This window comes from Mangrovimonas xylaniphaga (assembly GCF_001280435.1).
Classification (GTDB): Bacteria; Bacteroidota; Bacteroidia; order Flavobacteriales; family Flavobacteriaceae; genus Mangrovimonas_A; species Mangrovimonas_A xylaniphaga.
In genome coordinates, this window is sequence record NZ_LBIP01000022.1 from 115,343 (window position 1) to 158,568 (window position 43,226).

Sequence of the window (43,226 nt, forward strand, 5' to 3'; positions counted from 1 at the left end):
AATTCCATCGCTCACCCCAATGGTATTGAATATCAAACCAACCACATCTTCGCTCTGGGTTCCCTCCTTCACCAATTTTGCCAAATCATTTAAATGCATATTACAAGGGTTACCTTCATAGCCGGTACTTGCAATACCAATAATTGGCTTAAAAAAATCTTCATTCGTCAATCCTATGGCGTGCAACATTGCTTGAGCCGCCGGCTGAGTAGGATCCTGAGTTACTGTTTTACTGTATTTATTAAGTTTATTCATTCTTATTATTATACTTCTCTCAATAATTAGTTCTAAATTAAAAGTTTGTGTTTTATGTTATTTTTTTGATTGTAACCTAAGGTTAAACTCAAGCGAATCAAATATAATTCAACGAATTGATTATCAATTATTTAAATGCTAAACAATATGATGTTCAAGGCCTTAATTTTACCAATAAAAAAAGCCTTCCCAAACAGGGAAGGCTTTGACTTTAAATATTGACAACACAGCATTCCCTACCTTCTCGAAATAATCGCGATGATAATAATGGAAATAATGTGTAATACGTTTCTGTTCATGATGTTCATCAAATATCAAAAATATCCATCAGGAATCCAAGTTTTTAAGCTCATTTCTTAAACTCGCGGCAAATCGCTATCATCCTTTAGTGGCAGGTCGGTAGATCCCATCAAATATTTGTCAATATGATGGGCCGCTTGCCTCCCTTCTGAAATAGCCCAGACAATTAGAGATTGCCCCCTACGGGAATCACCCGCCGCAAAAATTCCCGGAACATTGGTTTTATAATCGGAAACCGTAGCCTGAATATTACTTCTGAAATCGGTGTCCAAACCAAATTGTTCCACCAAAGTTCTTTCTGGCCCCGTAAATCCTAAGGCCAAGAGCACCAAATCGCAGTCCCATTTTTTTTCTGTATCTGGAATTTCTTTTAACTGAGGTCGCTCACCATCTTTAAAAATCCATTCTACCTCAACCGTTTTAAGACCTTTTAGGTTCCCGTTTTTATCTCCTAAAAATTCTTTGGTTGAAATACTAAAAAAACGCTCTACTCCTTCTTGATGAGAAGAACTTGTTTTCAACTTCATTGGCCAATAAGGCCAAGGCTGATTGGCTGGTCTACCAACTGAAGGCTTACTCAATATCTCAAAATTAACAACGGATTTTGCACCATGCCTATTGGAAGTCCCAATACAATCCGAACCTGTATCTCCACCTCCAATCACAATCACATTTTTATCCTTGGCACTCAATATATCGTCGAACTCCAACTCCCCGCCAACATATTGATTATTCATTTTCAAAAACTCCATCGCCTGATGCACTCCTTTTAAATGCGCTCCTTTTATAGGAATACCGCGTCTCTCAGTAGCACCGTTACATAATAGAATGGCATCAAATTCATCTTTAAGCGTTTCCACACTCACATTATCACCTACATGTGCATTAACCTGAAAAATGATTCCTTCTTCTTCCAAAATGGCAATCCTCCTGTCGATGATTGATTTTTCCAATTTGAAATCAGGAATTCCATAACGAAGTAAACCTCCCACTTTAGCATCGCGCTCATAAACCGTCACGTTGTGCCCCGCTCTGTTCAACTGCTGCGCAGCAGCCAATCCTGATGGCCCTGAACCAATTACTGCCACGCTTTTTCCCGTCCTCACCTCAGGTGGATTGGCCACAATCCAACCTTCTCTAAAAGCGGTTTCCACAATATTCTTTTCAATATTTTCTATCGTTACAGGATCCTCATTGATTCCCAGCACACAGGCTTCCTCACATGGCGCAGGACATAAGCGCCCTGTAAATTCAGGAAAATTGTTGGTGGCATGCAAGATTCTTGCTGCTTCTTTCCATTTCCCTTTATACACATTATCATTGAAATCAGGGATCAAATTGCCCAACGGGCAACCACTGTGGCAAAATGGAATACCACAATCCATACATCGCGCTCCTTGATTTCTCAATTTATCCTCCGCTAGAGGAATTGTAAATTCTTTATAGTTTTTAACCCGATCCTCAACATCGGTATATTTTTCAACCTCTCTCTCAAATTCCATAAATCCGGTGATCTTTCCCATAATTCTATTTCGTTACAAGGTTATTTTCATTTTCCAATCGTATCAAAGCCTGCTTGTATTCCTCAGGAAGCACCTTGATAAACTTAGGCAATTCACGCTCCCAATTTTCAAGAATACGCTGCGCCAAGGCACTTTGCGTGGCATTATAATGATTTTCAATCAGGCGTTTCAATTCTTGAATATCCTCAGGAATCACCACAGGATCCAAATTCAAGCCTTCGGTATTACATTTTTTTACAAAGGTTTCGTTTTTGTCATACACATAAGCGATACCGCCACTCATACCGGCCCCAAAATTGCGCCCCACCTCACCGAGTATCACTGCAATTCCACCTGTCATATATTCACAACCATGGTCACCAATACCTTCAACAACTGTTTTAACGCCTGAATTTCTTACACAGAAACGCTCTCCCGCCTTTCCATTGATATAAGCCTCCCCTGAAGTAGCTCCATAAAAAGCCACATTTCCAACAATCACATTTTCCTCAGGAACAATCGTCGCTTCATCCGGCACTTTCACCACCAATTTGGCTCCAGAAAGCCCCTTACCGATATAGTCATTGGTATTTCCTGTCACAATCAAACTCAAACCATGGGTAGCAAAGGCTCCAAAACTCTGCCCTGCAGACCCTTTAAAATTGATTTTCAAAGTATTTTCAGGCAGTCCCTGAGCTCCGTATATCTTCGAAATTTCATTACTCAATATGGCGCCAATCGCACGGTCTTCATTAGTTATTTTGAAATCCAAAATGGTTTTTTCCTTTCTAAACAAAGCAGGGTGCGCCTGACTGATAATTTCAAAATCCAAGGACTTTTCCAAATGATGATCTTGCTTACAAGTATTGTACAGCTTAGTCCCTTCTTCCACTTCTACCTTATGCAGAATAGGTGACAAATCGATGCCATGAGCTTTATAATAATCAATAGCTTTATTTCTATCCAACTTTTCAACTCTTCCTACCATTTCATCTACCGTTCTAAAACCAAGCTTCGCCATAATTTCCCGAAGCTCTTGAGCAACGAAATACATAAAATTGACTACATGCTCAGGTTTTCCTTTAAACTTCTTGCGCAATTCTGGATTTTGGGTTGCGATCCCAACTGGGCAAGTATTCAAATGGCACACGCGCATCATGATACACCCTGAAGCCACCAAAGGCGCCGTTGCAAATCCAAACTCCTCAGCCCCAAGTAGACAAGCAATCGCCACATCTCTACCAGTTTTCAACTGACCATCACATTCTACCACAATTCTATTACGAAGATTGTTCATCACTAAAGTCTGCTGGGTTTCTGCCAGTCCTAATTCCCAAGGTAGCCCCGCATGCTTCAAGGACGTTAACGGTGAAGCCCCTGTTCCTCCATCGTAACCAGAAATCAGGACCACATCAGCTTTTGCTTTCGCAACACCGGCAGCAACGGTACCCACACCAACTTCTGACACCAATTTGACATTGATGCGGGCTTCACGATTCGCCGATTTCAAATCGTAAATCAATTGCGACAAATCTTCAATAGAATATATATCGTGATGTGGTGGTGGTGAAATCAAACCAACATAAGGCGTTGAGTTTCTTGTTTTAGCTATTTCAGGATTCACTTTAGGACCAGGCAATTGCCCCCCTTCTCCAGGTTTGGCCCCTTGCGCCATTTTTATCTGTATCTCTAGGGCATTGGTTAAATAATTGGAAGTTACCCCAAATCGGCCTGAGGCCACCTGTTTAATGGCACTGTTCTTCCAGTCGCCATTTACATCTTTATAGAAACGATCTTCATTTTCTCCACCTTCACCCGAATTACTTTTTCCGCCAATTCGGTTCATAGCTATCGCCAAATTTTCATGCGCTTCCTTACTAATGGATCCATATGACATGGCTCCCGTTTTGAAGCGCTTTACAATATTGGTCCAAGGCTCTACTTCCTCCAATGGAATTGGATCATAATTAGCAAACTCAAACAAGCCCCGGATGGTCATTAAGTGCTTAGACTGATCATTGATAATCCTAGAATATTCCTCATAAGTCTTAGGCTTGTTACTTCTCACGGCCTCTTGCAGTTTTGCTACAGACAATGGATTGAACAAATGATGCTCTCCATTTCTTCTCCAACGATACTGCCCACCAATTTCTAAGTCGAGGTTAGCGGCTATATGTTTACTTTGATATGCTTTTTGATAACGTTTATTGATTTCTTTTTCCAATTGATGCAAATCCACTCCCTGAATTCTAGTTGCAGTTTTCGGAAAATACTTCTCTACCACATCCGTATTAATACCGATACACTCAAACAACTGCGCACCTCTGTAAGAGTTAAGCGTAGAAATCCCTATTTTATTCATCACTTTCAGAATCCCTTTTCCAACAGCTTTATTATAGTTGTTTATGGCCTGTAGCGGATCTATAGAAGAATCATTCAAATCTGCCATTTGATCCTCGATAATCTCATTAACCATATATGGATTAATAGCACTAGCTCCATAACTGAACAGCATCGCAAAATGATGCACCTCTCTAGGTTCGGCCGACTCTATAATGATACTTAACTGGGAACGTTTTCCCAACTTGTACAAACCACTGTTCACATAGGAACAAGCCAACAAGGCAGGAATCGGCGCCTTCTGTTCACTTATATTTCTATCGGAAAGAATTATGATGTTTGTTCCTTCCTCTATACAATTTGCTGCCTGCCTCAATATATCTTCCAAGGCATCCTCCACACCGTTATGACCTTTGTTAACATCATAAAGTATTGGAATTTGCTCCACCTTAAAATGAGGATTTCTATAACTTTTTATTTTATCCAAATCCTGTTTGGAAATCACTGGATTTTGGATTTTCAGCTTTTGACAATGTTTTTCGTCAATCTCAAAAATATTGGAATCACTACCCAAAGTAAGACTGATATCAGTAATCAATTCTTCACGAATGCCATCCAAAGGAGGATTGGTAACCTGCGCAAATAGCTGCTTGAAATAATTATAAATTAATTGGGGACGCTCAGACAACACGGCCAAAGGCGTATCGCTACCCATAGATCCAATAGGCTCCTTACTATTCTTTGCCATTGGCAAAATGATAGTATTGATATCTTCCTGAGTATACCCAAATACCACTTTACGCTTGTCCAAAGGCTCTTCATTGAAAAACACAGGACAATCATTATACGGAATATCACGAAGCTGAATTAAATTATTATCCAACCATTTGCGATACGGATGCATTGCTGCAATACGCTCCTTGATCTCTTCATCGTTAACAATCCGCCCTTCTTTCATATTTACCAAGAACATTTTCCCTGGCTCCAAACGTCCGTGATGCTCTACATTTTTAGGCTCAATTTCAATAACTCCAATTTCAGACGACATGATTACGTAACCATCTTTAGTCACCGAATATCGTGATGGACGCAGGCCGTTTCTATCCAAAACCGCCCCGATATAATCCCCGTCGGTAAAAGGAATGGATGCTGGGCCATCCCAAGGCTCCATCAAACAAGAATTATATTCGTAGAAGGCCTTTTTACTATCAGACATTTCTGGGTTTTTCTCCCAAGCTTCCGGCACCAACATCATCATGACTTCCGGCAAGGAGCGCCCAGTCATCAACAACAACTCTACCACCATATCCATAGAGGCAGAATCTGATTTTCTTGGAAGTACAATAGGCAAGATATTTTTGATTTCCTCTCCAAACAATTCACTTTCCATCAATTCTTCCCTAGAATACATCCGGGAAATATTTCCCCTTAAGGTATTGATTTCCCCATTATGACACATATAGCGGAAAGGCTGTGCCAAATCCCAAGTTGGGAATGTGTTCGTAGAAAAACGTTGGTGCACCAATGCCAAACGCGTCACCAATAAAGGATCGTTCAAATCCTTATAAAACAATTTGATATCTTCTGGTATCAAAAGACCTTTATATATAATGACTTTGGTTGACAAACTAGGCAGGTAGAAAAATGCACTTTCGGAAATCTTAGAACCAATAATTTCGTGCTCTGTTTTCTTTCTTGCGATAAACAGTTTTACATTAAAGTGAAAATCATCTTGATTCTTATCTCCCTTACCTACAAACACCTGCTTAATGTAAGGTTGAGTTACTGCAGCAATTTCTCCAAGCACAGATTCATCAACTGGCACATCACGCCACCCCAATACTTTAAGCCCCTGCTCCTCCATATGTTTTTCCAACACCGAAATACAGAATTTCCGTTGGTTTTCCTTTTTAGGCAGAAACACATTACTAACAGCGTACTCACGCTCCTTAGGCAACTTAAACTTACAATTAGCAACAAAAAACTCATGCGGAATATCCACCAATATACCGGCACCATCCCCCGTTTTCCCATCGGCACTTACCGCACCACGATGCTCTAGTTTTTCAAGTATTTGAAGAGCTTTATGAATAATGTCATTCGACTTAATTCCTTTTAAACTACATATAAATCCCGCACCACAATTATCATGCTCAAATTCCGGCAAATACAACCCTTGTTTCTTCAACATAACCTTAAATTTTAACGTAAATCTTTAGAATTGGATTTACTAATATAGGAGAGAAAATGCATTAATTATAAAACACTTAGCATTATTGCGATTTCACCAAATTCAAGCCTGTATAATTAGAATTATCCAATCAGACCCGTAAAAAACTAAAATTTACTTAATGAATTTTTATTATCAAAAACATCGTTCAAATAAAAAGACTTCAAATAAACACAAACTAACATGTGTTAACCTTATTTTTTTACTTAATTTTTTAAGATTTCAACATTTATCAAATTAAAATATTCTCAAAGAAATTAAAAAAATAAGAACAACCCCTAATTAATAAAGGGTAAAAAGTACATAAATCATAAAAATACTCACTTCTACCCTATTTTTTACAGGGTGTAATATATTTTTTACATAGTTTTAGGTAGTAATTAACCAAAACAACTTTGTATGAAAAAACTTTTTTTCCTTTCCTTGCTATTAACAGCAATTTGCAATGTAAATGCACAAGAAGAAGCCCCAAAAAGTGATTCAGAAGACAAGAAGAAATTTTCCCTAAGTGGCAGTATAGATGCTTACTACAGGGTAAATTTTGGCGCTCCAAACAAAGAACTTGAGGATGGCAGCATTGTCGCCCCAGGATCTTCATTTGCCAACCTACCGGGATTTGCACTTGGCATGGCCAATGTTGTTGCCGCCTATGAAGGCGAAAAAGTAGGCTTTGTAGCCGACTTGGTTTTTGGACCAAGAGGTACAGATGCTATTTTTGCTTCCCCCATGTACTCTGCTACCGGAAACATTGTCAACCAACTTTATGCCTACTGGAATGTTTCAGACAATGTGACACTTACCTTTGGAAACTTCAACACTTTCCTTGGCTACGAAGTCATTTCTCCAGTAGCCAACTTTAACTATAGTACATCCTATTTATTTTCTTACGGACCTTTTAGTCACACCGGACTGAAAGCAGACTTCTCTCTTACAGACGATTTTAGTTTGATGCTAGCCGTAATGAACCCTACCGACCTTACGGAGTTCAATCCAACGGACAAATACGCCTTTGGAGCCCAACTAGGATTTAAAGGACAGTTCCTTAACTTCCTTACCGATGATGGCGCCTTTGAAATTGACTATACAGGAGGCTTCGATATAACTAGCAGTGTTTTCCTAGGAATCAATGCCGCCTATTACAATAATGACGATTTTGGATTTGCTGGAGTAGCACTGTACCCACAATTTGCGACAAGCGATAACTTCACTATTGGGTTTAGAGGAGAATATTTCCTTGAAGACGGTGACTTTGGAGCTATCGGTACCGGCGTTGAAGATTCTAGTGTGTTTGCCGCTACCCTCACAGGCAGTTACACCATCAATAGTCTAATCATCAAACCAGAATTCCGTTTGGACAGCGCATCGGATGACGCCTTTATTAATAAGGATTTGGACGCTAAAAAGAGCCTAAGCTCATTCCTATTGGCTGCCATCTACTCGTTCTAGAAATCCGCTCAACATTTAATAAATAATAAACTATCTAATAATGAAGAAAATTGAAGCAATCATTAGAAAATCCAAATTTTCAGAAGTAAAAGAAGCTCTTCACAATGTGGGAGTAGTTTTTTTCTCCTATTGGGATGTTACTGGTCTTGGTAACGAAAAAGAAGGCCATGTATATCGCAGCATTACCTACAGTACCAGCGACATTCAAAGACGCTACCTCTCGATCGTTGTTAATGACGATTTTGAAGACATTACTGTAAAAACCATCATTGAGTCTGCAAAAACTGGTGAGGTTGGAGATGGAAAGATTTTCGTTTCAGACATCGCGGAATGCTACAGAATTCGCACCGGTGAAAAAGGCGGAGAAACTTTAAAATAAACTAATTAAGAAAAGAAATAATTAACATGGAAGAATTAACAAACCAAATAACAGAAATAAATGGTGTTCTAGATATTTTTTGGATTCTCGTTGCCGGTATCTTCGTATTTTTTATGCAGGCAGGCTTCACATTGGTTGAGGCTGGTTTCACCCGTTCCAAAAACACCATCAATATTGTAATGAAAAACCTGATGGACCTTTGCATAGGCTCCTTAGGGTTTTGGGCCATAGGATACACCATCATGTATGGTGAATCCATTGGAAAATTTATTGGAAGCCCTTCATTGTTCTATAACGAACCAGGAGACATGCACAATTTGTTTTTCCAAACCGTATTTTGTGCCACCGCTGCAACTATCGTTTCTGGTGCTGTTGCTGAACGTACAAAATTTTCAACCTACATTATTTTCTCTTTGATCATGACCACCATTATTTACCCAATCTCAGGCCACTGGGTATGGCAAGGAGATGGTTGGTTAACAGAATTAGGATTTATTGATTTTGCGGGATCCACAGTGGTACACTCTGTAGGAGGTTGGGCTGGATTGGTAGCTGCAGCATTAATAGGTCCTAGAATTGGAAAATATACAGGAGGCAAATCAAACGCAATCCTTGGTCACAACATGATGTACGGAGCATTGGGTGTGTTTATTCTTTGGTTAGGATGGTTTGGTTTCAACCCAGGATCTGAGCTTGCCATTTCAGGAGGAAGCGCCAACAATGTTGCCAATATTGTTATCACCACCAACTTGGCCGCTGCGGCTGGAGCAGTTACGGCTTTAATCCTAACTTGGGTTAAGTACGGTAAACCTGATTTATCAATGACCTTGAATGGCGCCTTAGCTGGATTGGTAGGAATCACTGCAGGATGTGCTGCTGTGTCTCCAGTTGGAGCCGCCCTTATTGGAGCCATCTCAGGATTTACAGTAGTGGTATCAATTGCGGTAATCGATAAAAATTTAAAAATAGACGACCCAGTGGGAGCTATTTCAGTACACGGTGTTGTTGGAGCCTTAGGAACCTTATTGGTTGGTGTATTTGCTACCGATGGAGGCTTGTTCTACGGAGGAGGCTTTAAACAATTGGGAGTTCAAGCCATTGGAGTTTTCAGTATCGGGGCTTGGGCAATTGTAGCCACTTTCATTGTACTATTCATTCTTAAGAAAACCATAGGACTGAGAGTTCCAGAACAAGATGAAATAAAAGGATTGGACATTACCGAACACGGAATGAACGCCTACAACGATTAACTAATTTAACTTTGCAAATACAAAAAACCCTCGACAGCAAATGCTTCGAGGGTTTTCTTTTTAAAATATATTTTTTTTTAATCTAAGCCGAATTTCTACTGGCATTGATATTTCCGAACAACGAACGCGTTACAATCTTCTCAAAGATCTCTATCTGTTCTTCATCTCTTACCTCTGCCTTCTCCAGCTCTTGGATTTTCTTCAATGCATATTGCTGAATAGTCAACAACGGTAATACAATAGATTCCCTTACTTCAATTGACGCCTTCCCTGCAGGTTCATCTTCCATTAAGGTTTTAAACCCTGTCAATTTCAACAGCAAGCGTTTAGTGGTTTCGTATTCTGTATAAATGATTTTCCAAAACTCACCAAACTCAGGATCGTCTGCCATATATTTAGTTAAGTCAAAAAAGGATTTTGACAAGGACATCATACTATTGGCGATTAAGGTTCTAAAGAAATTGGAGCTTTTATACAAATGTTTCACTTTGTCAAATTCTCCAGCATCTTCATAGGTTTTCAACGCTGTACCCACACCGAAAAACCCAGGAACATTCTGTTTCAACTGACTCCACGACCCCACAAAAGGAATGGCTCTCAAGTCAGAAAAAATAAGTTTATCGGATTTTCCACGTTTCGATGGACGGCTTCCAATATTGGTCTTCGCATAATATTTTAAGGTACTCATACGCTCCAAATACGGAATGAACATAGGGTGCCCTTTGAAATCCATATAAGTTTTCAAACTGATTTTAGCCAAATCGTCCATTACGGCAACATTGTCTGGAGACATACGGTTAACATCCTCGTGCATCTGATTATTGAGCCCAGAACTTATCAGCTGCTCCAGGTTGTATTGAGAAGAATCCAAAGTCCCAAAATTAGAACTGATGGTCTGCCCCTGTATGGTCAACTGCACTTCCTTATCTTCAATTGTTGGCCCCAATGAAGCATAAAACTGATGCGTTTTTCCACCACCTCTTGCCGGTGGTCCACCACGGCCATCAAAAAAGATCACGGTTACATCATATTTACGAGACACCTCAGTAAGGCGTTCCTTAGCCTTAAAAATAGCCCAGTTCGCCATAAGGTACCCACCGTCTTTTGTCCCATCGGAAAACCCTAACATGATAGTTTGTCTATTTCCTCTAGCCTTTAAGTGGGCCTTGTAGGCTGGATTGGTATAAAGCTCTTCCATAACTAGGTGAGCATTTTCCAAATCGGTAATCGTTTCAAACAACGGCCCAATATCCACAGTCAATTCATCTTGGAAGGCCACCAACTTCAACATAGCAAACAACTGCATAACATTAAGCGTTGTTTGGTTGTTACTAATGATATAACGGTTTGCAGCACGCTCACCATTATTGGTTTGTATCTCTTTAATCACCTTGATAGTATTCAAGGCTTTTAACACTTCTTCGTCTTTTATCAAGGACAAATCAACTTTACCTTCCACTTCAGAAAGTATTTTCACCTGCTCTTGTTCGGAAAGTTCATTGTAGTTTTCAGGGAAAATATCACTTCCACTTTCTATCAATGTATCCACCATAGCAGTAAACACCTTGTCATGCGCCCTACTATCTTGCCTAATATCTAAAGTGGCAAAATGGAACCCAAACAGGTGCACTTTGTTCAATAAACTGTTGACTTCTTTATAATAAAGTGATTGATGCTTTTCCTCGATGGTATCAAGGATGAATTTCAGTTCAGACTGAAAATGCTCCAACGTAATATTATCCTCGGCATTCACATCAACAAACGCGTTATATAGTTGTGCTTCCAAAGCCGAAATGCGCTCTTCCACATCACGGAAGGTCAAACGCCTTCTTAAGGTCCTAACACTTTTATAATAATTTTTAAGAATGGTCATCTTAAGCCTATTGGCCACTTTTAGTGTTATTTCTGGAGTCACAAATGGGTTTCCATCCCTATCTCCTCCAGGCCAAAATCCAAGATTGATGATATCGTTATTTATATGTTTTCCATCAAAAATATTCTGCTGGATATAGTCGTAAATGGTTCCGAAGGAATAATAAAACACATTTTCCAAATACCATATCAAACTAATCGCTTCATCATATGGTGTTGGTTTGGTGTGCTTAAAAAATGGTGTTTTTCCCAATTGGGCCAACAGGTCATTGATCAACAACAAATCGTTGTTTTGGATAGCTTCGGTAAGATCTGTAATGATCCCCAAAACGGCCCCTGGATAAAACTGTGTAGGGTGCGCCGTAAGTACAATGCGTACTTTAAATTCTTCCAAATACTGACGCAACATCTCCAAATGCCCTTCAGAAGTAACAGATTCCTTCAAACTTCTCAAGGTCCCTATCCCATCCATGTTGTTTACTGTAGGGAAAGCGGCATCTTCAATAGCATCGAACAATACGACCTGGCGCTCGATATACTGAATGAAGCGAAACAACAAATTAATTTGACTTTCCTTACTGCGCCTGCCTTGGTACTTTGAAAAAAAGGTATCCACAATAGTTGTGGGGTCATCCCCTCTTTCAAACCCCTTTTTGCAGGTTTCATGAAACAGCGGCAATAAAACGCCGGTCTTGGAAATGGTATCAAAAGGCAAGGTCATAAATATACTGTTGTATATCTGATATTTGGACAATACTTCTTGATTAAATCGTGTTAATTTTGGTTGTGTTCCCATAAAATTTTTCTCGTAAGAGTGAGGATATAAAATTACTTAAGCTTCGTGAAAAGTCATAAGTTTTAAAAAGAAATACAGAATTTTCAGTTTTTCACCCTTAAATTAATGATTCTTTGCTGAAATGTATAGTATAGCATTTTTTTTTAAACATTAACCATTTATTCGAAAAAATCACCCAATTCATATATTAACAATTCATTAAGTTGCTTTTTAAGGCAAAGTGTTTTGTTCTTTTAATTTAATCAGTACATTTGTAGCCGAATTTTAGAGGAAAGATTTGACTGATTGCAACCTCATTAAAAAATGCTAAAGGACAGTGATAACTTCCTTTGACGCTACCGTCAAATCTCTCCATTTTAAGCATATTTTATTTATATTTTATGGCATATTTATTTACGTCGGAGAGTGTATCTGAAGGACACCCAGACAAAGTAGCGGACCAAATAAGTGATGCTCTTATTGATAATTTTTTAGCGTTTGACCCAGACTCCAAAGTAGCATGTGAAACCTTGGTAACCACAGGGCAAGTAGTACTTGCCGGTGAGGTTAAGTCAAACACCTACCTAGATGTTCAAAAAATAGCAAGGGACACTATTAATAAAATTGGTTACACCAAAGGAGCCTACATGTTTGACGGGAATTCTTGCGGGGTGTTTTCTGCCATCCACGAACAGTCTGAAGACATCAACCGAGGAGTGGACAGAGCTTCCAAAGAAGAGCAAGGAGCTGGAGACCAAGGAATGATGTTTGGTTATGCCACCAACGAAACCGAAAACTACATGCCGTTGGCATTGGATTTATCTCACAACATTCTTAAAGAACTTGCCGAATTAAGAAGAGAAAATCAAGATATTACATATTTGCGCCCTGATTCTAAAAGCCAAGTTACTATAGAATATAGCGATGACAATGCACCCCAACGTATTGACTCTATTGTTATTTCTACACAACACGACGACTTTGGAAGCGACGATGAAATGTTAGCTAAAATCCGTAAGGATTTAGTGGAAATTTTAATTCCTCGTGTTATAGCAAAACAACCTGAGCACATTCAACAATTGTTCAATGACAACATCACGTACCATATCAATCCTACCGGAAAGTTTGTAATTGGTGGTCCTCACGGAGACACAGGATTAACTGGACGAAAAATTATTGTGGACACTTACGGAGGCAAAGGAGCTCACGGAGGTGGTGCTTTTTCAGGGAAAGATCCAAGTAAAGTAGACAGAAGTGCCGCTTATGCCACTAGACATATTGCCAAAAACTTGGTTGCCGCAGGTGTTTGTGACGAAGTATTGATTCAGGTGAGTTATGCTATTGGTGTTGTAGAGCCTATGGGAATCTTTGTAGATACTTACGGTACTTCACATGTGGCTTTGACGGATGGAGAAATTGCCAAGAAAGTAGGCCAAATTTTCGATATGCGCCCAGCAGCCATTGAAGAGCGTTTAAAATTACGCCAGCCAATGTACAGCGAAACTGCTGCTTACGGACACATGGGCCGCACCAATGAAGTGGTTTCTAAAGTATTTTCGCAACCAAATGGAGAAGACATCACAATGGATGTCGAGCTATTTACTTGGGAAAAACTAGATTATGTAGATATGGTAAAGACCTCTTTTGGACTTTAATTGATTATAAAAACATCCTTTTTTATAAGATGCCTCGAGACCCTCTCGAGGCATTTTTATTTCCATCCATTATGTAATTCAGAAAAAAATAAACGAAATTAGAACAAACCAAAACTTTAAAAACTGACACTTTTCTGAATGACTATTTCCGAAAAACCAGCCAAACACATCCTTCCCATTATTGTGATCTCACAATTTTGTTGTACCTCACTTTGGTTTGCAGGAAACGGCATCATGGACAATTTGGTGAAAAATTTCAACTTAACCGAAACCGCCTTGGGCAACCTTACTTCTGCCGTACAATTTGGTTTTATAATCGGAACCTTAACATTTGCCTTACTCACCATTGCCGACAGATTTTCTCCTTCCAAAGTCTTTTTGACTTGCGCCATTCTTGGAGCGGTTTGCAATTCCTGTATGATTTTTAATGGTAACAACTATAGTACCTTATTGACATTTCGTTTTTTAACAGGATTCTTCCTTGCAGGCATATATCCTGTAGGCATGAAAATTGCCGCAGACTACTATCAAAAAGGACTTGGCAAATCATTAGGATTTCTTGTTGGCGCTCTGGTTATTGGTACAGCTCTCCCTCATCTTTTGAAAAGCGCGATGCAAACCATTTCTTGGACCTATGTATTAACAGCTACATCTTGTTTGGCCCTCATTGGAGGGGTAGTCATTGCCATTTTTGTGCCAAACGGCCCTTACCGAAAAGCTAGTAAAGGTTTAGATTTTAAAGCCATCTCAAGAGTTTTTAAAAACAGAGAATTCCGATCTGCGGCCTTTGGATATTTTGGGCATATGTGGGAACTCTATGCGTTTTGGGCATTTGTGCCTTTTATGCTAAAACATTACAACCAACAAACCCATAGTAACATCAACATCTCTTTAACCGCATTCTCTATAATCGCTATTGGTGGACTGTCCTGTGTTTTGGCTGGATATATTTCCCAACGAAAAGAAGCTAAACAAACCGCCTCAACAGCACTTTTACTTTCGGGCTTATGCTGCCTTCTATTTCCTTTGGTTTATCAACTTGGAAATCTTCTTTTTGTGTCATTTTTGATTTTTTGGGGAATGGTGGTCATCATGGACTCCCCGATGTTTTCTACCATGGTCGCCCAAAATGCCCCAACAGAAATAAAAGGAACCGCGTTAACCATTGTCAATTGTATTGGCTTTGCAATCACCATATTCAGCATTCAACTTTTAACCCAATTAAGTAGCCGTTTCGATTCGCCTTTCATATTTTCGATCTTAGCTATCGGTCCTATATTTGGACTTATCGCACTACTGAAGCCTAAAAACTAATCAACACCACCCAACCTTTTCGGTGATTTCTGTTCAGGCCATAATTGCTGTTCCCCTGTTTTAGGATCCATAGGCATGACTATTTTTTCACGGGAAGCAGTTTCAGGATCCTCAGACGCCATATAAGCCAAAATAGCCGTTAAAATAACGTTGCTCCTTAAATCATCAAACACGATTTTATCAAAAGTATCCCTATTGGTATGCCAAGTATAATCTCTGTAATCCCAATTTAGGGCACCCAAATAAAATGCCGGTACTCCTGCCGCTACAAAGGACGCATTATCCGAACCACCGCTACTAGGCGAGCCAGGAAACGTAGTTTTCACCTGCTGTGAAATTTCTTCAGGTACGGCTGCCAACCACCTTGAAAGATATTCGTAAGAATTTAAAAAACCTGCCCCCGAGATATCCGTGATTCTCCCAGTTCCGTTATCCTGATTCAATACCACCTGCACGTATTCTACAATTTCAGGATGATCTTCAACAAAAGCCCTGGAACCATTCAAGCCTTGTTCTTCACTTCCCCAATGCCCCACCAAAATGGTACGTTTTGGATTGGGATAGACTTTTTTCAGAATGCGCATCACTTCCATCATCAACACAGTTCCCGTTCCATTATCGGTTGCTCCGGTGGCACCATCCCAAGAATCTAAATGCGCCGATAAAATGACATATTCTTCAGGTTTCTCAGACCCCTTAATCATTCCTATGGTATTAAACGCAGGCACCAAGCCCAAATCTTTGGAACGAGCCACCACCCTAACTTCGGGCTTCTCTCCACTTTCTGCCAAACGGTACAGCATGGTATAATCTTCCAGTTCTACATCTAGAGTTGGAATACCCTTTGTTTTAGATCCAAAAATACGGTTCACTCCAAATCCTTTGGACCAATAACTTGAGATAATGCCAACAGCACCGGCATTCTCCAATAACCTCACAATATCTGAACTTTTGTAACCTGTTCTTGCTATGTTTCTATACCATGCCCTTGTTATGGAATCGCGAGAATTCTTCAATTTTTCAAAAGACTCAGGCTTAGCAAACTTCTCCCAGCTACTATCGGGACGACCTGTTAACTGATACATTGAAGTCAAAACAAACTTTCCTTTTACTGTCTTTAACCATTTCTGAAAATGTATAGAATCTTTCACAACGGGCAAGGTCACCACCTCTCCAACCACACCTTCTGGAGGAGTCGTTGGACTCCAAGCCAATTGAATCCCCTCTAAAGATTGCACACGAGGTGACACCATATCGATGTGGGTGATGCCCCGCTCCCATCCTTTCCACTCGCCCCATTGCTCCCTTTTGGCTTCAATGCCCCATTTTTCATAGGTTTTCATAACCCAATCACTGGCCTGTTCCATTTGTGGCGTTCCTGTTAACCTGGGACCAATGACATCCAAAAGGTGATGTGCCAAATTTTCCAATTGGGAATTATTATTAGCCTCCTGCTCTATTTGAGAAATAATGTCTTGGGATTCCTGCGCATAACTCATGGAAGTCACTAATATTCCCACCGTCAGCACACATCTTGTAAACAGTTTACATGTCATATTTTAAATTTTCAATAATCTTTAAACCTCTAAAATAAAATTATTTTAACACATAGAGGCAACAGCCTTTAAGAAGCTTCCAAACAAGGTGAAAATCAATTTTTCAGTCAAAAACTTTAACATAAAACACAGGTCTCCAACTGATATATATCATTTCAATTTTATTTTTTTAAACTTATATTTAAGGCTCAATAGCTCCTCATTTTATCTCTCCAAGATTAAGCTTCTCTTAAAGAAATCCTATTAAAATTATTAACGTTCTACAATGTCATTTTCTGTGGCAGGAATCTTGGCAAACAACAATAATCCGCAAGTTAAACGAGAACAATACTTAAAAATTAGGACTCATGGAAACGCTAATAATCCAAAATTCAGATTTGCATTTTGAGCACAAACAATGGGAAAGAGAACTCTTTTTTTGGGAAGATGAATTGAAATCCTTCAACAAGCGTTTGGAAGAACTAGTAAAACGCTATACCAATCACAGCGTTTTAGCACAATTGGAACATTTCCAAAACCAATTTATCCGTCAAGTCGAAGTTATGGACACACTTCAACACGACATCAATGTTCATGAAACAGACATGACCGAGCATGAAAAAAAAGGCGAGGACGTGATGAATTTCAATCTAGCGAAAAAACATTTTCTGTTAAGGGAACGCATGGAAACCCAAAGAATGATCTATCATGATTTAAAAACAGATTTCTTCAAGTTCCTCTCAAAACACATGTAAAACACTTTCACAACAGGGTCGTAATGTCAAAAATTACGGCCCCAAAAACGAACAATAAATAAAAAACAATAGCCATGAATACTGCAACAGACACTTATAAAAAAGGGACTCTTCGGGTAATGATTACCGAAGTATTCCCAGAACTCATCCACCTGAAAAAAGTAGATGACAGGGAGACTTTCAACAATCTTATCCTAAAAATTTTACCGAGTATTAAAAAATATATCCACGGAAGATTGGCCGCACTATCCTCCCACCCACATTTTTCAAGAAATAAATACAGCGAGGACGATATTATTGACCAACTCTTCATAGAAGTTTACTACCATATTGAAGAGGTAAAAAAAGCCGATGATTTTTATCTATGGTTATTTAAAAAAACTGACGAATTACTCGAAGACATCACCGTTGAAGAGGAATTTGACGACTTCTTCTACAAAAATATCGATGAATACACCAAAGACGAATGGAATGAAATGGAAGAACAGTTTAGCACAGATGGCGACGGCGATTTATTGATGATTGAAGAATTGGACGATATCTCATACAACAAAAACGACTACCTGTTAAACCATGTCTTTATCAAAGATGACGAGCAAGACTACATCGAGAAATTGGACAAAGAACTCGATGAAATCAAAATTCAAAAGCACATTGCCATGGTACTCAAAAAACTCCCAATCCCAATGCAATCCGCCTTCGATCTGTTTGCAAACTACAATTTCACCCCAACCGAAATAGCAGATCTTAAACAGATGAAAACCATAAAAGCAATACAATTGATTCAAACTGCCAGAAACAGCATTCGAGACAGCTTAATAAGTAGATATTTATAATTCTTAGAAACCTTGAATTCACACATTATGGAAACTACACATACAAACCCAAAAACCGAGCTTCTATTGGGAGCCGGACTGAACGTGCTTCACTTTGAAAGCAAAGAATGGCTCGAAAACCTGGCCTTTTGGAAAGATGAAACTCGATTTTTTGAAGACCTTTTATCTAAAAAAACTCCTATTACCGAGCAACAAAAAGAACATGCAGACATGCTACGGGAACTAGACCTAATTCACAAAGATCTTTTTGAGGACTTTCAACAAGTAATCATGAAACACGAGCGAAAACTTTCCAAAATTGAAAATGGAGACCAACAAATCTCCGATAGCAATTTTAGGGAAGAACATAGAAAAATAAAAGAGCGCATTACCACCTTTGAAAATAACTTCCGGTCATTTAAAAAAATCGTATTTAGTTTTGTAAAAAGTCTGTAATCGAAACATTGATTCGACAAAACCACGTACACCAATTAAAGATTGGTGCAGCATTGCTTTACCCTGAACTCAACATAATTCAATTCACCTTTGGAAAACTTGTTGAATACAAATGAACAATTACAGCTCGATTTCCAACTGTACCGGACAATGATCTGAACCAAAAACATCACTCAAAATTGTTACAGATTTTACTCTATCCACCAATACCTCGCTCACCAAAAAATAATCAATTCTCCAACCCACGTTACGCTCTCTGGCCTTAAAACGGTAGCTCCAATAGGTATAGGCAACTTCATCTGGATGCAACATTCTAAACGCATCCACAAAACCAGAAGCAATAAAGGCATCCATACCATCTATTTCTATTTGAGTATAGCCTGCTGTTTTGTTAAAGTTTGCCTTGTCATTCTTTAGGTCTATGGGTTGATGTGCCACGTTAAAATCGCCACAAACTATAACAGGCTTCTTAGCCTCTAGAGCTTTTAAATACTTCAGAAAATCTTCGTCCCACTGCTTCCGATAATCCAACCTATCCAATTTTTGCCCCGAATTGGGCACATATACATTCACCAAATAAAAATCCTCATATTCCGCACACTGCACACGCCCTTCGTCATCATGTTCTTCTACCCCAATATCATTGGCTACACCCAAAGGAACTGACTTTAATAGTAAAGCACTTCCTGAATAACCCTTTTTACTGGCCGAATTGAATTTTAGCGTGTACTCTTCAAAATCTCCCAAAGCCTTTAGCACCTCATTATCCTGAGCCTTGGTTTCCTGTAAACACAATATATCCGGCGCCATATGTTCTACCGCCTCTTTAAAACCTTTACCCAATATGGCTCTTATACCATTAACATTCCAGGAAACAATTTTCATACGTTTAAGAATTTGATTTACTAAATATATGAAGGAAAATTAACAATAATACCCAAATTACGCCTTAAGCAATTTTGAAGGAATCAATAAAAATGGGATTTTCAAATTAAACCCAATTTGATTGATATTGGATTTGAAAAACAAATTCTCGAAAAAGGAGTGCTTATTATTGATCATGACCAATAAATTGATTTTTGCCTTGATCTGAAATTTTTCGATGGCATTTACAACGGTAGCATTACTCACACTATGAAATATATGAGCTATGTCTTTAAAGTAAGTTTCCAAGGTATCTTTATTCTTTTCTTGCCATTCAGAAAGTCCGTTTTCCGGAACCACATTTAAAATATTGACCCGAGAACTATGAGCAGACAAAATATCGCGGATAGGCTTTAATTGACTCTCCTTATAATCGATGGAATAATCGGTTGGAAACAGCACCTCATGAGGTGTTTCAAAAGGAAAATTTTCTGGAATTGCCAATACAGGACATTTTACATTTTTAAACACCTGTACTGTATTGGATCCAAACAAAACCCCTTTGGTCCCCGAAGCTCCCTTGGTTCCCATCACAACATAATCTATAGCCTTTTCCTTTACAAAAAGGATAATTTCCTGAATTAAGGTATTAAAAATAGCCATGGTCTCAATTGTGTGCTTAGGATTGCGAAACTCTTTATGCATCCGATCCTTAAAATCATTCAATTGCTCTACTGAATTTGACCTAGCCGTATCCACCATTCCCAGTTTGTCGGGAATCATCAATGCATATTCTATCTGATAAATTGGAGGTGTATAAGTGTTCAGCAAATAAAACTTGCAGGTTTCATGTTCAAAAAGCTGCAAGGCATATTTGATGGCATTCCAAGAATTCTCAGAAAAATCGGTGGGAAGAAGAATATTTTTCATGACATTTAAATTTGATTTTCATGTGCTTTGGGCCCTTCTTCTGCTATACTTAGGAATAAACCTCAACTAATTCTCAATAAAATCTAGGGGTTATGGACAATGAAACCGTTGAAGGAGTTGAAAATTTCAATCCAAGATTCCACTACTAAAGTTACACAACTTAAACACTTAAAACAATGACATATATCAGCAGGAATTTGAACTCAAAGAGTTCCTAATTTTAAAAGAGAAGCCGTTAAAACAGAGAGTATTTAAAAAGCAAAAAGCCTGCAATTTCTTGCAGGCTTCTGTTGTTTTAGTGGGGAGAGCAGGATTCGAACCTGCGAAGACATAGTCAGCAGATTTACAGTCTGCCCTCGTTGGCCGCTTGAGTATCTCCCCCAAAACCGAGCGCAAAGATACACCAGTTTTTCATTTGAGCAAATAAAAAAGAGAAAAGAACTCAATTATTTTTCCTTCTGAAAGAATTAACCTTCTACAACGTATAAATCAACCTAAACGTAACATACATTGGCTGAATATAATACTCACTGGCCCTAATACTGGTATCACTGGTACTACTTTCGTTTTGAGCCCTCGTGTCCAACAAGTTAGTTGCTTTTAGCTCATACTCCAATTTGGCATCTTGATTTTTTCTATAGGACAAGGATGCATTCCAAAACTTATAATCGTTGATTGTACCATCTTCATTGCTGAAATTGGTATAGGAGAAATCTGTTCTAAAAGTTATGGACTTCCAAATGTAGGCATCAAACTCAACGGATGGCGTACTGGTATAAAACTTAGCTCTAGTATCGCCTTGGTCACTATCTTGAATGGTATAGGCATAGCTTAGTTCCACATTTGGTGCCTCTCTAAAATTGGTACGAAGTTCGGCTTTATAATTTTGGGTGTAGTTTTCATTCACCGAGGTTTGCGACTGAATGAATTGTGCAAATTTGGAATAGGTCAACCCTCCATTAACGGAAGCCTGCAATTTCCCAAAACGCCTTTGAAAACGTCCATTGGCCGAAGCTGTTTCATCCGCAAATGACGAGTTAAAAGGGGAACTGGTACGAATCACACTTTCAAAATTGGACAGATTCCTAATTTGATCAATGCGCTTCCTATAACTTACCATAGCAAACACATTGGTATAATTAAACATGTTGAAACTGAAATACGTCAGGTTGAGGTTATGCGACACCGCATTATCCAAAGTCTCGTCCCCGGCAAAAATGGCATTATAGTTATTCAACACCAGCCCCTTTGCCAAATTGGTCACATCGGTAAATTGGGTTTGCATCCTATAATTCAAATTGATATTTTCACTTTTCTTCAACTGAATACGCATATTGAAATCTGGCAGTACTCGGAAGAAGTTGTCCTTATACGTATCGCCATACTGCACATTTTTTGTACTGTAGGCATGGGTGGAAAATCCAGGAGACACGGTAAACTTCCCTCGTTTGAAACGGTAATGAACCCCCAAATAAATATCACTGAAATTATAATCGGTATTATTGGTATCCAATCCGTCATTAAAAGTTGGTGTAGGGTCAAAAACCGAACCATCATCCAAAAACTGAAAGATCTCAGAATCGAACTTCTGATTGCTCAAAATGGTTCCGAAGGTAAAATTGATATCGCTTCGTTGGCTCAATACATTCCAATAATCCAACTTGGCATCCATTTGATTGGACTTGATTCGCTTGTCCTGCCCTATGTCATACACCAACTGGTCCGCGTTCATCCCCAAAGCGTTCCCTGTATTCTCATAATTCTCCTTATCCTCTAAAACTGCATTGTAAAATGGATCTTCATCCTGAAGCAAATGCTGCACTTCCAAAGCGAAAATATTCTTCTCATTCAAGGTATAGTAATAGTTCAGATTTTGATTAATGCTATACGGACTGGTTTCTTCATACTGGTTGGTGTTTCCTATCACAGAAGAATTGAACAACTGGTCTTGCGACTCCTTGGACATCCTCCCCACAATATCATAATCCAACTGGTTATTCACATTAGGCTTATACTTAGCACTCAGTTTTAGCATTCCCAAATCACTTCGTTGCATGGTATTGCTTTGGGTAAGCTCATCAGGAATTCCCAACTCCGGGTTGGTGTATTGCACAAAATTGTTTTCTTGAAGTTCGGTTTTAGTGTTTGAGAAAATGGCAAACCCACTTAAGTCCAATGATTTTTTTGGCGAATAACTAAAGTTGGCCGCCCCAAACTTGGTACTGATAGCTTTGGCGCGATTATTTTGCAATGCTAGAAAGCCTAAGTTGTTATTTCCTAAATCAATGTTGGTACCACTTTGTCTACTCGGCATTCTAAAGCCTCCCGTAAAGTTGAAATAGTCGCGTCTAGTAAAGGCTACTTCCCCTATATTGTTCAAATCTCCAATAAGGTTGATGCTGTATTTAGGACTGTAATAAAACAGTTTGGGCTGCACCACATACAAACCATCCTCGTTGGCCACGCCAGAACCTCCCGTAACATGGCCAAACCAAAAGTTCTCCTTACCTTCTTTCAACTTAATGTTTATGGCAATATTATCTTGGTTATCTGTCACTCCTTTCAATTGCCCCACTTCGGCATAATTTTTAAGCACCTGTACTTTATCCACCGCATTGGAAGGAATATTTTTAGTGGCCAATTTTGAGTCGCCATCAAAAAAGTCCTTTCCATCCACCATCACCTTCGACACTTTCTTACCTTCAACTTCTATTTCTCCGTCATCGGTCACTTCTACCCCAGGCAATTTTTTCAGAACATCCTCAAGTTTCCGTTCCGTTCCATTTTTAAAAGAATCGGCATTGTAAATCAAGGTATCCCCTTTTACCGTTACAGGCATTTCATACACCAATTCCACCTCATCCAGAGTGTTGTCCATTTGCAAGGAAAAGTCCTTAGTAATATCTGCTTCTTGGGTTGAAATAATTTCTTCATGGGTTTTCATCCCAATGTAACTCACCTGAATCTTGTACTTAGAATTAGCCTTTAAATTCAACTTAAAACGGCCCTTATCGTTAGTTGTCCCGAAGGATTCCAAAGTATTGCTCTCTTGATTGATGGCAATAACATTGGCCAGTTCCAAAGGGGTCCCGATACTGTCCTTTACAACGCCCTCTACTTTAATTTGGGCAAAAGAATAACTTGTCGCTAATAGCAACATGGCTAACAAAAATCTTTTCATTTTAGTGGTTTGGAATGTTTGATACTATAGAAATTGCGATTAGAAACGTCTGCCTTCACCGTGACGTCTACCCCCATACATTTCGCGCATTTCCTCAATTTTCTTTTTCATGATGTCGTTATACTCTTCACGAGTAACTTCTTTCCCTTTCGAAGGTATTTTAATGGTTTCCTTCTCGTCTGGGTTCAATACAATTTTAGAACACAGTATGGTCGTTCTATCTGCGTTGACTTCCAAAATCAACCCTGGCAATCCCCAATATTCTCCAGGCCCCTGGTTGACTGGAATTTGTGGTGTGTACCATGCGGTAATAATAATTTCCTTTGGAACTTCCACCTCATCCATGATATTTTTAGATGTAGAATCTTTGGCTTTTTCCTTGTCTTGCGACTCGCTACGGTCTTTTGGTGGACGTGGTCTCATACTCCTAAAATCCATGTCATCCACTTTTTTTACTGCCGTAGCTTTGAAACAGGTATACTGACCAATTTGCTTGGTTTCGCTTTCCATTTTCCACTCCAACTTTGGCAATTCGTCCTTGATTAAAAATTGCTTTCCAAAAAACTCCTGCTCCTGTAGCAATTGAGCATCCTTTACATTTTTATACTGTGGTCCCGCTGTGAAATTCCCCATCATTCTCATAGGTCCTCCTGCACCGGGAGTTTCCAATTTTTCTTCTTCTTTATATATGGACTCCGTTTTATTGAACACAAGAATGAATGTCTTCTCAAACATTTGTTTCATGCGCTCGGCCATCATCTTTTTTTGTTCTTCTGTAAATTGCCGGCCACCTCCAAAATTGGACATGTCGATGGTAGTTTTGGATTCGTAAATGGCTTTGCCCTGAAATTCTTGTGCATTTGCCATACTCGTCATGACAAACATGAACAATAGGCATAATTTGGTAGAAATCGATTTCATATGATAAGGTGGTTGATTGTTAAATGATAAAATTATCTCTTAAACACCATATTAGACTTATGAAATCTTTAATAGTTAATCCTACAAGTGTTAAAATTTTCTTAAATACTACCCGCCAATCTTAATTTCAATATTGTGACCGACACCCCGCTCGGAATTATAGCGTTCTTCCATTTCCTGGAGTTTCTTCTCCATGATCTTGTCGAACTCCTCTTGATTTACCTCCTTGCCCTTTTTGGGCTCCGAAATCTCAACCTTATCTGCAGGGTTCAAAACAATCTTGCTACAAATAATGGTTTCTGAGCCATCATTAACTTCAAGGATCAACCCTGGCAAACCAAAATAGTTGGCTGGCCCATTATTTATAGGAATTTGGGGCGTGTACCAAGCCGTCACGGTTACCGTTTCCATTTCAGGCTCCCTTTCCTTGCTTAAATCCTTATCGCCATTTACACTAATTCCACTAACAAGCTTGGGTTGCACCCTTGTAATGGTTGCTTTGTAACAGGTATATTCTCCTATATTTTTGCTTTCCGATTGGAATTGCCAATCTTCCTTTTTCAACTGATCCTTTATTAAAAAAACCTTCCCGAACACATCATTTTGATTGGTATAGCGTTCTTCTTTTGTATTCTTATACAATATATCCGAACCTCCGGTATTTACTACCACCATTTGCATGCCCCCCATTTGAGGCGCTCCCAGTTTTTCTTCTTCTTTATAGATAGACTCTTCCTTGTTAAAAGACAAAATGAAAGTCTTTTCAAACTGTTTTTTAAGCATGTCCATCATTTTTTGGTGCATCTCAGAATTCACCTGACTACTATCCAATTGGATATCGATTTTACGTTTGGTTTTATAAGTGGCAACGCCTGTAAAATCTTGAGCATTGGCAATGGTTGTAAATACCATCAATATTGCAAATACTTTAATAACTGTTTTCATAAGTAGTTCTTTTTGATTTTTTATTGGTAATAGCCCAAGGCCATTTTTTGTATCATTTTAATTTGATTGCAAAAAGCTTCCAAATCATTGGAATTGCCATCGGCCTTCATGGACAAAGACGCCTTTTTTCCGTTTTTCATTGGTTCGCCATAGCACACAATTTGAAATGACAATTCTTTATTGGCTTCGGAGTTTTTAAAGATATCCTGTATTTCCTCAAGATTCAAGTCCTCCAAGTCTTGCATTGATTCAGCATTAATACTTATGGAAATACTTTCAAATTTAACCTCATCACTTCCGCCAAAGTCTGCTACGCTTGGTGATTGAGCCAAGCATAAAACAGACATCAGACTTGTGACTAACACAATAATTAATGTTTTCATAACTGTTCGATTTTTGATTAATTGACACTACAAATATGGTTGTTAATTTCTGCAATTACAGTTAACTAGTGTTAACGAGTGTTAACCGGTTAGTTTTCCAATGGCATAACATTTACATTTGAGTTATGAACGATAAACGCTACAATTGGATTTTATACATTATTGTTTTGGTAATCCTTTGCACCATTGGCATACAGGTGTATTGGAATTACAAAAACTATCTTTCCAACAGGCAGCAATTGATCAATGAAGTCCAAATAAGTTTGGACAACGCTGTAGACGACTATTATACCGAGTTGGCCGAAAACACGACTATTGGGTTTGCTTTCAATGGTGATGGGCAGGATGAATTTATGAAAAATGGCGGTGCTTTTGACAGTATCATCAGGCAAATTGATTTTTCTACCAAACATTACCAAGGATTAGATTCTCTTGAGCTGAAAGCTATAGACGGCGTTTCAATTTTTAAGGGCAAAGCAGCCGATTCCATGTTAAGCTCCCTTAACCTTCACAAACCAAAAACAGGAGACCATGTATTGGAAGCAGCCTTCAACAATGAAGTAGATTCCACAAAGCGAAAAAACTTCGAAATACTCACCTCGAAAGTGGTCATTTCATTGTCCAGCGATAGTATTTCACTTCCAAAAATAGACACACTTTTCCAAAAGGAACTACTAAGAAAGCGTATTGACATTGACTACAAACTCACTGAAAATGTCAATGACAATGATACCATTACCCTAAACCAACTCTCGTTCACACCAAAGAGTCAAAAGCTAAAAAAACAACATGTCTTAAGCACAACTTCGGAATCCTCATACTTGCCAAGAGGCAACAATCTAACGGTATTTTTCGCCAATGAAAAAGCAGAAATCCTACAGCGAAGTCTTTCTGGAATTCTTATATCTACCATCCTAATTTTAGCCGTTATCAGCTGCCTGTTTTATTTACTAAAAATCATCAAACACCAAAAACAGTTATCTGAAGTAAAAAATGACCTAATCAGCAATATCACCCATGAATTTAAAACACCTATAGCAACCATTAGTGCCGCCATTGAAGGCATTAAAAATTTCAACTTACAAAACGACCCAAAAAAAACAGAGACCTATCTAAACATTTCCAACCAGCAACTTTCCAAACTCAACACTATGGTTGAAAAGTTATTGGAAACCGCCACTTTGGATAGCGACAACTTACCACTGAATAAAGAGACCGCCAACATCACAGAGCTCTTGGAAACAGTCATTAACAAACATCAACTTCAGCTTGAAAACAAAACTTTAGTATTCCAACCTAACCAAAAAGATGTGTTAGCGCATATAGATGTTTTCCATTTTGAAAATGTACTCAACAACCTTTTGGATAATGCCATTAAATATGGTGGCTCCCAAATAAAGGTATTACTAGTCCAAAATGGAAATGGTTTTAACATAGAAATTTCCGACAACGGAAATACCATTACCACTGCACATAAAGAGCAGATTTTCGAAAAATTCTATCGTATTCCCAAAGGAAATACACACGATGTAAAGGGCTTCGGTATTGGACTGTATTATACCAAAAAGATTATTGAAAAGCATGGCGGGTCCATTCAATTGGACCTAACCAAAGATTGGACAACTTTTAAAATTAACATGCCTAATGACTCCTAAAACCACCATACTCCTAGCCGAAGATGAGGCTGCTTTGGGGCAAATTATCAAGGAGAGCCTTGAAACCAGAGACTTTAATGTACTTCTCTGCCCAGACGGCGAAGTTGCTTTGAGCACCTATAAATCGCAACATCCAGACATTTTGGCTTTAGATGTAATGATGCCAAAAAAGGATGGTTTTACGCTAGCCAAAGACATTCGAGCCATAGACGACAACATTCCTATTATTTTTTTAACGGCCAAATCCCAAACCCAAGATGTGGTAGAAGGTTTTTCGATAGGCGGCAACGACTATTTAAAAAAACCCTTCAGTATGGAGGAACTGATTGTACGGATTCACAACTTACTGAATAGATCTAAACTCCAAAAAGCTTCTAAAACCTTTCAGCTGGGCAAGTTTACCTTTGACTTTCCTAAACAGACTTTACAATTCCTAGATGAAGATCCCATTCAATTAACCCACAGGGAAGCCCATTTGCTATTTCACTTGATCCAAAACAAAAACAAGGTTTTGGATCGTTCTGTGATTTTGAACAAACTTTGGGGAAATGACGATTTTTTCAGCGCTAGAAGTATGGATGTATTCATTACCAAACTTCGAAAAAAATTAAAGGAGGACCCTGAAATCCAAATTTTAAATGTACGAGGGTTTGGGTATAAACTCATTTACTAAACTTTTTCTCCCTCATATAAAGCCATCTATTTTTTCATGATTCTAGTCATTTGAATAACATTAATAAGTTGCCTATTTTTGCAGAAAATTTCGAAAGCATCCCGACAAAAAACTAAGGCTCTATGGAAAGACACATTTTATTAGCTGAAGATGATATAGACCTTGGCACTTCTCTTATACAATATTTAGAATTCAACAAGTTCAAGGTAAGTTGGGCCCAAAATGGAGAAGAAGCTTTTGAGATGTTCAAACAACAAACTTTCGATATTTGCATCCTTGATATCATGATGCCCAAAATGGATGGATTCTCCTTGGCAAAAAAAATGGTGGGCAGCAACCCTCATATTCCTTTTTTGTTTCTAACAGCAAGAAAAACTAAAAATGACCGTTTCAAAGGATTACGTTTAGGTGCCGATGATTATATCGTGAAACCTTTTGAATTGGAAGAGCTCATTTTAAGGGTAAACAATATCATTAGAAGAACCCTCCAACAACAAAAGCTAACGGTAGAGACCCAAACTTCAGACCTTATACAAATAGGCAAATACACCTTCGATTTCAATAACCTTGAACTTCACTTTGGAGATTCTATCCAAACCCTAACTGAAAGAGAAGCGCAACTGATATACTTTTTTTCAAACTACAGAAACCAATTGATTCCAAGGGAAGATATTTTAACCAAAGTCTGGAATAAAAAAGACTTCTTCTCTGGCCGCAGTATGGACGTATTCATTAGCCGCGTCCGTAAGTTTTTTAAGGATGATGAAAATATCAGCGTAAGAAGAGTTAGAGGCGTAGGACTTGAATTTCAAGTAAATGAAGAATCAGAATAAAAAAAGCAGCTAATTAATTAGCTGCTTTTTTTTCCTATCCACGCTTCCAAACTTTCAAATGCATTTTGTAATTTCAATTCCATGAAGTACTCCCTTTTTTTATTGCTTTTTTACAGCCTCCTTGCAAGTGCGCAAACGTCTATTAAAGCCACTTTTGTTGACTCAAGACCTTTTAAGGCAGATACCATCATTGCTATTGACAATTTTGAATCCCTCTACTACATCTCCAATAATACCTTCCACAAGAAATATCAAGGAAAGGATATCAACTACGCCAATGTGCAACTGGGAAACCTTACTTCGGCAAATACTTTCAATCCGTTAAAAATCAATTTGTTTTACAAAGACTTTAATACGGTTGTTATTTTAGACAATCGTTTGGCAGAAATTTTCAGAATTGATTTCAACACCAAACAGCCCTATAAAAATGTCTCGCTTATAAGCACTGGTTTCGACAACAACATATGGATTTTCAACCAGGATTTACTTCAATTGGAACTTTACGATTACAAAACCAATATCACAAAAGCAGCCGCCATGCCCATCCAATCCAAAGTTTTGGACCTTAAAAGCAATTACAACTACTGCTGGCTACTTACCGAAGATTATCTGTACACCTACACCTATACTGGGAGTTTACTTTCCAAAATAAAAAATGAAGGCTTTACAGCTATGGGTACTGTTAATGAAATCCTTATCCTAAAAAAAGACAACCAACTTTACTTTTTGGGAAATGGACTGAGTCAATTCCAAAGTATCATCCTTCCCGAATTGTTAATAAAACAGTTTTTAGTAACCAACCAAACCTTGTATATTTACGATAGGGAAACCCTCAAACAATTCCATTTAAAAATTGATTAACATATGCATTTTGCAGTAGCAGGAAATATTGGCGCTGGAAAAACAACGCTTACAAAATTACTCGCCAAACATTTTCATTGGGAACCACAATTGGAAGATGTGGTAGACAACCCATATCTAGATGATTTTTACAATCAAATGGAACGTTGGAGTTTCAACCTGCAAGTTTACTTTTTGAACAGTCGTTTTAGACAGGTATTGCAAATTAGGCAAAGTGGCAAGGACATTATTCAGGATAGAACCATCTATGAAGACGCCCATATTTTCGCTCCAAACCTCCACGCCATGGGCCTTATGACCAATAGGGATTACGAAAACTATCGCTCGCTTTTTGACCTTATGGAATCTTTGGTACAAGGACCTGATCTGCTTATTTACTTGCGTAGTTCTATCCCTAATTTAGTGTCGCAAATCCACAACAGAGGAAGGGATTACGAAAGCTCTATTAGCATTGATTATTTAAGCAGGTTAAACGAACGCTACGAAGCATGGATTCATGGTTACGATAAAGGCAACCTTTTGATTATTGACGTAGACCAATTGGATTTTGTGTCGAAACCAGAAGATTTAGGTGAAGTTATCAATAGAATTGATGCCCAAATAAACGGTCTCTTTTAATACCTTATTTAATAAATTTATTGGCTCTTGCATGGGCTATGGCCTGTTCGCTACTTTCCACCAAAAGTACTGGTGTGGTTTTGTAGTTTTCAAACAAACCGCGAACCCTTAACATTTTTTTGGTGTGTTTGACACTGCGAAGATAGATGGCCAAGACTCTATCTGGGTAATTTTGCGCTATTTCAATATAGATATCCGCATCATATTCGCCGCTATCCCCAATCAAGATAAACTTCATCTTAGGGTAAGTTTTAAAAATATTTAAAATCTCCTTTTGCTTTTGTGGTTTATCCCCTCTTTTTTTCTGCAGAATATTTTTAAAACTTCTTAGCAGAATAGGCCCTTTCGGAAATTGATGCTGCCTTAAAAACAACTCCAAATATCGGTACATATTCCACGGACTATGACTGACATAAAAAATAGGATTCGCATTTTCACCTGATCTTCCCCGATGCAATAAATGATAAAATCCAGGAGCTCCCTCTAAAGGCAACCGATGCTTGGCATTCTTAAAGATGGTATTGTAAATTACACGCCATTTTAACAACGATACCACACCAGTATGTAAAAGCGTGTCATCAATATCGGTAATAACACCATAATCCACTTTTTCGGAAGGCACCAACAGCTCCCCCTTAAACCTATTATTGTTTTGAATTTTCCGCTTTGGATGGTCATCGCTATAGGACACCTCAAAATGCACCCAACCTTCCTCATTGGTCAATGCGTGTAAATCTTCAAAAGTGGTATCTACCAAAAAATAGCCGTGGTCATCAGTTTGGGTTTCAATTATTCTTGTATCTGGCAGGGTAATTTTAAGATTGGCGTATTTAATTTCATCGCTTTCAAAACGCTTCCAAGAATTTACAAATAATTGAAAAATATGATGCTGATCGAGATCAATCGATTCGTCTTCCAAAGCCCTGCCCCTCACATACAAATGGGAATTGGTCCCGTAACTTTGAAACACAACAATTTGAAGCGGGTCTTTTTTAAACATTGAAACAAAATCATTTTATAAATGCCACCAATCTGGCCACAACCAAATAATAAAAAGGCCAACTACCAAGGCAACCCCAAACACTACACCTACCCATTTGGCAAGCTGTTTTGTACCTAACATCATTGCCATAATACCCTTAAACACTAAATTGGAAAGTGCTGCTAGCAGAATAAGTTTCCAACCTAAATGCACGGAAATATTATCAATTTTCATCAATTGGGAAATCGACAAGGTAATGGCATCCACATCGGTTAGACCACTCACAATTGAGACCAAATATAAAGCTTCATTCCCAAATTTCTCTTCGGTAAATGCCACTGCCAACAAAATAAGGGCATACAGTAACCCAAACAAAAGGGCGCTTTTAAATTGAGCAGGGTTTTCAGGTTCTGGCATTTCATCATCAGTTTCATCCTTATTCACCAAATAAAATAAGGACGCACAAAGCAAAGCCAACACTATAATTTCTGCCAGTATGGGCAGCAGAATATAATTGAGCTTTTGGGGAACTACCACCGTTATTTCTATAAGAACCCGAACCAAGGACACCATGGATGCCGTGGCGATGACAAATGCCGCCATTTTATTTATATCACTGGTACTTTTGGTTTTTCTCGCATAACTTACCGTAGTAGCCGTACTGCTAATTAACCCTCCCAAAATTCCATTGGCAATCACCCCCACTCTTTTACCTGCAAATTTGTAAATGAAATACCCTACTACACTTATCCCTACAATCAAGGTAATCATCAACCAAATATTCCTTGGATTGAGCACACCATAAGGACCAAAAGTTTTATCAGGAAGAATGGGAAGAATCACCAAACTGATTCCTGCCAAGGTCATAATAGCAGAAAGATCCTTTTCACTCAAACGGTCTATAAAATGGTGCAACCGTTCTTTTACATACAACAAAATAGCCATCAAGGTCCCTACAATAACCCCAACCAACTGATCTCCCAAGACTAAATAAGCCCCAATGGAAAACATCAATAAGGCAGCTACCTCAGTGGTCTGGCCAAAATCCTGAGATTCGTCAGACTTATATTTGATCATATTAGCCGTCACAAACATGGCCGCAATAGACAATCCCAAAGCTGGTAAAATATATGGGTTGTCATATACTTGGGTTAAATACGCAGCCATTACGCCCAACACAGACAAAAGGGTGAAGGTCCTTACCCCCGCCATTTTATTATCGCTTTTTTGCCTTTGCACCCCCACTAGCAGGCCAAGTCCAAAAGCAATTCCCAAAGTGGTTAGTTGATCGTAATTCATAAATTAAAGATAGTAAATCAAATGCGCTTCGTAGGGAGTTTCTTCCTTCAAAAATAGTTAACACAAAAAACCATGCCTCTCGGCATGGTTCTTCAAATTAACACTTAAAAGACCAAACGTCTTACTCTTCTTTTTTTATGTCTTCAAGAGCCTGTTTTACCTCGTCCAAACTTCCTTCTAAAACCATCTCTTCAGTTACCGTCTCTCCATCTTCGGTAAATACAGTCGTTACCACCGCTCTGGCATTTTCAGCTTCCACAGACTGCATTTCTATTTTTATTTCCTTTTTAATTTCTTGACTTTCCATAGATTCGCCTAAAGCCGAATGAAAAGAGTGCCCTCCCAAAATAGGCGCAATCACCAAACCAACCAAACAGGTCAACTTGATCAAGATGTTCATCGATGGTCCCGAGGTGTCTTTAAAAGGATCTCCAACCGTGTCTCCCGTAACCGCAGCTTTATGGGCATCACTCCCCTTATAACTCATTTCACCATCTATTTCTACCCCAGCCTCAAAGGACTTTTTGGCATTATCCCAAGCACCTCCAGCATTATTTTGAAAAATAGCCCACATTACACCACTCACACACACACCAGCCATATACCCTCCAAGTGGCTCAGGACCAAAAACAAATCCAATAATAATCGGGGTAATAATCGTAATCAAACCAGGTAAAATCATCTGACGTAATGCTGCTTGGGTAGAAATATCCACACACTTTGCATATTCTGGCTTACCGGTTCCTTCCATGATCCCCGGAATTTCACGGAACTGGCGTCTCACTTCCTTAACCATTTCCATCGCCGCTTTTCCTACAGACTCCATAGCCAATGCAGAAAAAATTACAGGAATCATCCCCCCAACAAACAACATCGCCAATACATCTGCCTTGAAGATATTAATACCTTCTATCCCTGTAAAGGTTACATATGCTGCAAATAAAGCTAACGCTGTTAAAGCGGCCGAAGCAATGGCAAACCCCTTTCCTATGGCTGCCGTTGTATTTCCCACAGAATCCAAAATATCAGTACGTTCTCTTACCTCAGGATCCAATTCACTCATTTCTGCTACACCTCCTGCATTATCGGCAATTGGTCCAAAAGCATCAATAGCCAACTGCATAGCCGTGGTCGCCATCATGGCAGAAGCTGCTATGGCCACACCATAAAATCCAGCCAATTCATACGACCCGAAAATGGCAACAGCAAATAACAATACAGAAAAGAAAGTAGATTTCATTCCCACTGCAAGTCCTGCTATAATATTGGTAGCAGACCCTGTAGAACTGTTTTGAACTATCCCTCTTACCGGATCTTTCCCGAGTGCCGTATAGTGTTCGGTAACGGTCGCAATTAGAGCGCCCACACACAGTCCTATTAAAGTAGCCCAGAACACATGCATGGAAGATACCGTTTTGTATCCTTCCCCAAAGAAACTCATGGTTAGAGTGTCCGGCAACATATATTTTATCAAAAGAAAACTAGATAATAAGGTTAGAATAATGGCAGCCCAATTACCATAATCCAACGCTTTTTGAACCTGGGCTTCCTTAACATCATTACTTGAAATTTTCACTAAAAATGTTCCAATGATAGAGGCTAGAATACCGATTCCGGCAATTACCATTGGCAACAAAATAGGCCCCATATTATTGAAGGCATCCGTAAAAGGAGCATCTTGAGACATATCTTTGATCACATAATTCCCAAGTACCATAGCCGCTAAAACGGTAGCTACATAACTACCAAATAAATCGGCGCCCATACCAGCTACATCCCCTACGTTATCACCAACATTATCAGCAATAGTAGCAGGATTTCTAGGATCATCCTCAGGAATTCCTGCTTCCACTTTCCCTACCAAATCGGCTCCTACATCGGCTGCTTTAGTATAAATACCTCCACCTACACGAGCAAATAAAGCAATAGACTCGGCTCCTAGGGAAAAACCAGCCAAAGCTTCCAAGGCCATGGTCATTTCTTCATAAAAAGAGGCATTTCCAACAATAAACATTTTTATGAAAATAGAAAACAAAAGACTCAAACCCAAAACCGCCAAACTCGCAACCCCCAATCCCATCACAGTGCCTCCTCCAAAAGCTACTTTTAAAGCTTGTGGCAAACTGGTTTTGGCAGCTTCGGCAGTTCTTGCATTAGCTTCGGTAGCAATGCGCATCCCTATATTTCCAGCCAAAGCAGAAAAAATGGCTCCCAAAATGAAAGCCACGATGATTATCCAATGTGTTGTTGGAACAAAATATGAAATTGCAAAAAGCGCCACAGAAGCAATCGCCACAAAAATAGCCAGCAATCTATATTCGGCATTTAAAAAAGCGAGAGCGCCTTCTTTGATAGACGTTGAGATCTCCTGCATTCTTTCATTACCGGGAGCCTGCTTCTTTACCCATGCCATTTTCACGAACATAAAAAGCAGTCCTAAAATTGCCATTGCAATTGGCACAAAAATCATATTTGATTCCATATCCTAATGTTTTAAGTTACAAAAATTTACGTTAAATGTAGGAAAAACAAAGAATATAAAAAACCCCTTAATTTTATTAAGGGGTTTTTGAAAATAATTTATTTTTTAAGGGAACTTATATGGTAAAGCTTCCTTTTTTGAAGTGCCCACTCTCTTGGTAACGCTGCACACATTTGCTAAAAATTTCATAGGCTTCTTTGGCATCTCCCCAACCACCAACGTCAACTTTCTTTTCTTCCAAATCTTTATATACTTGGAAGAAGTGCTCGATTTCTTCCAGTCTATGTGGATTCAAATCACTAATGTCACTTAATTTATTCCAAATAGGATCCGATACCGGTACACAGATTAATTTTTCATCCGGTCCTTTTTCATCTGTCATATGGAAAACTCCAATTGGCTTTACTTCCATAACACACATTGGGAATGTTGGTTGATGCCCCATTACCAAAACATCTAGTGGATCACCATCCAAGGCCAAAGTTTCAGGAATAAACCCGTAATCACCAGGATACATCATTGATGAAAACAACATTCGATCGAAACGAATTTTCTTAAGATCGAAATCATATTCATATTTGTTACGACTCCCGTTTGGGATCTCAATTAACACATCAAAGGTTAAATCATCTTTCGTACTCATTCAATATTTATTTTTCTACCTCTAAAAAAGAGATACAATGTTTAGTTTTTTCGAAATTCAAAGGCGCAAAGATACGGAAGTCTTTATGCTTAGACAACTAAAAACTATTGGACTTTAGTTTAAGAAAGTGTAAAACGGGGCAACCTTGCAAAGAATAAAGGCCATATCCTTATAAAAACTACATTAAAGTAAATTTCTAGAATTGGAAGTTAAACCCTCCTGTGATTCCAAAATCCCTTGCTGATGGAATTTCGAGATAATTCCCCCTGAAATTAAAGTCTAAACGGAACACCTTAAAAATATTGCCCACTCCCAAACTATACTCGTAATAGGGTTCATCTGTAGGGGCTATATACTCCAGTCCGGAAGCATTCAAATCTCTATTTTCTTGGGATATTTTTCCCCATGCTGCCCTAAAACCAACAATGGCCCTTAGATTGAATTTCTTTATCACCGGAATACGGGAGAAAAAACGTCCATTGAAATTATGCTCAAGGTGTAGCGAAGTATACGTATCCGTTACAAACTCGTAATAATCCAACAAACTAAAAGTATTGTAAATTGAAAAATACGATTGGTTCCCAGGAATGACACTCAACAATCCAAGAGGCACCGCTCCAAAAGTCTTTCCTGCCTCAATTACCGAGGTCAAACGTCCAAAGCCACCCAATTGCCATGGTTGGATATAGGAGAACTGTAATTTGGTATACTCAAAATCACTTTGAAAAACCACCTTATCACCTCTACTAACCTGCGCAAACAAACTAGCATAAGTATCATTGGCACTGGAACGCTCCACCCCAAAACCTGTCATTTTTCGGCCTGGAAAATAGGACAAAGAAAGTGTGGTCTGGTATTGACGGACTTCAGATGCAATTCCCGAAGGAGATTCTTCATCATAATAGTCCAAACTAAAGGTTTCCGAAGCTGAACGCAAGGTTCTATAATCACCAATTATGCGCAGCACCAAATTCTTTACGGGCTCAATTTCGGCTGCCAATGTGGTTAAATTGATATTGGTCAATTTATCGTTGACACTTGTGGTAAACACCGCTGAAGAGGCAAAACTACGTCCCAAAACATCGGTGGAATTGGTAAGACTCGCCCCTATTTGTTCTACATCGCGACGGTTTCCTCCAGAAATAATGATACGGTTCTTTTTATCCAACAACCATTTTCCTGAAATCCCGTATTTAAACTTGTTGTCCTTAAAACCGTAGGCCGTAAATCCTTCAACACGCCACAAATCATTATATCCAAAATAAGTCCGTCCCCCAGCCCGAAGCCTAAAACCTTCAACATCGTTATAACCAAAGGTTGAAAAAATAGGTCCGTAATCAAAGTTCAATTCCGGAAACTCCTTGTATCCTGAAGCAAACATGCTTACCGTGTTATAGACTCGCTGAAACTTTTTAACGGTTTTTAAGGTATCGAGCATTTTGTAGACACCCTGCTCATCCTTATTGAGGGATTCCAAACGGTTCTGCTCCCAAAATTCATCATCACGATTGTAGATTTCCTTATTAAAATCGAAAACCTCCTCTACATAGAATTTGGGATCCTTAGGTTTATCGAACACATAGTTGTTGTACAAAGTTGTTCGCTTTCCATAAACCCCTTTGGCTTTTTCCTTTTTCTGAAAGGCAAAATCGGACATGAAATAATCCCTTTTGATTAAAAACACCGAATCATTGAGTACCTCAAACTCCTGTTCGATATAGATTTCCTTCACCCAGTTGATATTAGCACTCTTGGAGGCTTGCATGTTGATTTCCTTAATGGCAAAAGTGGTATCGGCTACCCAAAAATCCCCTTTAAAAGTCAGCTCGTTTTTACGTCTAGGGTAGTAAATAATGTTATAGCACCATTTGTTTTCAATAAAAGCACTATCGGAAAGCACATAGTTATAAGTATTGATCCCTGTTTTAGACAATGGACTCACAAAACTCTTATCGAAAAACTTAAGGTAATTATCATACACGTCATAATCGGCATACAAGTCATCCACAAAATCAATAAGCGCTTGATTATCGCTAAAACCAGAATTTTTATTCCCCTTTAACTCTTCACGCTCCTTTTTTATCTCATTGTCCCCATACACCCTACTAGCCGCTTCGTTGATGAATATTGGCAAATAGGTTTTTCCCGTGACATTGGAAGTATCCACTTGCTCAAAGACAAACTCCATTCCTTTGAACAAGTTCTTTTCCATAAAAGCACTGTCTATGGTGTTGATATCAAATTCAACTTTTTCATATTTATCGTACTCGTATTGATTAAACATACGAAGTCCGTTTGATCGCTTATGAGCCCAGATTTTCTTTAAAATTCCAATGGCAGGATTCTCCGATTCCTTTTTGGATTGTTTACCAGTTACAATAACTACCTCCCCTAAGGAAGCAGCTTCCTCCTTGAGCACAAGATTCAAGTTATAGTTGACACGTTTAAGCAAGGCTAACTCCAAGGTTTCATAGCCCAAAAACGATACGGTTAAAGTATCCCAATTATTATCGGACTCTAGATAAAAACGCCCTTCTTCATTGGAGATGGTCCCCTCTGTAGATCCCTTAAAAATAACGTTGGCATAAGCCACTGGTTGGTTGTTTTCATCTATTACATAACCGCTAACTTTGGTTTGCGAAAATCCAAATAATAACCCGAAGAAAAAGAATAGAGAAAATAGTTTTATGTTCATAAGCAAAAAAACTTCATCAGCACAAATATGCCAATGAAGTTTATATAACGCAAAAAAACGCGTTTTATTTATACATTACCTTTTTTACAGCTTTAACAACATCGGTACTATTAGGCAACCATTGCTCCAATAAAACTGGAGAATAAGGCGCAGGAGTATCGGCAGTGTTAATTTTTACAACAGGAGCATCCAAATAATCGAATGCCTCAGATTGTACGATATAAGTAATCTCGGTTGAAACGTTTCCAAATGGCCAAGCTTCTTCCAATACTACCAATCTATTTGTTTTCTTAACAGAAGCCAAAATAGTTGCTTTATCTAATGGACGTACAGTACGCAAATCGATAATTTCACAAGAAATTCCTTCTTTAGCCAATTCATCAGCAGCGATATAAGCTTCCTTAATGATTTTACCAAAAGATACAATGGTTACATCGGTTCCTTCACGCTTAATATCAGCTACCCCTAATGGAATAGTGTATTCTCCTTCTGGCACTTCTCCTTTATCGCCATACATTTGCTCACTTTCCATGAAAATTACTGGATCGTCATCACGAATGGCTGATTTTAAAAGTCCTTTGGCATCGTAAGGATTTGATGGCACAACTACTTTAAGACCTGGCGTATTGGCAAACCAGCTTTCAAAAGCTTGAGAGTGAGTTGCAGCCAACTGACCTGCAGAAGCTGTAGGTCCACGAAATACGATAGGACACTTGAACTGTCCACCAGACATTTGTCTGATTTTTGCCGCGTTGTTTATAATTTGATCAATTCCAACCAAAGAGAAGTTAAACGTCATGAACTCAACAATTGGTCTGTTTCCAGTCATTGTCGAACCCACCGCGATTCCTGCAAAACCAAGTTCAGCAATAGGAGTGTCAATAACACGCTTAGGGCCGAATTCATCCAACATTCCTTTTGATGCCTTGTAAGCACCATTGTATTCTGCGACTTCTTCACCCATTAAGTAAATGCTTTCATCTCTACGCATTTCTTCACTCATGGCTTCGCAAACAGCTTCTCTGAATTGAATTGTTTTCATTTGTATATTATTTAAATGGTCAGATAAAATTCACCTATTGCCCTGTAGAAAACTTACGGTTACAATAAGGCTCCTCTCATTTATATTTCAAGTTTAAATTGGATAGCAAAAATAGGAATAATTCATAAAAAAATAATCCCCTTTTCCCACGATTTGTAATTTTTGAAAGGCCCCAGATAAAACAGCATTCTATTTTCAAACCAAATTCACTCCTATTTTTAAGTAATTACCACAAAAACGCATATATATTTTAACTTTTTTTACCATAAACACCATATTTCTCTCAAAAAGGCAAAATTATATTATGCGTGCATAGCAAATATTCAAATGAATTTATTTAACTTCGTAACCTCGAAAAAAAAAGTACTTATTAAATAATAATATCAATATGAAAATATTAGTATGTATTAGCCATGTACCTGATACGACTTCAAAAATTAACTTTACCGAAGGCGACACTAAATTTGACACCAACGGTGTGCAGTTTGTAATCAATCCTAATGATGAATTTGGTTTGACTCGCGCCATGTGGTTTAAAGAAAAACAAGGTGCAACTGTAGATGTTGTAAATGTTGGAGGCCCTGAAACTGAACCTACCCTAAGAAAAGCCCTTGCCATTGGAGCAGATTCTGCTATTCGTGTAAACACAGAGCCAACCGACGGTTTTGTGGTTGCCAAACAATTGGCAAAAGTTGTGCAGGATGGTGGCTATGACCTTGTAATTGCCGGACGTGAGTCTATCGACTACAACGGAGGTATGGTACCTGGTATGTTGGCACGTTTAAGCAATGCCAACTTCGTAAATACTTGTATTGGTCTTGAAGTTGAAGGCACTGCTGTAACAGCTGTAAGAGAAATTGATGGCGGAAAAGAAACCGTTAGCACTTCTTTCCCTCTTGTTATTGGAGGTCAAAAAGGGTTGGTAGAAGAAAGCGACTTGCGCATTCCTAATATGAGAGGAATTATGATGGCTCGTAAAAAGCCGTTAACAGTTCTAGAACCTGTGGAAGCATCTGCCGAAACAGCATCTGTAAAGTTTGAGAAACCAGCTCCAAAAGGTGCTGTTACCTTAATCGATCCAGACAACGTAGAAGAATTAGTTAACCTACTTCACAACGAAGCCAAAGTAATTTAATAACCTACATATAAAACCCAATTGAATTTGATTCAATTTTAGTTTTATATATCAAATTAAGCTTATGTCAGTTTTAGTATATACAGAATCAGAACAAGGAACATTTAAGAAAGTGGCGCTGGAAGTAGCGTCTTACGCCAAAGCTGTTGCCAACCAAATGGGCACTACCGTTACTGCGGTAACCATTAACGCCGAGGACACTTCCATTTTAGGAACTTACGGTGTTGACAAAGTATTAAAGGTAAGTGATTCCCAATTAGAGAAATTCAATGCCAATGCTTACGCTAGTATCATTGCCCAAGCCGCTCAAAAAGAAGGCAGCCAAGTAGTGATTGTAAGCTCAAGTTCAGACAGTAAATATTTAGCGCCACTTTTGGCCGTAGACCTGAATGCAGGCTATGCTTCCAACGTAGTTGAAGCTCCAACAAGCACCGCTCCTTTCACAGTTAAACGTACAGCATTTACCAATAAAGCGTTCAACATGACTACCATCAATACCGATGTAAAATTGGTTGCGCTTTCTAAAAATGCCTTTGGTCTTGTTGAAAACAGTGCCGCCGCTGCTGCAGAAGACTTCACTCCTTCTATTCCGGAGTTTGGAGTAAATGTACAATCGGTAGATAAAGTAACTGGAAAGGTTACCATTGCCGATGCAGAGATTGTAGTATCTGGTGGTCGTGGTCTTAAGGGACCTGAAAACTGGGGAATGGTAGAAGAGCTTGCCGATGTTTTAGGAGCTGCTACTGCTTGCTCAAAACCAGTGAGCGATTTAGGATGGCGTCCGCACAGTGAACACGTTGGGCAAACAGGAAAACCTGTGGCTGCCAACCTGTACATTGCCATCGGAATTTCAGGAGCAATCCAGCATTTGGCTGGTATCAACGCTTCCAAGGTAAAAGTAGTGATCAATACCGATCCTGAGGCTCCATTCTTTAAGGCGGCCGATTACGGAATTGTTGGAGACGCCTTTGAAGTTGTTCCTAAACTCATTGAAAAATTGAAGACATTTAAGGCACAACAATAATATTTTTTATAACTTGTATCTTTAAAGGACTGTTTAAATTTAGTTGACTTACAAAATCTGTCATTAGTTGTTGCTAAAGTCCTAATTTAAACAGTTCTTTGTGTTTTTTATTATGAGTTTAGTACGTCTTAACATAAAAGGAATTTCATATAGTCAAACACAAAATGGTGCCTACGCACTTATTTTGAACGAGGTTGATGGCGACCGAAAACTACCTATCGTGATAGGTGCTTTCGAGGCACAGTCCATTGCCATCGCCCTAGAAAAAGAAATCCGACCTCCAAGACCACTAACCCACGATTTATTCAAAAATTTTGCCGATCGGTTTGATATTATTGTCAAACAGGTCATTATTCATAAATTGGTCGATGGTGTATTCTATTCGAGCTTGATTTGCGAACGCGATAAAATTGAAGAGATTATCGATGCCCGAACAAGTGACGCCATTGCCTTGGCCCTAAGGTTCCAAGCCCCTATTTTTACCTATAAGAACATTTTGGACAAAGCTGGGATTTATTTAAAAGTAAACCCAAAAAGTGAAGAAGAAGGTGACAGTATCCTCGTGGATGATTTGGTTGCCGAAGAAGTTGAAGCTGGGATTCAGGAAAGTTTCAAGGACAAATCTTTGCAAGAATTAAATGCACTCTTGGAAGAAGCTGTTAAAAATGAGGATTATGAAAAAGCTGCGAAAATAAGGGACGAAATCTCCAAACGTTAGTTTCGCTGTTTAAAATGAGTGTTTGCTTGACGGTTATGGGTGCTTCAAATTAGTATTTTGTAGCTCACATATGATCTAATAAACTCAAAACAGATGAAATATTTTTTCTTGGCTTTTACAGCTATTTTTTTTGCAATAAATACACTCTCATCGCAAAGCATTGAAAAAAAATGGCAATTTCAAACTATAGAAAACACAACAGGTCAACCACTTTCTTCTGTTTCTGATTCAGATTTTTTTCAATTGGAAAACGGTTCGTTTTCTTATCAAACGTCTGCCGAAAACCAAGAACCTCATACTGGAAATTACGTACACCAAAACAACGTTTTGGTACTGTACTATAACCAACCTAAAGACACCATACGCCATTTCAGCATCAAGGAACTTACCGATTCCACTTTAGTATTCTCCGAAAAAGAAATCATCTATCACCTAAAGCCTGTTCCTACACCCACCCACACAT

The 43,226-nt window shown here is 38.7% G+C and carries 34 protein-coding genes and 1 tRNA gene (1 of these 35 cut by a window edge); 17 read left to right on the forward strand and 18 right to left on the reverse strand.

The window, feature by feature from the left end; translation table 11 throughout:
• From ilvD to gltB, 3 genes are all read right to left on the reverse strand, one after another.
• Positions 1-255, reverse strand: partial view of a dihydroxy-acid dehydratase gene (gene ilvD / locus ZA06_RS15950; RefSeq protein WP_053978495.1) — the start only. The gene continues 1,425 nt to the left of window position 1, outside the view; 255 of the gene's 1,680 nt are visible here — the first part of the coding sequence; its start codon is at positions 253-255; the stop codon falls past the left edge of the window.
• A gap of 356 nt (positions 256-611) precedes the next feature.
• Positions 612-2,078 (reverse strand): glutamate synthase subunit beta, encoded by a 1,467-nt coding sequence (locus ZA06_RS15955; protein WP_053978496.1) that lies wholly within the window; start codon positions 2,076-2,078, stop codon positions 612-614.
• A 4-nt stretch (positions 2,079-2,082) separates the two neighbouring features.
• Positions 2,083-6,588: a glutamate synthase large subunit gene (gene gltB, locus ZA06_RS15960; RefSeq protein ID WP_053978497.1), complete on the reverse strand. Its 4,506-nt coding sequence runs from the start codon at positions 6,586-6,588 to the stop codon at positions 2,083-2,085.
• A gap of 438 nt (positions 6,589-7,026) precedes the next feature.
• Here gltB and ZA06_RS15965 point away from each other — a divergent pair, with 438 nt between their 5' ends.
• Genes ZA06_RS15965 through ZA06_RS15975 form a run of 3 tightly spaced genes read left to right on the forward strand, consistent with a single transcriptional unit; the run spans position 7,027 to position 9,702 of the window.
• Complete coding sequence (locus tag ZA06_RS15965; RefSeq protein WP_053978498.1) at positions 7,027-8,073, forward strand: outer membrane beta-barrel protein; 1,047 nt, start codon at positions 7,027-7,029, stop codon at positions 8,071-8,073.
• Positions 8,074-8,113: 40 nt separating this feature from the next.
• Positions 8,114-8,452 (forward strand): P-II family nitrogen regulator, encoded by a 339-nt coding sequence (locus ZA06_RS15970; RefSeq protein WP_053978499.1) that lies wholly within the window; start codon positions 8,114-8,116, stop codon positions 8,450-8,452.
• 26 nt (positions 8,453-8,478) lie between these two features.
• The gene (locus ZA06_RS15975) at positions 8,479-9,702 is read left to right on the forward strand and encodes an ammonium transporter (RefSeq protein ID WP_053978500.1); all 1,224 of its coding nucleotides are present in this window, start codon (positions 8,479-8,481) and stop codon (positions 9,700-9,702) included.
• An 82-nt stretch (positions 9,703-9,784) separates the two neighbouring features.
• Here ZA06_RS15975 and ZA06_RS15980 read toward each other — a convergent pair whose 3' ends face one another.
• The gene (locus ZA06_RS15980) at positions 9,785-12,370 is read right to left on the reverse strand and encodes a phosphoenolpyruvate carboxylase (protein WP_053978501.1); all 2,586 of its coding nucleotides are present in this window, start codon (positions 12,368-12,370) and stop codon (positions 9,785-9,787) included.
• A gap of 380 nt (positions 12,371-12,750) precedes the next feature.
• Here ZA06_RS15980 and metK point away from each other — a divergent pair, with 380 nt between their 5' ends.
• Both metK and ZA06_RS15990 read left to right on the forward strand, forming a co-directional pair.
• Positions 12,751-14,004, forward strand: a complete 1,254-nt coding sequence (metK, locus tag ZA06_RS15985) for a methionine adenosyltransferase (RefSeq protein ID WP_053978502.1) — start codon at positions 12,751-12,753, stop codon at positions 14,002-14,004.
• A gap of 138 nt (positions 14,005-14,142) precedes the next feature.
• Entirely contained in the window at positions 14,143-15,318 is a 1,176-nt protein-coding gene (locus ZA06_RS15990) for an MFS transporter (RefSeq protein WP_053978503.1), read from the forward strand.
• On the opposite strand, the gene ZA06_RS15995 is transcribed toward ZA06_RS15990, so the two are convergent.
• Positions 15,315-16,874: a M20/M25/M40 family metallo-hydrolase gene (locus tag ZA06_RS15995; protein WP_053978504.1), complete on the reverse strand. Its 1,560-nt coding sequence runs from the start codon at positions 16,872-16,874 to the stop codon at positions 15,315-15,317. The two genes, ZA06_RS15990 and ZA06_RS15995, sit on opposite strands and share 4 nt — an antisense overlap.
• Positions 16,875-17,221: 347 nt before the next feature.
• On the opposite strand from ZA06_RS15995, the gene ZA06_RS16000 reads away from it, so the two are divergent.
• From ZA06_RS16000 to ZA06_RS16010, 3 genes are all read left to right on the forward strand, one after another.
• Positions 17,222-17,608: a hypothetical protein gene (locus ZA06_RS16000; protein WP_053978505.1), complete on the forward strand. Its 387-nt coding sequence runs from the start codon at positions 17,222-17,224 to the stop codon at positions 17,606-17,608.
• 74 nt (positions 17,609-17,682) lie between these two features.
• On the forward strand, positions 17,683-18,444 hold the full coding sequence (locus ZA06_RS16005; protein WP_157503298.1) for a sigma-70 family RNA polymerase sigma factor: 762 nt from the start codon (positions 17,683-17,685) through the stop codon (positions 18,442-18,444).
• Positions 18,445-18,471: 27 nt separating this feature from the next.
• Complete coding sequence (locus ZA06_RS16010; protein WP_053978507.1) at positions 18,472-18,879, forward strand: hypothetical protein; 408 nt, start codon at positions 18,472-18,474, stop codon at positions 18,877-18,879.
• Between the two features lie 120 nt (positions 18,880-18,999).
• On the opposite strand, the gene ZA06_RS16015 is transcribed toward ZA06_RS16010, so the two are convergent.
• From ZA06_RS16015 to ZA06_RS16045, 7 genes are all read right to left on the reverse strand, one after another.
• Positions 19,000-19,764 carry an exodeoxyribonuclease III gene (locus ZA06_RS16015; RefSeq protein ID WP_053978508.1) on the reverse strand — a complete coding sequence of 255 codons (765 nt, stop codon included), beginning with the start codon at positions 19,762-19,764 and terminating at the stop codon, positions 19,000-19,002.
• Positions 19,765-19,821: 57 nt separating this feature from the next.
• Positions 19,822-20,673, reverse strand: a complete 852-nt coding sequence (locus tag ZA06_RS16020; RefSeq protein ID WP_053978509.1) for a universal stress protein — start codon at positions 20,671-20,673, stop codon at positions 19,822-19,824.
• A 299-nt stretch (positions 20,674-20,972) separates the two neighbouring features.
• Positions 20,973-21,054: transfer RNA gene (locus ZA06_RS16025), tRNA-Tyr, on the reverse strand.
• A gap of 94 nt (positions 21,055-21,148) precedes the next feature.
• Positions 21,149-23,854 (reverse strand): carboxypeptidase regulatory-like domain-containing protein, encoded by a 2,706-nt coding sequence (locus ZA06_RS16030; RefSeq protein WP_053978510.1) that lies wholly within the window; start codon positions 23,852-23,854, stop codon positions 21,149-21,151.
• Positions 23,855-23,893: 39 nt separating this feature from the next.
• Positions 23,894-24,775, reverse strand: coding sequence for a GLPGLI family protein (locus ZA06_RS16035; protein ID WP_053978511.1), 882 nt, complete (start codon positions 24,773-24,775; stop codon positions 23,894-23,896).
• A gap of 108 nt (positions 24,776-24,883) precedes the next feature.
• Complete coding sequence (locus ZA06_RS16040) at positions 24,884-25,720, reverse strand: GLPGLI family protein (RefSeq protein ID WP_053978512.1); 837 nt, start codon at positions 25,718-25,720, stop codon at positions 24,884-24,886.
• Positions 25,721-25,740: 20 nt separating this feature from the next.
• The gene (locus ZA06_RS16045) at positions 25,741-26,103 is read right to left on the reverse strand and encodes a hypothetical protein (protein WP_053978513.1); all 363 of its coding nucleotides are present in this window, start codon (positions 26,101-26,103) and stop codon (positions 25,741-25,743) included.
• Between the two features lie 125 nt (positions 26,104-26,228).
• Between ZA06_RS16045 and ZA06_RS16050 the strand changes: the two genes are divergently transcribed.
• The 5 genes from ZA06_RS16050 to ZA06_RS16070 all read left to right on the forward strand — a co-directional run bounded on the left by ZA06_RS16050 (position 26,229) and on the right by ZA06_RS16070 (position 30,743).
• Positions 26,229-27,758: a sensor histidine kinase gene (locus ZA06_RS16050; RefSeq protein ID WP_053978514.1), complete on the forward strand. Its 1,530-nt coding sequence runs from the start codon at positions 26,229-26,231 to the stop codon at positions 27,756-27,758.
• On the forward strand, positions 27,748-28,431 hold the full coding sequence (locus ZA06_RS16055; protein ID WP_053978515.1) for a response regulator transcription factor: 684 nt from the start codon (positions 27,748-27,750) through the stop codon (positions 28,429-28,431). Before ZA06_RS16050 ends, ZA06_RS16055 begins: the two co-directional genes overlap by 11 nt.
• 122 nt (positions 28,432-28,553) lie before the next feature.
• The gene (locus tag ZA06_RS16060) at positions 28,554-29,264 is read left to right on the forward strand and encodes a response regulator transcription factor (RefSeq protein ID WP_053978516.1); all 711 of its coding nucleotides are present in this window, start codon (positions 28,554-28,556) and stop codon (positions 29,262-29,264) included.
• A gap of 81 nt (positions 29,265-29,345) precedes the next feature.
• On the forward strand, positions 29,346-30,125 hold the full coding sequence (locus ZA06_RS16065) for a hypothetical protein (protein WP_053978517.1): 780 nt from the start codon (positions 29,346-29,348) through the stop codon (positions 30,123-30,125).
• 3 nt (positions 30,126-30,128) lie between these two features.
• Positions 30,129-30,743, forward strand: coding sequence for a deoxynucleoside kinase (locus ZA06_RS16070; protein WP_053978518.1), 615 nt, complete (start codon positions 30,129-30,131; stop codon positions 30,741-30,743).
• Positions 30,744-30,747: 4 nt separating this feature from the next.
• Here the strand turns inward: ZA06_RS16070 and ZA06_RS16075 are convergent, their stop codons facing one another.
• The 6 genes from ZA06_RS16075 to ZA06_RS16100 all read right to left on the reverse strand — a co-directional run bounded on the left by ZA06_RS16075 (position 30,748) and on the right by ZA06_RS16100 (position 39,886).
• Positions 30,748-31,743 carry an App1 family protein gene (locus ZA06_RS16075; RefSeq protein ID WP_053978519.1) on the reverse strand — a complete coding sequence of 332 codons (996 nt, stop codon included), beginning with the start codon at positions 31,741-31,743 and terminating at the stop codon, positions 30,748-30,750.
• A gap of 15 nt (positions 31,744-31,758) precedes the next feature.
• Positions 31,759-33,024: an MgtC/SapB family protein gene (locus ZA06_RS16080; RefSeq protein ID WP_053978520.1), complete on the reverse strand. Its 1,266-nt coding sequence runs from the start codon at positions 33,022-33,024 to the stop codon at positions 31,759-31,761.
• 121 nt (positions 33,025-33,145) lie between these two features.
• Positions 33,146-35,506, reverse strand: coding sequence for a sodium-translocating pyrophosphatase (locus ZA06_RS16085; protein ID WP_053978521.1), 2,361 nt, complete (start codon positions 35,504-35,506; stop codon positions 33,146-33,148).
• A gap of 115 nt (positions 35,507-35,621) precedes the next feature.
• Positions 35,622-36,149: an inorganic diphosphatase gene (locus ZA06_RS16090; protein WP_053978522.1), complete on the reverse strand. Its 528-nt coding sequence runs from the start codon at positions 36,147-36,149 to the stop codon at positions 35,622-35,624.
• A 196-nt stretch (positions 36,150-36,345) separates the two neighbouring features.
• Positions 36,346-38,844 carry a DUF5686 and carboxypeptidase-like regulatory domain-containing protein gene (locus ZA06_RS16095; RefSeq protein ID WP_053978523.1) on the reverse strand — a complete coding sequence of 833 codons (2,499 nt, stop codon included), beginning with the start codon at positions 38,842-38,844 and terminating at the stop codon, positions 36,346-36,348.
• A gap of 64 nt (positions 38,845-38,908) precedes the next feature.
• Positions 38,909-39,886: a pyruvate dehydrogenase complex E1 component subunit beta gene (locus tag ZA06_RS16100; protein WP_053978524.1), complete on the reverse strand. Its 978-nt coding sequence runs from the start codon at positions 39,884-39,886 to the stop codon at positions 38,909-38,911.
• Positions 39,887-40,274: 388 nt separating this feature from the next.
• Here ZA06_RS16100 and ZA06_RS16105 point away from each other — a divergent pair, with 388 nt between their 5' ends.
• From ZA06_RS16105 to ZA06_RS16120, 4 genes are all read left to right on the forward strand, one after another.
• Positions 40,275-41,021, forward strand: coding sequence for an electron transfer flavoprotein subunit beta/FixA family protein (locus tag ZA06_RS16105; RefSeq protein WP_053978525.1), 747 nt, complete (start codon positions 40,275-40,277; stop codon positions 41,019-41,021).
• 64 nt (positions 41,022-41,085) lie between these two features.
• Positions 41,086-42,045, forward strand: coding sequence for an electron transfer flavoprotein subunit alpha/FixB family protein (locus ZA06_RS16110; protein WP_053978526.1), 960 nt, complete (start codon positions 41,086-41,088; stop codon positions 42,043-42,045).
• Between the two features lie 112 nt (positions 42,046-42,157).
• A complete protein-coding gene (locus ZA06_RS16115; RefSeq protein ID WP_053978527.1) occupies positions 42,158-42,763 on the forward strand; it encodes a bifunctional nuclease family protein in 606 nt (201 codons plus the stop codon).
• Between the two features lie 93 nt (positions 42,764-42,856).
• The coding region (locus ZA06_RS16120; protein ID WP_205625723.1) for a lipocalin family protein at positions 42,857-43,226 on the forward strand (370 nt) is incomplete at its 3' end.

What these genes read in the sequence shown, in the direction of transcription:
- ZA06_RS15955 (WP_053978496.1), bottom strand. Translation starts at nt 2,078, where the DNA reads ATGGGAAAGATCACCGGATTTATGGAATTTGAGAGAGAGGTTGAAAAA.
- gltB (WP_053978497.1), bottom strand. Translation starts at nt 6,588, where the DNA reads ATGTTGAAGAAACAAGGGTTGTATTTGCCGGAATTTGAGCATGATAAT.
- ZA06_RS15965 (WP_053978498.1), top strand. Translation starts at nt 7,027, where the DNA reads ATGAAAAAACTTTTTTTCCTTTCCTTGCTATTAACAGCAATTTGCAAT.
- ZA06_RS15970 (WP_053978499.1), top strand. Translation starts at nt 8,114, where the DNA reads ATGAAGAAAATTGAAGCAATCATTAGAAAATCCAAATTTTCAGAAGTA.
- ZA06_RS15975 (WP_053978500.1), top strand. Translation starts at nt 8,479, where the DNA reads ATGGAAGAATTAACAAACCAAATAACAGAAATAAATGGTGTTCTAGAT.
- ZA06_RS15980 (WP_053978501.1), bottom strand. Translation starts at nt 12,370, where the DNA reads ATGGGAACACAACCAAAATTAACACGATTTAATCAAGAAGTATTGTCC.
- metK (WP_053978502.1), top strand. Translation starts at nt 12,751, where the DNA reads ATGGCATATTTATTTACGTCGGAGAGTGTATCTGAAGGACACCCAGAC.
- ZA06_RS15990 (WP_053978503.1), top strand. Translation starts at nt 14,143, where the DNA reads ATGACTATTTCCGAAAAACCAGCCAAACACATCCTTCCCATTATTGTG.
- ZA06_RS15995 (WP_053978504.1), bottom strand. Translation starts at nt 16,874, where the DNA reads ATGACATGTAAACTGTTTACAAGATGTGTGCTGACGGTGGGAATATTA.
- ZA06_RS16000 (WP_053978505.1), top strand. Translation starts at nt 17,222, where the DNA reads ATGGAAACGCTAATAATCCAAAATTCAGATTTGCATTTTGAGCACAAA.
- ZA06_RS16005 (WP_157503298.1), top strand. Translation starts at nt 17,683, where the DNA reads ATGAATACTGCAACAGACACTTATAAAAAAGGGACTCTTCGGGTAATG.
- ZA06_RS16010 (WP_053978507.1), top strand. Translation starts at nt 18,472, where the DNA reads ATGGAAACTACACATACAAACCCAAAAACCGAGCTTCTATTGGGAGCC.
- ZA06_RS16015 (WP_053978508.1), bottom strand. Translation starts at nt 19,764, where the DNA reads ATGAAAATTGTTTCCTGGAATGTTAATGGTATAAGAGCCATATTGGGT.
- ZA06_RS16020 (WP_053978509.1), bottom strand. Translation starts at nt 20,673, where the DNA reads ATGAAAAATATTCTTCTTCCCACCGATTTTTCTGAGAATTCTTGGAAT.
- ZA06_RS16030 (WP_053978510.1), bottom strand. Translation starts at nt 23,854, where the DNA reads ATGAAAAGATTTTTGTTAGCCATGTTGCTATTAGCGACAAGTTATTCT.
- ZA06_RS16035 (WP_053978511.1), bottom strand. Translation starts at nt 24,775, where the DNA reads ATGAAATCGATTTCTACCAAATTATGCCTATTGTTCATGTTTGTCATG.
- ZA06_RS16040 (WP_053978512.1), bottom strand. Translation starts at nt 25,720, where the DNA reads ATGAAAACAGTTATTAAAGTATTTGCAATATTGATGGTATTTACAACC.
- ZA06_RS16045 (WP_053978513.1), bottom strand. Translation starts at nt 26,103, where the DNA reads ATGAAAACATTAATTATTGTGTTAGTCACAAGTCTGATGTCTGTTTTA.
- ZA06_RS16050 (WP_053978514.1), top strand. Translation starts at nt 26,229, where the DNA reads ATGAACGATAAACGCTACAATTGGATTTTATACATTATTGTTTTGGTA.
- ZA06_RS16055 (WP_053978515.1), top strand. Translation starts at nt 27,748, where the DNA reads ATGACTCCTAAAACCACCATACTCCTAGCCGAAGATGAGGCTGCTTTG.
- ZA06_RS16060 (WP_053978516.1), top strand. Translation starts at nt 28,554, where the DNA reads ATGGAAAGACACATTTTATTAGCTGAAGATGATATAGACCTTGGCACT.
- ZA06_RS16065 (WP_053978517.1), top strand. Translation starts at nt 29,346, where the DNA reads ATGAAGTACTCCCTTTTTTTATTGCTTTTTTACAGCCTCCTTGCAAGT.
- ZA06_RS16070 (WP_053978518.1), top strand. Translation starts at nt 30,129, where the DNA reads ATGCATTTTGCAGTAGCAGGAAATATTGGCGCTGGAAAAACAACGCTT.
- ZA06_RS16075 (WP_053978519.1), bottom strand. Translation starts at nt 31,743, where the DNA reads ATGTTTAAAAAAGACCCGCTTCAAATTGTTGTGTTTCAAAGTTACGGG.
- ZA06_RS16080 (WP_053978520.1), bottom strand. Translation starts at nt 33,024, where the DNA reads ATGAATTACGATCAACTAACCACTTTGGGAATTGCTTTTGGACTTGGC.
- ZA06_RS16085 (WP_053978521.1), bottom strand. Translation starts at nt 35,506, where the DNA reads ATGGAATCAAATATGATTTTTGTGCCAATTGCAATGGCAATTTTAGGA.
- ZA06_RS16090 (WP_053978522.1), bottom strand. Translation starts at nt 36,149, where the DNA reads ATGAGTACGAAAGATGATTTAACCTTTGATGTGTTAATTGAGATCCCA.
- ZA06_RS16095 (WP_053978523.1), bottom strand. Translation starts at nt 38,844, where the DNA reads ATGAACATAAAACTATTTTCTCTATTCTTTTTCTTCGGGTTATTATTT.
- ZA06_RS16100 (WP_053978524.1), bottom strand. Translation starts at nt 39,886, where the DNA reads ATGAAAACAATTCAATTCAGAGAAGCTGTTTGCGAAGCCATGAGTGAA.
- ZA06_RS16105 (WP_053978525.1), top strand. Translation starts at nt 40,275, where the DNA reads ATGAAAATATTAGTATGTATTAGCCATGTACCTGATACGACTTCAAAA.
- ZA06_RS16110 (WP_053978526.1), top strand. Translation starts at nt 41,086, where the DNA reads ATGTCAGTTTTAGTATATACAGAATCAGAACAAGGAACATTTAAGAAA.
- ZA06_RS16115 (WP_053978527.1), top strand. Translation starts at nt 42,158, where the DNA reads ATGAGTTTAGTACGTCTTAACATAAAAGGAATTTCATATAGTCAAACA.